The following is a 49656-nucleotide window of genomic DNA, read 5'->3' on the forward strand; positions in this document are numbered from 1 at the left end:
ACTTGCTCGTAATCATCCTCGCGCAGCCGATAGACAGCAAGCCGATTATTTTCCCAAAACCAAACTTCAGCAATGCGAAGTCGCAGATATTTAGCTAGTTTATTTGTGCTACCGCTAGTAATCGTTACTTCCACGGCTAAATCGGGATGCTCTTTTCTTGAACCTATATAATAAGACTCGTCTGGTTCAAATGATACATCTCTTGCCCGGTCTCTGCGAGTTGCACTCCCTACAGGAAAGAATTCAATTCCAAGTTCAAAAAAGTATGCTTCCAGTAATATAGCGAGCGCTTTTTTAAAGGTTTCATGTTCTTCGCCCACTGTCATAAACTCGATCCACCCATCAAGATAAGTTATCCGTAAACCCGGAGAGTCGGCCATCAAAGATTCGATCGCCTCAAATTGCTCCCAACTATAATAACTAGGGAGAATCAATCGCTGTTCGCCAAGCGTAGCTATTTCTTCTAAAAGTTGTGCAGTCACAGGTATCACCATTTTATTTTAAATATTGCTAGCCCCTACCCAGCACAAACCAGGCAGGGGCATTCACTCACATTCTAACTTAATGAACTAGCTCGATCGCCCTTTTAGTCAACGCCTCAGCAGTCAACCCGTTAAACGCCATTAATTGACCAGCACTAGCAGTAGTTTCCCCCCGCTTCCAAGCGAAAGTATCCCGCTGGCAATTGCTGCGGAGCATCACAGGTTCCAACATCCCAGAAGCACCGCCTGTCACGCCAATCAAAGCATCTCCACCAAACATTTCGGCAAATTTCTCATCGCTCAAAAAGCCGCCGTCAGCTTCCGAACAAGTATCCCAAGCAACGTCTGTTGGGCGGTACAAACGCCGGGGATTGATAATAGAAACAATCCGCACTCCAATGCCTTCTGTTTCCAAAAATGCCGCTGCTTCAAAAACTGGCATTAAAGTCATGTCGCCGACAACAGCAAACACAACTTTCTTGCTCTCTCCTTGATTGTGGGGAGCTTGGGGAGAATCGACTTCGTGCAGCACTATTGCACCGTCTTGCAAACCTTGGCGAGTCTCTTCAAAAGTAGTGCGAATTGGCAGCGGCGACTTGCTCGCAGTAATCACAACTCCCTTATTTTTAGCAGTCAAAGCCCACTCGTAACAAGCTTGAATGCTGTTAGCGTCCGGTGGAAACAAAGGAAACACATTTCCGTTCCGCATCATCGCCGCAAAATAAGCCTCAATTTCCGGCCGCTGGTGCGTCCAACCGTTGCGGCCTTGTTCCAATGCACCCGCTGTAAATAAGGTGACAGTTGCCGGAGTTGGACGGCGCAATTCTGCCATTGCTTGGGTTACAGTTTGCCAAATTGGTAAACCGTTGATGGCAAAAGATTCGTAGGAACACCACAAACTCCGCGCTCCAAATAGGGATAAACCTACGGCTAAACCGGCGCAAGCATCTTCGCTCAAAGGTTCGTAAACTTGACCGTTTGGCGATTGATTGTAGAGGTCATCTGTCGTCGGGTGAATAATCTTGAGAGCTTGGTTGATATTGGCAATTGCCGATGCTTCATTGCCGTCAGCATTAGTGACAATAAAAGTACGATCGCGCTCGCCAACTTTCCCCACCAAAACCCCCATTGCTGTTGTAGAAATTTTCGCTTCTCCCCCAACTGCAAATTCTTCCAAAGGCAATTCGCCTAAATCTGCCAGCGGCAATGTAAACTCAGTAACAACTGTTTTCGCCGCCGGCCCGCCGCCCGCACGTTCAGCATTTGTCCGTACCAACTGCCAAGCAGCAGCAGTCAAAGCGCGTTCTTTTAAAGCACTGATAATGTGCGGAGCATCCAGCGTATCTTTCGGATAAAGGTTGTGAGATTTTGCGCCGCGCGCGTGGACGCCGGCACCTTTCAACTGTTTGATAATAAACACAGTTAATTTGCCGCCGAGAGCCGATTTTGCCGCTTGGTCAACTCCTTGTAAAACAGCTTTGGTAAATGCCATGCGCTGTTCGAGCGAAAAAGCAGTGCTGTCAACATAATCTTCCGGTTGATTTTTATCGTCAAATTCCTTAGCATCAACTAAGATAACTTCTTCAAAACCGTTGCCTTGCCAATAAGCAATCATTTCAGCATTAGTTTTAGTGGAAACCATGCTGTGATGTTCCTGAGAATATCCATTCCAAACCAACACAGGCAAAAAGTTAGTAACGCTGGGATAAGCAGTGTGGAAATGCGCCATGCTGCTCATCGGATAGGGTTCGCCCATACCGCCGTCGCCCATTGTGAAAGCAAACAGTTTTTCGCGGTGCAAAAGCGCTCCCGCCATTGCGAAATGCTGCCCTTGTCCGAGGGGACCCGCCGGTGCTAAAAGGCCGGGAATGAAACCGGAAAGATGTCCTAACAAACCGTCTTTTTCTCGGAATTTATCGCGCACTTGCTGCACGTTAACAATTCCCATATCCTCCAAAGATCGATCGAGAAACATGGCACTGTAAAATCCCGGCGCGTGATGGCCGACTTCGGTGACAATGTTCTTGTGTCCGAGCATCACCAAAGCGGCATAAGCCTCAGCTTGGCTAGCAAAACCCCCCGGATGTCCCGATGCCTTGCTGGCGGTGACTTGCAGTGTCAGGTAGCGCAGGGCGTCTGCTCCCAGCATCGTTTGAAAGACGGCGACGGGATCGGCAGGATCGGCGATCGACTTGTTCCCCTCGGCGATCGCAGGTGCTTTTCCATAAGTCTCAAAACCAGGGACTGTTTCAGAAAAATATTGAATGCCTTCGCAAAAAGCGGGCGTTGTTGACGTTGCCTGCGGAGTAGTTGCTGTCATGCTTGATACCGGAAAAACTTGAATTGGATTAATGTAAGAGTAATTTTATAGCTTCCGTGTTCCAAAAAATCATTAGTTCTATTATGTCAGTGATAAATAAGTAAAATATCTCTATTTTTCAGCTAATAAGTAGTTGTTTGAGAACCCCGACTTTTTGCATAAGTCGGGGTTCTGTGTTTACCCATTACTAATCCATCTCAAATCTCAAATCTAAAATTGTTCCAGCCGTTCCCGGACATCTATATAAAGCACTGTACCGCTTTCAGAAAGAGAAGGCACAGCCTTTTGATTCCCCAACCAAACAAAAAAACTGCTAAGTGCAGGAGTTGGATCTTGATCGCGGCGCAGCGTGTAGATCAAACCTTCGCAAGGCCCATTAACGCGGCTAGTCGTGCAAATCGCTTTCTGGTTATTTACAATACCCACAGTGACATAATTTAGCTGTTTATTTCGGTTATAATTCTCAAGGCGCTGAGTCACTTGTTGGCAGCGAGTTAGAGGATCGTAGCCAGAACTTGAAAAGAAATTAGAATTCCAGCGAATCCAAGGCTCTCTGAACCCTTGCGGATTTTGATACACAGTCACCGGCTCGCCCGTCGAGGTATCGCACACAAATCCTCCATAAACCTGATTCGGTTGGTTTTGACCCGACGCGCTGCTGAGAGAAAGATTGCTGAGAATATCAAAGCCATTACGCTTATTTTGTGATACCAACGCCATAAAAGCATCGATTGGGATTGCCGCGTTCAACCCCGTTTTTATCTCCTCAATCTGACCGTTCCACTGACTCCTAATTGTGCCAACAGTATCCCCCTGACCGTGAATTCCTACCACCCTGCCATCAGCATCAAACACAGGCCCGCCGCTCATCCCGCGCCTGGTTACAGCTTGGTAGCGCAGACGGTACCCCGATGAGGCGCTGCCCAAGCGAGAAGAGATGATACCAGCAGTAAACTCAAGTTTTCGTTCAAATCCCGAAATTGGCAGCGGATAGCCAGAAACGTAAATAGCAGAACCGACAACAGCACGTTCTGACTCGCCCATTGGTGCTACTGGATACTGTTCTCGGCTCTGAAACTGTATCAAAGCCAAGTCTATATCCCGGTCATTTTTCGGGAGTCGCTGTATTCTAATCGCAGCATAATCCTTCTCCAAATGAGTGCGAATGCTGTATTTTTGAGCGAGGCTTGCCACCACATGATTAGCTGTCAGAACAGTGTAAATATTACCCTGTTTGGCAATAATTACTCCCGATCCACTAGCAAAAAAACCCAGCGTGTTGTTGACTTCCACAGTTGTCAACATCGCTAGCTGGGCAATTTCTTCGGGTGTTTTGGCACAAGCAGCATATTGTTGGCTGACAACCGCAGCCACCGTTACTGCACCGGTCAAAATGATTGTCAGTGCGTCAAACCGCAAACCCCACGAATTCATCGCTAACTCCCTAGATCAGACGAGACGAACTGCAAATATATACTGATAGGAATTCCCCAACTGGATTTAACCATTTTTTCCAATAATTCCGTTGTCGGTTCACTTCCATCTTCAAAAGCATAGACTCCAAAATCTGGATCTCGATACTTACCTCGACCGTTAATCCCAACCAAGAAACCTTTGGCATTAAAAATTGGGCCACCACTCATACCGATTTTAACCTCATTTGTATAACCCAAGCTATAACCTTGAGGCAAAGATTTGGGCAGCAGCAGTTCTACGAACCCCCCCGCTACAGCCAACACCTCAGCACCGGCAGGGAATCCGGCCGCCAGCAGCGGCTCTCCCACCGCTGCCGGCTCGGCGCTAATCGGTGCTACTTTATACTCGATCGCGCTGCGAAACTCAACGTTCGCCAGATCGGTATCGCCCAGCCGCCTCGGAACTCCCAGCGGTTGGTGGAGGAGGCCGTCGCCGGTGACAATTGTCCGATCGCCCCGGACGATCGCCACAACGTGCCAATTAGTAAGCACCGTATAGGTTTGCCCCTGCCGCCGGACGATCGTCCCCGAACCAAAAGATTTCCCCGTCTGGATGCGTACCGCTGTTTGACGCGCCAAGTTTTCCACATCCACCGCCGGAATTGGCAATGGGATTGAAAAATTGCCAATCTTTAAGGCAGTCCGGACGGCGGGAAAAAAGGGGGCAGTTCCGCCCCATCGGCAGTGTTTTCCCCTAGCTTTTCCCTGACATCAATGTAAGGAATTTTACTACTTTCAGCCACAGAGGGCATCCCGACCAGTCCTTGGCGCCAAGCCAACAAGTTATACAAAGAGCCGATCGGGTCTTGGCCGGGCCTGAGTGTATAAATCAAATTTTGACACAGACCGTTGATTTGATTTGCCGTGCAAATGACATTTTGGCCGTTCATCTGACCCGCAGTAATGTACTTCAGCACCCGGTTGCGGCGATAGGTTTCCAGGCGTTGACTCACTAATTGACACCGAGTTATCGGATTGTAGCCAGAACCGGAGAAATAATCGGAAGTCCACTCAATCCAAGGCTCTACGGCACCTTGACGGTTTTGGTACACCGTCACCGGCGCACCGGTCGAGGTGCTGCACCAAAATCCACTTTCCCCCGGTGCAAGCCGACTGTAACTCGGTTGAGAAGCAACCGTCAGGCCGCTGAGGGCGATCGCTGTTGCCGCCACAACTTTTGTCAATAATTGCTGTTTCATAATGTTTTCACTCTTTTGGATGGGATGCGGCACAAAAATTCCCAAATGCTGCGATAACACCCTTGACGCGCCTGCTCATTACAGATCCGCTGACTTGGGAATTATGTTATTCGCGACTTGACCAGAAACCAAGTTTTTTTACGAAAACACTTCGTTGCAGCCCTTATGCTTGCTTAAAAAACCCGGTTTCTTTGGTCTTGATGCGTAAGTCCTGATATTGTTCGCGACTTGCGCATGACCTCTAACCGCCCCGAAGGCGAGCTTAAAATGCGCGCGCAAGTCTAAATTCTGTGCTCTTTACTACTAATCAAACTCAGGCTGCCGCAAACCGGAAAGAGGCTTTTCACCTCAGACATTGGGATGACTCGAATTGCAACGGTACATCACACCACTGACAAGGTATTTGATATGACTTGCGATCGGCGCCGCTAGCTCGATCTGCTGAGATACGGAGACGGTAGGGCCGTAAAAATGAATAGTCTTACCCCTCTTACGTAATATCACTCTAAATTAAAGGTATTAACAAGAACTCTTAACTTGTTTTCTTCTCCGTACTGCCAGAAATACTTCTAAGTGAGTGTAATCAGGAATTAAGTGCTTTCTACCACCAAAGTTCACCCTCCATACACTGACGTTTAGTAAAGTATTAAAAACTATGAACCGTATCTACAAACAGTTGGGGTATTTAGCAACTGGATTAGTTCTGCTCGGCGCTAGCAGTTGTTCTAGCTCAGATGCAGCTAACTCGCCCGAAAACCAGAGCCAACCCACAGCAAGCGCCCGTCAGTTCCTACACCTACAGCTAACGGGAAATCAAATTAATGCTCGCTCAACTCAAGCACCTTCGCTCTCTAAATCTGTTGCCCCAGTTTTAGGCAGTTCGGTAGGAGCAGAGAATACTGTCACCATTAAGGTTTATAAGGTAGACAATCTGTGTCAAACTCTGAAGCCGGAAACAGTTACAGGCCCAGACAACCAGTTAATGTCATCGGCTGTTAATGAAGTGTTAAAGCAACAGGTTTTCGCTAGTCTTGGCTTGGTTGGTTATCGGCTCAGGATCGATCGCGACCTCGGAATAGCTACCGTGGATCTGCGAGCCTCGGGAAATTCCCGGCAGAAATTGCAAAATCTGTCTAGTTGTCAGATGTTAGGTTTGTTCGGGGGCGTGCGCCAAACTTTAACCAGTTACGATCCTTGGCAAGTCAAAACTGTTCGTTTTACAGAGCTTGGAGAGGACATTTTGAGCACGGTTCGAGAATAATCTATTAAAATTATTGGAGATGGAACTTATACCATTTTCGATTGGCGATTTTCCCTTGGAAATGACCGCTCGCTATCCGGGTTAGGAGTTTGCCTGCAGTTGCATTTTTTGGGAAACTCCTATTGCGAAATTTCCGGTTAAAAAGCGGAGTTCGGATACTTTGAATAAACGTTCAAAGCCTGTGATTTGTGTCGATCGCGAGTTACGCACAAAAACTCCAGAAACGGGTTTTTCTAACCAGGACAGCTCCCCAGGAGCGAGGTTTCTGCGCCCAAAAGTATTGATGTTCCCCAAGCCCTGTAACAAACACACCGCAATTTCTATGACACTACCTGACGGCCCCAAAAGCCCCCGCTTCGTGCAGCTAATTCAATGGATTGGCGATCCGCTGACATACCTGGATCTATGTGCCAAAAAGTACGGGGAGATTTTCACGACTAGATGGGGCAACCTCAAACCATTCGTCATGATCCACAACCCGCAAGCGATCCAGGAAATGCTCAACAGCAAAGCTTTTGACGCTCCAGGCGATATCAACGGTATTCTTAAACCCTTGCTGGGAGAACAATCCATGATTGTTCTCTCTGGAGAAAAGCACAAACGCGATCGGCAATTATTAATGCCGCCCTTTCACGGGGAACGGATGCGGAATTACGGCCAACTAATTTGCGATATCGCTCAAGATGTTGCCAGCAAGTGGTCGGTCGATCGACCTTTTACGGCCCGCACCGCCATGCAAGAAATCACCATGCGGGTAATCTTGCAGGCTGTCTTCGGCCTGGATGACGGGCCGCGGTTGCAGCAACTGTCCCCGCTGCTAGCTGCGATTATCGATACGATCGGCTCTCCTTTACGATCGAGTATGCTGTTTCTAGACTGGATGCAGCAAGATTGGGGGCCCTGGAGTCCTTGGGGACGGATGAAACAGCAGCAGCGGAAAATTAACGAACTCATGGACGCCGAAATTGCAGAACGCAGACGGCAACCTGATGCCAACCGCACCGACATTCTCAGCTTAATGATGGCCGCGCGCGACGAAAACGGGCAACCCATGACGAATGAAGAATTGCGCGACGAGTTGATGACCCTGCTGTTTGCAGGCCACGAAACCACAGCAACGGCCCTAGCTTGGGCATTTTACTGGATTCACAGTTTGCCCTCGGTGCGCCAAAAGCTGCTGCAAGAATTGGACAGTTTGGGGGAAAATCTCGACCCGATGGAGATTTCCCGCTTGCCTTATCTGAGTGCAGTTTGTCAGGAGACGCTGCGAATTTACCCGGTGGGAATGCTGACGTTTCCGCGAGTGGTACGATCGCCCGTGAAACTGATGGGACATCAACTCGAACCGGGTACGGTTGTTTTCGCCTCGATTTATTTGACCCACAGACGGGAGGATTTGTATCCAGAACCGCTGCAATTTAAACCGGAACGGTTTTTGGAGAGGCAATTCTCGCCTTACGAGTATTTGCCCTTTGGAGGCGGCAGCCGCCGCTGTATCGGCTTGGCGCTGGCGCAGTTGGAGATGAAACTGGTGCTGGGAACTATTTTGCGGAATTTCGACCTAGTATTGGCCGAGAACAAGCCCGTACAGGCCAAACGCCGAGGGGTGACTTTAGGGCCTGCAGGCGGCGTGCGGATGGCCCTGCTGGGGCGGCGGATGCCGAAGCAGAAGCCTGAACCTGTCGCTAGTGGCGTTTAAAGTCGCAGCGGTTACAGCGGACGATCGAACTTTCAGCTTTGAGTGCAAACAATTTAGGGAGAATGTGCGATCGTCCGCCAATGCCACGATTTTTTGTAGCACCGGCTACAGATAAATAGCTAGAATCCTTAACCTGTAACCCTCGCCCCCTCTCAATTTTCAAATTTTAACTCTAAAATAATAGGAGCCTTGCCAACACAGCCTGAAAGCAAAAGTGGGTGATTGCAATAGTCCTCTTGATATCTTAAAAGCCTCCCTGCCATACTTTAAAAACATATGCATACCCTGTTATTCAGCAAGGTCGGAAGCGTGTTGGCATTGCCTGCAATCTTCCGGCCTCTTTATTTTTTGGGCTACTTCAGGCATTGGGTACAAGATGCAGAAGGCAAGGCAAAACTATAAATTCTCCCCATGTCCGCATCTGCCCCTCTCCCCAATCTAGAGCTTCTGCCTCTAATTGAAATAGCATCCGACACCAAGTTTAAGGAATCACTAAGGAATAATTAATAACTTCTTAAATGATCTCTTTCTGTCCTTCTCTCAATCTTCTGTTTTCAGAAATTCCGATACCGAGACAGACTTCGGGAGACTCTCCAGATCTTGAATTTCGCTTTCGTGGGCAAAAAACTCGACTTCTTTGTCGTCAATCTGGATCTGATAGCTAGCGGTAGCTGTCACAATCCGCCGCTTTTTTTTATCTTCTATTAAAACCCAACACACGACAGGTCTTACCCATCTCTCAACGTGCTGGCTTTGCTTCGTACTCCCAAAGGCATACCAGCCTTTAGCTTCAATAATTTGAAGCACTTTAAAATCGTTACTTGCCATATATTTCTATCGCGTTAACTTCAGTATTCTTCTTAGATATAACGGCTAGCTTGCTAAGCAGGGCAAAGGTTTGGCAATTCCAATCCGCACTAAATAACCTGATTTTTAGTCAGGATAAGCGGGTTGGCCGGGCCTGGTTTGCGTTGTTGCCTGCTAAATGTAGTGCGAGCTTTTTGTACTCTCCCACAATTACCGTAAAGTATCTATACCGCATCCTCAAAAAATATTCTCGCATGAGCCTCAACAGCAGCCAACTAGACCTTAGCTAGCTGCATCTAAGTGGATGCCAACTGCTTCTAACGCCTGGTTGTGAGAGCAATCGGCATAGAATCTTGTTAAGACTTTTTGCAGCAATCAACTATCATCTTTACCCGATGGGGTAAAACTTAACTAGAGGTTGCCGCTTTCAATTCTAAGCCTCGGCGCGCCTAATTCCTAATTAATTGTATGGTGTAGTTGATAATTGCCAAACCGTCGATCGCACTAAACTACCGTGTCTGACTCTTCAATTACCATCACCGTTAAACTGTTCGCCGCCTTCGGTGAAGCCTACGGCGTTTCAGAACTTACATTAGAACTTCCTCCCGAAACCCCTGTGTCTCAAGTGCTCGAAAGCTCGATCGCCCAATATCCTCAATTAGAACAATGGCGCGATCGCACCCGCTTCGGCCTCAACCTGGAATTCGTCTCCCCCGACACCATCCTCCAAGACGGCGACGAAGTTGTCCTCATCCCTCCCGTCAGCGGCGGGTAGGCTAAGTTGGTCAATCAAAAATTGGAGGTTTTGTAGTTGTGTTCGATCGCACGACTGCCCAATTGTTAGCCCAAAAAATATTTATTAAGTTTTGTAACAATTCCGCCGGCAAATCATCCTTGAGTTCGCTCAGGCTCGCGTGCTGACCTGACAATCTGGATTCCCAGCCAGATCCTGAAAACAAGTCAAATCCTTGTGGGGTGGGCGGGACGCCCGCCAAAATATCAAAGTTAAATACACCGCTGTTTAACTGAAAAATCAATCCCGACTAAAAAAATCGGGTATGGTTGACGGGGTAAATTGACCGTGCTAATCTTGCACAAGAATAAGAAAACATCGCAAAACTAGAGAGTTGAGCTATGACCCAGGCGACCAGAACCCAATCCACAGCAGCAACCTTCACAGCCCTCAAATGTAAAGAATGCGGCGAAGAGTACGAACTCCAAGCAAAGCACGTCTGCGATTGCTGTTTTGGCCCGCTTGAAGTCAAGTACGACTACGACGCCATCCGCCGCACCGTCACTCGCCAAACCATCCAAGCCGGCCCCAACTCGATCTGGCGCTACCGCGCATTTTTACCAGTCGCTACAGATAACGTCATCGATGTCGGCACCGGCATGACTCCTTTATTAAAATCCCACCGCTTAGCCCGCCGCCTCGGTCTAAAAAATCTTTATATTAAAAACGATGCCGTCAATATGCCCACTCTCAGCTTCAAAGACAGAGTGGTGTCAGTCGCCCTCAGCAGAGCCAGAGAATTGGGTTTCACAACGGTATCCTGTGCCAGCACCGGCAATTTAGCTAACTCCACCGCTGCGATCGCCGCCCACGCCGGACTCGACTGCGTAGTCTTCATCCCCTCCGACTTAGAAGCAGGCAAAGTCCTAGGCACTCTGATTTACAATCCAACGGTCATGGCAGTTCACGGCAACTACGACCAAGTTAACCGCCTCTGCTGCGAAGTCGCCAATACACATGGCTGGGGATTTGTCAATATCAACTTGCGTCCCTACTATTCCGAAGGCTCGAAAACCCTGGGCTACGAAGTGGCCGAACAGCTAGGCTGGCAATTGCCCGATCACATCGTCGCTCCCCTCGCTTCCGGCTCTTTGTTCACAAAAATTTACAAAGGCTTTCAAGAATTCACCGAAGTCGGTTTAGTGGATGAAAAGAAAGTCAGATTCAGCGGTGCCCAAGCTGACGGCTGTTCCCCCATCGCCCAAGCTTTCCGCGAAGGCCGCGATTTCGTCAAACCGGTGAAACCGAATACAATTGCTAAGTCGATCGCGATCGGCAATCCAGCCGACGGTATGTACGCCCTCGACATCGCCCGCAAAACAGGTGGCAACATCGAATCCGTCAGCGACACCGAAATCATCGAAGGCATGAAACTGCTAGCAGAAACTGAAGGCATCTTCACCGAAACTGCAGGTGGCACGACAATCGCAGTCTTGAAGAAACTCGTAGAAGCAGGTAAAATCGACCCCGACGAAACTACCGTCGCCTACATTACCGGCAACGGCTTAAAAACCCAAGAAGCCGTCCAAGGTTACATCGGCGAACCCATCACCCTCGAACCAAAAATAGAAGCGTTCGAGCGTGCCCTAGAACGCGCCCGCACGCTCGAACGCTTAGAATGGCAACAAGTTTCGGTTTAACAGCTATTAGTCAGTAGTCGGCAGTCATTAGTCATTAGTTGTTAAGCTTTTGACTGATGACAACTGACCGATCGCTGAGAACTAATGACTGAGGACTAATAACTAATAACTCATGACTACTGGCTAAGGACTAAAAAAATGACTGTCAAAGTTTTAATTCCCACTCCCCTGCAAAAATTCACCAACAATCAAGCCACCATCGAATGCGGGGGCGACAACATTTCCGAACTGATTGAATCGCTGGAAACCAATTGTCCCGGCATCAAAAAAAGCCTGTGCGACGAAAAAGGAGAACCCCGCAGATTTCTCAACTTCTACGTCAACAGCGAAGACATCCGCTTTTTGGATGGCTCAAAAACAGCCCTCCAAGATGGCGATGAAGTTAGCATTGTTCCAGCGGTTGCTGGTGGCTGATTAGTTTTAAAATAAACGCAAGTGAACGCAGATAGATTTAAATAACTATCTGCGTTCACTTGTGTTTATTTACGGTTAAAAAACAACTCCCTCGCTAACCGAAGGAATTATACTAAATCCGGGATTTGGTAAGTAGCTCTCATCACGTTTTAATTCCGCTAAAACGGTTTGTGAAAGATTCTCCAAGAGTAAACCCTGCCCAAACAAAGCAGTAAAAGTAATCCCAAAAACCCAAAAAGCCACCGGCTTTTTTCTGCGGGCTTTCCAAAAACTTGTAGCGATTGGGGGCTTTATATAAGACTGCTTCCTGAAATACATCGAGTCGGAGTTCTTCAATCTTGACAAGTTTGAACGTCTTACCGAGATAAATCTCAGGACTTACGTCGATCTATGCTGACGTTTTTTAGGTGCAGCTACTTACTTATAAAACCAAATCTAGGTTTGTAGTTGCGCTTGGGCGCCCAAGCCCAACTACAAATCTAAAACTTATTTCTTTGCGCAGTGCGTTAGGGAATTATCGCACTAGGAAGCTGCCCTTGCAGCAGTCCGGGGACGGCGCCGGCCCGTCACCTGATTGGCAGGAGATGGCAAGGATGGCGATGATGGCGATGATGGCGATGATGGCGATGATAATAGCTTAGGTGCTTCCAGGGAACCCGGAGATACTTCTGCCTTTTCCGATCGCACAAAGGACGCTTCTTCAGGAATTTGCATCAGGAATACCAGCAAGGGATTGCTTTGAAGTTCCCGGCGCATCACTCGCTGAATAGCCTTTTCTATTTGCGTTTGAACTCCTACCCAGTCAACATCAACTTGTGAGTCTGAAGCAGCAGGTTTTACAAATTCTGACCAGCGATCGCTCAAAACTGTTTCAATGGTTTGAGTGATTAATCCGATCACCTCCGCGCGATCGGCTGATGTCACTACACCTTTCAAGTGTACTTCCGGCTTAGCAACTAATTTGCCTTCCCAATTCAAAGCCGCCGCTACAGTTACAACGCCATCTCCGGCCAACTGCTGGCGTTCCTTGAGGACGTTCGCTTTGACAACGCCCGATCGAGAAGAATCTACCAATTCAATTCCTGAAGGCACTTTACCGCCCACTTGCATGGAATTTTCTGTTAATTCTACGACATCGCCGTTATCAATAATCACCATATTGCTAGCGGGAATGCCCATGCTTTGAGCCGTCTTGGAGTGCTGGATCAGCATCCGGTGTTCCCCGTGCACTGGCAAGAAGAACTTGGGACGAGTCATGTTAATCATTAACTTTTGGTCTTCCTGACAGCCGTGACCCGAAACGTGAATGCCTTTGTCGCGGCCGTAAACCACGTTTGCTCCCAGCATCATCAGTTTATCGATCGTGTTTACCACTGCGATCGTATTTCCCGGAATTGGATTAGCCGAGAAAATGACTGTATCGCCCTTTCTGATTTTCAGTTCGTGATGTTCGCCGTTAGCAATGCGAGTCATCGCCGCCATCGGTTCGCCTTGGGAACCTGTGGTTAAAATCAGAACCTTGTCATCGGGTAAATTGCGGATTTCTTTCAGAGGTTTGAAAAGACTATCTTCGCATTTGATGTAGCCGAGATTGCGGCAGTGAGCGATGACGTTAAGCATCGATCGACCAACTACTCCTACATACCGATTGTTTTTCTTAGCCAATTCTAAAACAATTTGCAAACGGTGTACCGACGAAGCAAAAGTCGTGATCATTACCCGTCCCGTTGCTTGAGCGATAATTCTGTCTAAATTCGGAGCAACAGAACGTTCTGAAGCAGTAAAACCTGGAACTTCCGAGTTAGTAGAATCGCTGATCAAGCACAGCACGCCTTTTTCGCCGTACTCCGCCAGTTTCTGCAAGTCAAAATGTTCGCCGTCCACAGGAGTGTGGTCAATTTTAAAGTCTCCGGTGTGAATCAAAATTCCCACTGGAGTGTGAATTGCTACCGTGAAACTGTCGGCCATCGAGTGAGTGTTGCGAATGTATTCGACTAAAAAATGCTTGCCAATTCTTACCGTGTCGCGGGGTCTAACTGTCCTCAATTCGGTGCGGTGAGACACTCCCGCTTCTTCCAATTTTCCGGCTAGCAAAGCCATCGCCAAACGCGGCCCGTAAATCACCGGAATTTCAAATTGTTTCAGGTGATAGGGGATGCCGCCAATGTGGTCTTCGTGACCGTGAGTGACGATCATACCTTTAATTTTGTGGCTGTTTTCCCGCAGGTAAGTCATGTCTGGGAGGACAATATTTACACCGTGCATTCCATCTGTCGGGAACGCTAAACCTGCATCTAAAAGAATTATTTCGTCGCCGTACTCGAACACACAAGTGTTTTTACCGATTTCGTGCAGCCCGCCGAGGGGAATCACTTTTAGAGCAGATGCAGTTGTATTTTTGATCATGCGTATCCTTTGTTAGTTATTTTGTTATTTGTCTGTTGTCTGTTGTCTGTCGTCTGTCGTCTGTCGTCTGCTGTTCGTTGGTAGGGCAATATTTTTCCAAATATTTATGGAAAACTTCCCTGGGGGTTTTACTATCCCCTACATTCAGTTGTCTTTTGCCTTCAGTCTTTAATCCTCTGTCTTTAATTTTTGACTGTTAGCTAATTACTAACAATTAATTACTAAGGACGGATGACTAACAACTAATGACCGATCGCAACCAATATTCAGTTGTCTGAAAACTCGTTCTCGCCTGTCTAGATAGCTGATACTGCGGCTAGCTGGCTCAGTACGTCCTTTAACTTTTGAGTCATCTCAACGGGCGGATCGCACAGGGGCAGACGGGTGGAACCTACATCCCAGCCTTGAAGTTTAAGAGCTGTCTTGACGAGAATGGGATTTGTGGTGAGAAAAAGAGCTTTAAACAGGTCAAAAAGTTGCAAGTGAATCTGGGTAGCGACTTGAACTTGACCGCTCTCGAAAGCTTCGATCATCTGTTGCAGTTGCTCTCCTACCAGATGGCTGGCTACGCTAACTACACCAGATCCTCCTACCGCCAACATCGGCAAAGTTAGGGAATCATCTCCAGAATAGATGGCAAATTCAGGGGATGTCAAGCACCGAATTTGACTTGCTTGATCCAAGTTGCCACTTGCTTCTTTTACGGCCACAATATTGGGGATTTCTGCCAATCTAGCAACCGTCTCCGGCAACATATTCTGACCGGTGCGACCGGGGATGTTATATAACATTATAGGGAATTCTGGAGCAGATTGCGCGATCGCCCGAAAATGATTGTACAAACCTTCTTGCGGCGGCTTGTTGTAATAAGGAACCACCTGCAAACAGCCGTCTAACCCGAGTTTAGCTGCTTTTTGGGTAGCTGCGACTGCTTCTGAAGTAGAATTCGATCCCGCTCCTGCGATTACCAATGCCTTACCGGCCACCGCCTTTTGTACCACCTGAAATAATTCGTACTCTTCATCCCAGGTCATAGTGGGAGACTCGCCCGTAGTTCCGCACACTACCAAGCTATCCGTACCGCGATCGGCTAAATGAACTGCCAGTTGTTCTGCTACCGCATAGTTAACGCTGCCGTCTTCCTTAAACGGCGTAATCATTGCAGTCAGAACCCGTCCAAACTTTACCACACTTTCTCCGATTTTAGACTGTTGATTTTTGATTTTAAATTTTTGATTTCAGATGAAAGGTTTATCTAAAATCCCCCATTTCAATTTTCAAGTTGCGAGGGTTCCCCCTAATTAGAAGCCGCCGCCACTGGGGTGCGCAACAAATCTTTTTGGGCCAGCAACTCAGCTATCTGCACCGCATTTAAAGCCGCCCCTTTGCGGATTTGATCGCCAGACAGCCACATCTCCAACCCGCAGGGGTGAGAAATATCTTGGCGAATCCTGCCGACTAACACCTCATCCTTACCGCTGGCGTCTGCAGGCATCGGGAAATAATTAGCTTGCCAGTCTTCTACCACCTTAACCCCGCTTGCCTGCTGTAAGATTTCCTTGGCCTCGATCGGGCTAAAAGGCTCTGCAAACTCTAGATTAATCGCTTCCGAATGAGCGCGGAGTACGGGAACCCGCACGCAAGTTGCCGTAATTTTAATCTCGTCCGTACCAAATATCTTCCGAGTTTCGTTTACCATTTTCATTTCTTCTTCACAATACCCCAAATCGTTAATCGGGGTGTTGTGCGGAAACAAGTTAAATGCTAATGGGTAGGGAAATATATCTGTTTTGGGCATTTCCCCCTGCAAAATTGCTCTTGCTTGAGCTTTCATTTCCTCCATTGCCCTCGCCCCTGCCCCGCTGGCAGACTGGTAAGTCGCTACCACTATGCGCTGTACCGGCTTAACTTTGTGAAGCGGCCAAACGGCAACTGCCATCAAAATCGTCGTGCAGTTGGGATTAGCAATTATACCTCGGTGAGCTGCCGCCGCTTGGGGATTGACTTCGGGAACCACTAGCGGTACGGTCGCATCCATGCGGAAAGCGCTAGAATTGTCAATGACCACTGCTCCGGCTGCCACCGCTTGCGGAGCCCATAGTTTAGAAGTAGAGCCGCCGGCAGAGGCGAGCACCAGATCTAAATTATCAAACGATCGCGCCGAAACTGCTTCGACCGGCAGCATCTCGCCGCCAAAAGGCAATGTAGTTCCTGCTGAACGTTCCGAAGCCAGCAGCTTCAAGTTAGAAATCGGAAAACTCCGGCTGTGCAAGAGTTCTAGCAACTCGGCCCCGACTGCGCCGGTGGCTCCTAAAATGGCAACTCGATAGGATTGAGACAAATTACTTTCCTCCAAAAATTATACTCTAAACGATCGAAATCAAAAATTTAAATAACTGCAATTCTCAATATCAAACTTAATTAATGTTATGCGACATCAGGAGCATGAGAGGATGGCAATGGTGCAGTTAACCGAAACGGGCGATCGAACATCCCGATCGATCCGTGCGATTGTAACCCAATGCCAGTTTAGCATCTTTTGCCGTTAGCGAATCCCTCGAAGAGGATCGCCCCGCGCCAATCCGCATCGTTCTGCCAGCAGGCGCATCCGTTGACATTGACGGGCGGCCCAAAACATTGACATCTAAGGGCGATATGTGCTATGGTTCATCGGCGATTAGTGGACTTAACCTCCACTTTCCTAGCAGCAAAAGCTAGTATCCTCACACTAAAACTATTTGGCAAAAGCCAAAAAAGTAGCCGGTTACGACTTACAGTCTCATCCGGTAAAGGTGTTTGTAGTTGTGCCGCTACAAATCAAAGCGTACAAACTTAAAATGCAGGCAAAGTCAGATTTGTATGTATTTTATTACACTATTGTTAAATATCAAAAAAGCCGATGAAAGTAACCCAGGAAAAACTTCCAGCTAGCCAAATTGGTCTGGAAATCGAAGTACCGTCAGAAAAGTCAAAACAAGCTTACGAGCAAGTAATTAAACAATTCGCTCGCGAGGTCAATATTCCTGGGTTCCGCAAAGGCAAAGTTCCCCGTCAAGTTTTGCTACAGCGCCTGGGTCAGACTCGCTTGAAGGCGACTGCTTTGGAAAATTTGATTAATGAGTCGCTGCAAAAAGCCCTCGAACAAGAAAAAATTCCGGCAATTGGCAGTTTTGAACTGCGCACCGAGTTTGAAGAATTACTAGCTAAGTTCGATCCAGAACAGCCTCTGATTTTTTCGGCTAAGGTTGACGTAGAACCCGAAGTGAAATTGGGTCAGTACACAGGTTTGCAGCTTCAAGCAGAAGAAGCTAAGTATGATGAGGCTCAGGTAGATGAGGTACTGGCAAAATATCGATCGGACAAAGCTGCTTTAATCCCCGTAGAAGGCCGGCCGGCTCAGTTGGGAGACACCGCTTTGGTAGATTTCTCCGGTAGATTTGCGGAAGCACCCGAAGGCGAAACTCCCGCAGAAATTCCCGGCGGTCAAGCAGAAGACTTTCAAGTAGAATTGTCGGAAAATCAGTTTGTACCGGGCTTTATCCAAGGCATGATCGGGATGAATCCGGGAGAAACCAGAGAAGTTTCCGTGGAGTTCCCTGATGAGTATAGCAGTGAAGAATTAGCGGGAAAACCAGCAGTCTTTACGATTACCCTCAAAGAACTTAAGGAAAAAGAATTGCCGGAGTTGGACGACGACTTCGCCCAAGAAGTCAGCGAGTTTGAAACTTTAGCAGAACTCCGCGCATCCCTCGAAACTCGGTTTAAAGCAGAGCAAGAAAACAAGACATCAGCTAATAAGGAAAAAGCTATATCTGCAGCACTCGTGCAGCTAATAGAAGTGGAAATTCCCGAAACAATGGTCGATCGCGAAATCGATTATTTGTTGAATCAACAAGCCGTCCAATTGAAAAATTACGGCATAGATATCAACCAACTGTTTACGGAAGAAAATATGGGCCCGATGCGGGAACGCTCGCGTCCGGAAGCAGTCGATCGGCTCAAGCAGACTCTAGCTCTGGCAGAAGTAGCCAAGCTGGAATCCTTATCTGTGGAAGACGCAGAAGTAGCAGCAGAAGTAGCAAAAGTCAGAAAGCAGTTTCCCAAAGGAGATTTTGATCCCCAAAGGTTGCAGGAATTTGTAAGGGAAGACTTGCTCAAACAAAAAACCCTGAAATGGTTGGAAGAAAAAGGGACAATCGAACTCGTCCCTGAAGGCTCTCTGAATCCCGCAGCAGAAGAATCAGAAGAATCAGACGCTGAAGTTTCAGAAGAAGAAGCAGCCACAAGCGTCGAAGTGGAAGTTGTAGGCGAAGAATAAAACTTAATGTGTTCAAATGTCCTAATTGGGGGCATGGAATCAACCGTGGTTTTAACCGCGCACCCGCAGCTTACTGCAAGCTGCGGGTGTCTACTAGAAGCAGCAATGATTTACAAGTAAGTGTTTTAACTCATTCACGCCGCCAGCGTTGTGCAAAGCGCAAAAAGCAATCTCACGTACTCAAAACTCCGCATTTCCCCGATATCCGTTCAGAAGAGGCATAATAGTTAAAAGCTGGCGGCTTAATTTAAAGCTTTCATCAGCAGCAGCAAATTGTCTAGAATCCTTGACTGGTGTCTTATGGTTGTATCTCAATCTTCCAATTACCTAATTACAAGCTATAACGATTTTGATGTCAGTTCCAGCCCCAGCAATGTAGTGCCGATGGTACTAGAACAGTCGGGGATGGGCGAGCGGGCTTTTGACATTTACTCGCGCTTGCTGCGGGAGCGAATTGTGTTTTTAGGAACTCCCGTAACCGACGAAGTTGCTGACTCAATAGTGGCTCAGCTATTGTATCTAGATGCCGAAGACCCAGAAAAAGATGTCCAAATGTACATTAATTCCCCCGGCGGCTCGGTGACGGCCGGCATGGCAATTTATGACACAATGCAGCAAATCCGCCCGGATGTGGTGACGATTTGTTACGGTTTGGCAGCGAGTATGGGCGCATTTCTACTGACAGCAGGAGCCCACGGTAAGCGGATGTCTCTTCCGAGTTCCCGGATTATGATTCACCAGCCGCTTGGAGGCGCTCAAGGTCAAGCAGTTGATATTGAGATTCAAGCCAAAGAAATCCTTTATCATAAGCGTAAGCTGAATCAACTGCTAGCGCACCACACAGGCCAACCGATCGACAAATTAGAGGCTGATACAGAGCGCGACTTTTTTATGTCAGCCGAGGAAGCCAAAAATTACGGTTTGGTCGATCGAGTTATCGAAAAGGAAAACCTTCCGGCGGCGGGAGAGAATGTCACTGCACTGAATTAAGAGGCTGTTATGTCTAAGTACGACTCCCATCTAAAATGTTCGTTTTGTGGCAAGTCTCAAGAGCAAGTACGCAAGTTGATCGCAGGGCCCGGGGTGTATATCTGCGACGAATGCGTGGACTTGTGCAATGAAATTTTAGATGAGGAGTTGTTTGATTCGAGTGCAGTGCCTGCTGCAGCGGTGGCCCCGAAGCAGGAAACGACGCAAAAGCGCCGCGCTACTTCGGGCAAAAGTATGTCGATGAGCCAAATTCCGAAGCCGAGGGAAATTAAAAATTACCTCGACGAAAACGCGATCGGGCAAGATGAGGCGAAAAAGGTGCTCTCGGTGGCAGTTTACAACCACTACAAGCGCCTGAGCTTTATCCATGCAAAAAATAGCGGCAAGCACCCGCCGGAAGAAGTAGAACTGCAAAAATCGAATATTTTGTTAATTGGGCCGACGGGTTGCGGCAAAACTCTGCTGGCTCAGACTTTGGCGGATATGCTAGACGTGCCGTTTGCGGTGGCTGACGCGACGACGCTGACGGAAGCGGGCTATGTCGGGGAAGATGTGGAAAATATTTTGCTGCGGCTGCTGCAAGTGGCAGATATGGACGTGGAAGAGGCGCAGCGCGGAATTATTTATATTGATGAAATTGACAAAATAGCCCGCAAGAGCGAAAACCCTTCGATTACGCGGGATGTGTCTGGGGAAGGCGTGCAGCAGGCGCTGCTGAAAATGCTGGAGGGGACGATCGCCAATGTACCTCCCCAAGGCGGCCGCAAGCATCCCTATCAAGACTGCATCCAAATTGATACCAGCAATATCATGTTTATTTGCGGCGGCGCTTTTGTCGGTCTAGAGAAAGTGATAGAGCAGAGAACGGGTAAAAAGTCAATGGGTTTTATTCAGCCCGGAGAAGCTCAGCCGAAGGAAAAGCGGGCTGCTGATGTACTCAAGCAACTGGAACCGGATGATTTGGTGAAGTTTGGGATGATTCCTGAGTTTATTGGGCGGGTGCCGGTGGCGGCGGTGTTAGAGCCGCTGGATGAGGAAACGCTGATGGCGATTTTGACTGAGCCGCGCAATGCTTTGGTTAAGCAGTATCAAAAGCTGCTGAAGATGGATAATGTGCAGTTGGACTTTAAGCCGGATGCGATTCGGGCGATCGCCCAGGAGGCATACCGCCGCAAAACTGGAGCGCGGGCGCTGCGGGGAATTGTCGAAGAATTGATGTTGGATGTGATGTACGAGTTGCCGTCGCGCAAGGATGTTGCCCGGTGTACGATTACTAAGGAAATGGTCGAGAAGCGATCGACCGCCGAGTTGTTGGTACTTCCGTCTTCGCTGCCCAAGCCAGAGTCAGCTTAAGAGCAAGGTTTTCAGCACAGCCACTTATGGAATCTCGCATTCAATCATACCTGCGCTTTGCGGCGAGCCAGCAGCGCGACACCGAGCTGATCGGGCCGTTCCTCGCTACCTTCAGTCGCCACAGCGCCAACCCTTATCTCAACTATGCGATTCCCGACGACGACGCCGCACCCTCGCTCGCTGATGTCAACGCCCTAATCGCTGCGTACTCTGTGCGCGGGCGAAAGCCGCGTTTGGAGTATGTCGCGAAACTAGCGCCTGCTGTCGAAGAAACCCTGATATCCGCCGGTTTCACCGTTGAGGGACGCTTGCCGCTGATGACTTGCACTCCCGGTTCCGAGAAATTGCTTCCCCTCCCCCCAGACATCGAACTAATTGTGCCAGTTTCCGAAGCCGAGCTCCTCGGTACAGCCGCGGTGCAACACGAGGCTTTCACAGAGGCTGCACCAAGCCCTGAAGACGTTGACAGTCTTCGGAAAAGTCTGGCAGCAGGCAGCATCGCGGTACTCGCCCGCGTAGCAGCAACGGGCGAACCTGCGGGGGCTGGAATGTTTACTGTGCCGGCAAATCAGACGACAGAAATCGCCGGTATCGGCGTGCGCGTCCCTTTTCGCCGGCGGGGCATAGCAGGGGCCTTGACGGCCCGGCTGCTGCGAGAGGCTTTCGAGGCGGGTGTTGCGGTGGCGTTTCTGATGCCGGGACACGAGGAGGAATTCCGAGTTTACACCCGCGCTGGATTTTGTGCGATCGGGGAAATTTTGCACATTTCGCTGCCGCAAGCATAGATTTACCAATCTATAAAATCATCCTCATTTAACTCAGAAGATAACTCAGAAAAATCCGGTTCAGATTCCAATCTAAAAGTTTCCGACTCCCAAATCTCCAAGTCATCAGATAAATCGACTACTTCCCCGTCAAATATATCAGCCAACTTCCTAGCCGAATTTGCGACATCTCGCGCGTCATCACGCACCGCTACAGCCTGAGCGTTAGAGTCATTTTGAGAGTCTGTAGAGGCGTTTGCGGGCGATCGCGATTCAGAAATTGCCGGCACATTAACCGCAGTATTTTCAGGCGCTGGCGGGTGTTTTTGTTCTTCTCCACCATTCCCCAAAAAATCATCTGTAATCTCAGAACCTGCCGAGTTCTGCACCTGTTGGCCCGCATTATTGGGAGGATTAGAATTTCTGGGATTTTCGCCAACACGTCCGTTAGAGTTTGGCAAATTATTGGCGCGGGAACTATTACTTTCACCGGGATTTGTCAAGCCCACTTTTACTGTTACTCGACGGTTAAAAACTTGCACAAAAGCTTCTTCTATATTAGCTACTTTGTCTTTAACCATATTGAGCAACGGCTGCGAACTAATCTTAACATGAGCAGTATTATTGCTAAAAATTACTAGCTGTCCGTGTTGGCGAAGCAGCGATTGAGTGCCGTGCGGTCGCACGCGGTCAAGTATCTGTTCCCACACTCGATTTAAATCGATTTCATCGGCTGAATTAGTCGGTGAATAATTTGTTTGATTCGTTTCAGCAGTTGGTACAGGTGCGGGAATTTGTGCAGGAGGTGCGATTTCTTTTGGATTAGCCACAGGCGGCGGCTGAGGTGGAGGATTTTGCGAATTGGGAACTGATGATTGTTCAATATTAGATGTCTGGTTCTCACCCTTGCTAAGGGGGGGTTGGGGGGGGTGAATTTGTGATGGAGCAACATTTTTCGCTGGTTCGGCTGCCGGTTGCTGCTGAGTTCTAATTGCTGAGGGCAGCAATCCCAACAGCGTTACTTCCAGCCACAAACGCGGCTGAGTAGTGTTTTTAATTTGCACTTCGTGGGTTTGCAAATGTTTCTGACCTGCCAAAATCAACTCGGCATTCCAATCGCGGGCAAAATTGCAAAGTTTTTCCCAAGTTGCAGATGTTAAAGCTACTAAATCCGATCGCTTTGGTGCAGTTTTGGCTATTAGCAAATCTCGGTAAAAGCTCGCGAGACTTTGCAGCACGATTAGCGGTTCCCGACCGCGATCCATGAGGTGGCGGGTCATGTCTATTAATGCTGTAGCGTTATCTGTATCAATAGCTTGCAGCAAATCCATTAAATCATTTTCAGGGACTGCACCGACTAGATCCCAAACTTTTTCGACTGTTACTTGACCGGGAAATAAGCTCAGTTGGTCTAGCAAACTTTCGGCATCTCGCAGACCTCCTTGGGCCATTTGAGCGACCATTTGTACTGCATCACTGGCAATATTGATATTTTCTAATTGGGCAATTTTGTGCAAGTGAGCAATCATTGCTTCGAGGGGGATGCGGCGGAAGTCGAACTTTTGGCAACGAGAAATAATAGTTGGTAATACTCTTTGTGGGTCGGTTGTTGCGAGGACAAATACAACGCGGTCTGGCGGTTCTTCTAATGTTTTTAATAAAGCATTAAATGCCTGGGTACTGAGCATATGAACTTCGTCTATTACATATACTTTATAGCGGCACTGTACGGGAGAAAATTGAGATCGTTCGATTAAATCCCGAATGTTATCTACTCCCGTGTTGCTGGCGGCGTCAATTTCGATGACATCTAGCGTCGAACCTCGGGCAATTTCTTGGCAAACGTTGCATTTGCCGCAGGGTGTCGGGGTGGGGGCAACCGTAGAAATACAGTTGAGAGATTTGGCGAAAATTCTGGCACTGGAGGTTTTACCGGTGCCTCTGGGGCCGGTGAATAGATATGCTGGTGCTATGCGCTCTTGCAGGATGGCGCTGGTGAGGGTTTGGGCGATCGCCTCTTGACCGACTAATTCGGCAAATGTCTGAGGGCGATATTTGTGGTGTAGGGGTTCGTAAGTCACGATCGAATATGGGTGGTATTAGCTGTAATCTTAGCTAAGGAGACGTTGTTCGATCGCACCACAGCTCGACTTTCACAGCAAGCCGCCCGGTGGGCTTGCAAGGCGGGAGCGAGCGCACAGTAGGAATTAGCACCCTCCCAACGTCCGCGCCTCGATCGTCCGGGCGATCGACTGTTCTCCTTGATGTTTTCTGCTGTTCGCTCCCAGAGTTACTATTAATTTATGTGTATTTCTTTTTATTTTGCTAGAAACGGAGACCGCCGAACAAACATTTTTTTTCGCTCTATTGGTATAATATATTACAGACAATTCACCATTTCTTTTTGCCACTGCCAGCGCAGGATTTTCCGAGATTTCGGAAACCTGCTTGCTATTAAAGATAAAGTATTAATTAGAGGGTGCGTGCTCCAGTTGCAGAAATCCAGTTGTACCAAGATGATGGTGGAATGATGTCAATGTTGGTTGATCGAGTTGCACTACCAGCTCTACTCTGGAGTCCTGTATAAATATAGCGTCAAATTTTACCCTTTAAAAGCCCATGTCAACCCAAATAATCCTTGTAGAACCAAGGTTGGCAGTAGCCTCTCCCAAACCTAAACAGGCTAAACCCGGACATCCGTCCTCAGACCAACTCTTCATGGGAGCCTCGGGATTACTGTTGTTATTGCTTATCGGTTTAGCGGTGTTTACCAAGCTAAAACTCGGCGATTTGAGCAAAAAGCTCAAATTTGAGGAGTTTAGAAATCGAGAACTCCAGAAAAAATACAAAATGGCTCTGGAAACAATCTCAAAAATGGAAAAGAATCCCGACCTTATCCACTCCCGAGACTTTAATTTAGACTACCTGAGAATGCGGATGGCGGAAGAAGTTTTTCACTTTGGCATTGTGAACCAGATCAAGCAAAAAGTCAAAGACAAAATTAGTATTGCCCTACGTCCGACGCAGAGTGCGGTGGGAGAGAAAAACGGGTCGGCGGGCACCGGCAGGCAAGTGGATTCGATGTTTGATATCGAATACGAAACTGGCGATCCCGCAGTAAAAATAGAAAAACGAGTGCTGTTTCGGATTCAAATTAAGCTGATGAAACTGCCGACTCAGGCAACATCGGCGACAATTAATCAAATTATTGACTGTTTGGAAACTTATCTGAGTCCTTCTGACGACCACGACAGTTGGCAGCCGACAATTCAAGGTCGCATCGTTCATATTGAGTGGGATCAAAAAGCCAAGCCGACGCCGATGTTGGTGCTGGAACAGTCGAATGAAGGGGTGAATGTTACCTTTAGGACTACGAGAACGCCTGCAGGCCGACCTGCAAATGACCTTGAGAGGCAGTTGACAGGAGCGAAAGGCCAAAAAAACGGCAAAAGTAGTTCTAAAACTTCAGCCAAAGGTGCAACAAAAAGTCCTGCTAAGGTAGGAGGAAAGCGTCCCAGTTCTCGCAAATAAGTTTAGGTTGATTAATTTTATTTTTCCGAAAGAACGCCTGTGGCAGCGGCTGTTGATGTATCTTGTGCGAGGTAGCCGTCTTCCATGTGAATAATGCGATCGGCTATGTCTAAAATGCGGTTGTCGTGGGTGACCAGCAAAATAGTGCAGTGCTGTTCTTTGGCCAAACCTCGCATAATTTCTACCACATCTCGACCTGATTTACTATCTAGGGCTGCTGTGGGTTCGTCCGCTAATACTAATTTCGGCTGGCTGACTAATGCCCGGGCGATCGCAACTCTTTGTTTCTGTCCGCCAGAAAGACTGTCCGGGTAATAATCTATTCTTTCTCCCAAGCCTACAGCTTCCAGCATTCCCTCTATTTTATCATTAGTTTCTTGACGAGAAAGATGGCTGTGCAGTTCTAAAGACATTTGCACGTTTTGCCTAGCTGTCAAGCATTTGAGCAAATTGTGAGCTTGGAAAATATAGCCGATGTCGCGCCGGACTTTAACTAATTTATTTTTCCCGGTTCCCCGCAATTCTTGGTCGAGAATTTTAAGACTACCTTCTTGGATCGATCGCAAAGCTCCAATCAAGGTTAACAATGTTGTTTTACCAGATCCCGAAGGTCCAGTCATCAGTACGATTTCGCCCGGATAAATTTCGAGGTTGATGTCAAATAATGTCTGTTTGCGAAGTTGTCCTTCCCCAAAGGAATGATTGAGATTTTTAATTGAGACAACTGGTAAAGTATTCATTAGTAATTTGTAGCTGTTAATTCATAATTGGTAATTGGTATTTCCTTCTTCCTTCTTTCTTTCTTCTTTCTTCCTTCTTCCTTCCTTAAAAAATATCTGCTGGGTCAGCCGCCTGCAACTTCCTAACTGCGATCGCCCCCGACACAGAACACATGATAACTGTCATTGTAAACACAGTTACAACTTTTCCCAAACTCATGTACATCGGTAAACTCGTAGCAGTTCTAGCTAAACCGTATAGCACCACAGAAATCCCAAGTCCTGGCAGATAACCAAGGATTGCCAAAATTAAAGCCTCTTGAAAAACCACACTCAAAAAGTAACCGTCTTTATATCCCATCGCCTTTAACGTAGCGTATTCTGGCAAATGGTCATTAACATCAGTATAGAGAATTTGATAGACAATCACGATTCCAACGATAAACCCCATTGTCGCGCCGAGAGTAAAAATAAATCCGATCGCCGTGCTTTCTTCCCAATATTTTCTCTCAAAAGCTACAAACTCTTCTTGAGAAGCAATTGTCACGTCTTGCGGTAAACTTGCCCTCATTTTTGCAATCACAGCCTTGACATCCGTTCCCGGCTGCAAGTGAACAATTCCGACATCAATTAAACCTCTACTTCTTCTACTATGAAAAATCCGCAGAAAGTTCAAATCGCTAGTAATAATATTGCCATCAGCACCGAAAGATGCTCCTAAAGTAAATAACCCCTCTACAGTAACGCGGCGGTTATCTATTTCAGTTGCCACAGGCTTTCCCTGGTTAAAATATTCTGCTACTGGACCAAACTCCGGGCGCGAGGCTCGATCGAATAAAACAACATCGGGAAGTTTGATTTTGTCTAAATTATCTTTGACTTCCGGCATTTCAAAGATGGGATGACTGGGGTCAAAACCGATTACCATCAGTTGGCGGGTATTGCTTTTGTCTGGGGCGGGATTTTTCCACAAACCAAAGCCTAAATATACCGGGCTAATTCCTGTAACGCTATTAAAACTCAAAGCTTGATACAAACGCCGCTGGGGAAAACTTTTCATGGCTATTAAAGCCGTTGACTGGGTGCTGGTGATGAAAATATCGCCTTTTAGCTGTGCATGAAAGCTGACGGAACTTTCAAATAGTGCATCTCTAAATCCGAACTGTATAAACATCAGCAAGTCGGCGAAGCCAATGCCGGCTAGCGCGATTACTAAGCGCATTTTTTCGCGGGTTAACTGTGCCCAAGCTAGCGGTATTTTTGCCATAATCCTCCGATTTTAGATTTGAGATTTTGGGTTGGGGATTGAATAATTTTAGGAATTAAGCACGGGTGTTGAGAAACGGGTTTTTTTTACCCTTATATTTGATTCAAACCCTTAATCTCGGTAAAAAAACCCGGTTTCTTGAGTCCCCATGCGTAAGTCCTGTAAACGTAAAATTTAGATATTTATTTTAACTTCAACCTGTAAGTTTGTTAGGGCTGCAACTTTCTTGCTCGATTCGGGATCGAGCCGAATTCTTACTTCGACCACTCTAGCATCGGTGTCGGCTGCGGGGTCTGTATTGAGGACATCTTTTTTGCCGATTTGTTTGCCGATGCGATCGACTGTGCCTTCCAAAGTGCCTCCAAATACCGGGCTGGTGACGGTAGCGCGCTGACCGTTTCGCACTTTGGCGATGTCGGTTTCGTAAATTTCTGCTATGGCGTACATTTGATCGGTGCCGCCTAGTTCTACGATGCCGTCTTGAGTGTTGACACCTTCTCCTTGTCGGCTGTGAACTTTGAGGATGTAGCCGGATACGGGTGCTTTGACGTAACTTAAGTTTAAGTCTACTTGAGCTTTTTGTTTAGTGGCGATCGCACTTTCAATGGCGGCTTGGGCGGCTTGCACGTCTTCGGGACGGACTTCGGCAATTTGGTCGAGATTTGCTTTGGCTTGATTGATTTGTTCTTGGCCGGTTTCTGCTTTTTGTTTGAGTATTGCTTCGGCTTGATTGATTTGTTCTCTACCAGTTTCTATCTTTTGATTTAAAGTGGCTCTAGCTTGGTTAATTTCCTGCCTGCCAGTTTCTAACTTGCGTCGGAGATTGGCTCGGGATTGATTGATTTCCTGCTTGCCTGTTTCTACTGTTTGTTTGACTGTCGCTTTTGTTTCGACTATTTGCTCTTGCAGTGTTTGCACTGTTTTTTCTAATACAGCTTGAGCTTCTTTGACTTTGTGGCGAGCCGTATCTACTGCTAAGCGTTTGGTGTCGTAGGCGGAAGCAGAAATTGCGCCTGTTTCTGAGAGTTCTTTATTGCGTCGTTCCTCGGCTTCGGCGTTGGTTAATTCGGCTTTTAGCCGATCGACTGTAGCGTTTTGAGAGGCAATTTCGCCCCGCAATTGAGCTTCTAACCTAGCCAATTTGGATTGCTGCACCTCTGTTTCTCTTTCTAGTTGTGCCTCAAATTTGGCAAGATTAGCTTGTTCGGCTTCGGTTTCTCTTTGCAGCGCGGCCTCGAATTTGGCGACGTTAGCTTGTTCGGCTTCGGTTTCTCTCCGCAGTTGAGCTTCTAATCGGGCGATATTGGCTGATTCGCCTTCGGTTTCTCTTTGCACTTGTGCTTCAAACTTGGCAACTTCTGCTTTTTGAGCGCCGACAACGCCGGTTTTCGCGCCTGCTTGAATTTTCGCTAATTCTGCTTGTTTGACTTTGATTTCTTTGTCGGCTTGTTGGAGGATTGCTTGGAGCCGATCGCGCGTATCGAGAACTGCTATGATTTGTCCTTGAATAACTCGATCGCCCTCTTCCACCTGCAAGAGTTCAATTCTTGCTCCCTCCGACGCCGAAGGAGCCGACAATTTGATAACTTCCCCCTGCGGAGTCAACCTACCCAAAGCTGTGACGCTGGTGCGGGTGGCGACGGGAGTTGCAGCAGCCGTTGCAGCCGCTGCCTTTAACTCTTCGGCTTTTCTAATTTGAGATACTTGCCAAAAACCGACTCCTGTGGTAATGATAGTGGCAGCGATCGCTAAACCGATAACTCCTCGCCCTGGGGGTTTTAAAAATGATTTATCCTTGACCCGTGATTCCTTTCCCATGACTTATAAAGTAGGTGATTTCCTCATTAAGTTTTGCCCACCTACTATGAAGTAGTGTAAACCAATTTCAGCTATTTAGGAAAATCAAACAGCACCTCAGTCATGTAATGTTCGGCCCAATCTTGACCGAAAGCTTTTTCGAGTACGCGGCGGGTTTTGTCGTTTTGCTGCTGCTGGCTGCAGTAGTAAATATGAGCGTCGAGAATTTTCGATTCTTCGGCCGCAGAGACTGGTTCAGAGGCGACTGCCTGTTGGCAGTGAATTTCCACGTAGGATTCAACTATGTCCAGAAATCTGTTTTCTTCTTCCATCGACTCTGGCCGCACAAACAGACAAAATTCTGAGAAAATATCCCCCCATTCTGGAATTTGGCGGGGAGAAGAAAATTGGTTGACCGGCAAAATTTCCAGTTGAGTTCGGTAGGTTTCCGACAAAGTTCGCTCTCGATTGAGGGGAGAAAGGTCTGCGATCGCGGCGCTAACTTGACCTTTGCCTGCTACTATATCCGTACCGAACATCGGCAAAGCATAATTCGGTCTGGGAAACATCACGCAGTGCAGTATGTCAAGTACCGGCCCGACTTTAGCGAGTTCGAGGTGTATTTTGCGGAACTGGGGCGTTTGATAGCAGCGGTTTTCAATGATCAGTTTTTCTCCTTCCAAGCGCCCTTCTACGTATCCCAACTCAGCGGGCAGGTGGTAGGGTTCCAGGTCTAGATAGCGGTGCCATACTGCTTCCATCCGGTCTGCTAAATTGCGGATGAGGTAGTGCTGTTGTTCGCGGAGGGAAGGCTGGGATATTTCTAACATTCCTATTTATCGGGGGATAGCTTAATAAAACTTGATTCTACTGTTGCAGGATGCAGGAAAAAAGGTAGATACTTTAACAATATCAGTAGATTGACTTACGATCGAGCAAGTTTTACAGGAGATTTTGTATGTTTGGTCTGGGATTGCCCGAAATGGGCATTATTGCGGTAGTCGCTATTCTAATTTTTGGCCCCAAGAAAATTCCTGAGTTGGGAAATGCTTTGGGCAAAACGCTGCGGAGTTTCAAGGAAGGGGTAGGTCTAGGTGATGATGAATCGGTCCCGAAGGAGAAGGAGAATGAGCAAGAGGGTCAGCCGAAGGTGTAAATTAGGTTTGTAGTGAGGAACTTATACCGAATCCGGGTTAGAAATCCGCGCTCTGACTCAGCGGTTGAAATTGATAGTACCCAAACTTTTTCCCCTCTCTTGGAGACTAACAAATAAAGGGGGTATTTAAGCCAGATTTGGTATGAAGTCTGCGGTTGAAACCGCTCCTCAACAAAGTTTCGTTCCTCTCTAAAAGATTAAGAAATAAGGCGTGTTTAAGGCCATTTTGGTATTAAGTGTGGGGTTGAAACGCTCCTCAACAAATTTTATTTCCTCTCCAAAAGGCTAAGAAATAAAGGGGTATTTAAGCCACATTTAATATTAAGCTGTACAGGACTTAATTTTGACTGTCCTATTTCTTGAAACTATCGTGTGGGGGCAGTAAAACGCGCCCCACAAGTTAAATATAAATGCCGCAACAGCTTAGTTTGAGCGAGTTTTATGAGGGCTGAAGCCCTCACTACGAATTTATTCTATAAATTTTTGTTCTCTAACTTCGAGGGAATAATCTTTGACAGCTTGGGTAATCGTTTCTCGCAAATTGGCGTAAGCTTTCGCAAAAGGCGGCTGTTTTTCAGAAAGTCCCAACAAATCGGAAGTAACTAAAACTTGACCGTCGCAGTGCGGCCCGGCCCCGATACCAATGGTAGGTATAGTTAATTTTTGGGAAATTTGAGCCGCTAAGTCTGAGGGAATGTGTTCTAAGACGATCGCAAAAGCACCGGCTTCTTGAAGCGCGATCGACTCTGCTATGATGCGATCGGCTGCTTGGGCCGTTTTTCCTTGTTTTTTATAACCGAGTTGGTGTACCGACTGCGGAGTTAAACCGACGTGTCCCATCACCGGAATTCCGGCGGATGTCAGTTGCAAAACTGTGGCGGCCATTGCTGGATATCCACCTTCTAATTTTACAGCTTGAGCCCCTGTTTCTTTCAAAACTCTCCCGGCCGAGTGCATGGCTTGCTGCGGACTTTCTTGGTATGTCAAAAACGGCAAATCGACAACAATTAATGCTTGTTCAACTCCGCGGCGCACAGCTTTAGCGTGGTGCAGCATTTCATCCAGAGTTAGCGGTAGCGTAGTTTCGTAGCCTAAGACTGTCATGGCGAGGGAATCGCCGACTAGGATGATATCTACGCCTGCTCGATCGATGAGTTGGGCGATCGCATAATCATAACCTGTCAGGGCAACAATTGACCGCCCTTGTTGTTTCCACTGAATTAATTGATGAGTAGTGACTGACATTTTAGTGCAAAAATATAATATTATTTCTGGGTATTACTAATGATATCAAATCCGGGTTCCATACTCGTCGATCATTCGGAGCTTGAAATCGCTTCTTGTCAAACCAAGTCCGAGCAGAGGGGGACTAAGAGTAAGAGGCGAAAATTATCGGGTTTTATACCCGAATATAACTTTGGTGTCCCTCGGCCGGCAAAACAATCAACTGCTGATTTTTCAAGTCCGGTTCTAAACCCAAATCTTCGAGGGGAATTAAGCCGAGTAAAGGTTCTTCTCCGGCGGGAATTTCTACACAATCATACCTGCCTTCTCGTCCAGCTACGGCAAGAGTGACATCTTTGAACAGACGAAATTTTCTGGTTCCTATTGCCGTATGTCCGTCGATTTCACCTAGCATTGGCAAACCCAACTGACTGATAATATCTGCTGGTAAGCAGAGTCGAGTTGCTCCTGTATCGACTAAGACGTTATCGATGGTGATAGAGCGTATTTGCTCTGCGGAGATGAACCCTCTTTCTCCCAGAATTTCATCGATGTGATTGGTGACGGTTATTGTTGCGGTGACTCTGCCCATTTTTTTGTCCTTTTGTTTTGCTATAGAATGTTTACGTTACTTTTCGACTAAATAATCTATAATCTAGGCTGCATATTGTACATTTTAACAATATTTGTAACTAAGAGCGATATTTTTATTTATTCCTGAAGTTCTGCTAATAACAGTTCCCCGAAAGGATGTTTTTGCAATTGCTCAAATGTCAAATGTCCTTTACTTATTCCTTCACGCCACAGCCCAACATAATTTCCCCAAACTATGAGAACATGAGGATGATTTTCTGACAATTTTCTGCGAATAATTTCCACAGCTTGCAAAAACAGCGACTCCGCTTCCGAGTACCTACCTTGGGATTGATAAAGTCCGGCTAAATTGTTGAGGTGAGTAGCTAAACTGGGATGGTCTTCAGGAAGCGATCGCCTGTCTATTTCCACAGCTTGCAAATACAGCGGTTCCGCTTCCGAGTACCTTCCTTGGGATTTATAAAATAGGGCTAAATTGTTGAGGTGAGTAGCTAAATCGGGATGGTCTTCAGGAAGCGATCGCCTGTGTATTTCCCCAGCTTGCAAATACAGCGGTTCCGCTTCCGAGTACCTTCCTTGGGATTGATAAAGTTCGGCTAAATTATTGAGGTGATTAGCTAAAATGGGATGGTCTTCAGGAAGCGATCGCCTGTGTATTTCCCCAGCTTGCAAAAACAGCGGTTCCGCTTCCGAGTACCTGCCTTGGGATTTATAAAGTCCGGCTAAATTGTTGAGGTGAGTAGCTAAAATGGGATGGTCTTCAGGAAGCGATCGCCTACCTATTTCCAATGCTTGCAAAAACAGCGGTTCCGCTTCCGAGTACCTTCCTTGGGATTTATAAAGTGCGGCTAAATTGTTGAGGTGAGTAGCTAAACTGGGATGGTCTTCAGGAAGCGAGCGCCTGTCTATTTCCACAGCTTGCAAATACAGCGGTTCCGCTTCCGAGTACCTGCCCTGGGATTCATAAAGTCCGGCGAGGTAATTTAAGCTACTTGATAATTCCAGTTCCACATCTAACTCTTGCTGAAGGGCGATCGCCTTTTTAAAACAGTCGATAGCCAATTCATACTCTTGCTGAAAGTTTTCGCACTCTCCCGACTCTATCCTTCTGTGATAAATCTTCCCCATACTGGCATAAAGACTTGCCAAACTGGGGTCTTCGAGTCCTTTTTTCTGTTCGGTTCGCGCGATTAAATCCTGCAAATCTTCCAGCGGAATCAAACTCGGCGGTTCGCGATCGTCCTCTTCAACTAGGGATCGAAACGGTTCAAATTCAGTTTTGGGAACAGCCGCCGTTTTTTTCGTATCAAAGCGAAACACACCTTTCCGCCAACTCCAAAAATCAGGAGACTCATTACTAATCAGAATTTCAATTTGTCGCGTCACCCACAAGACAATCGAAAACGGAAACTCCCGCATTGCTTCCCGCGTCCATTGCAAATAGCCAAAAAACACTTCTTGTTCCGATCGAATTTCGCCAAATTGTTTAAAAAACCGCAGCTTTTCCACACCCGTCACCGTGATAACGGCTTTTCCCCGCTGCTGCAAATATGCTTCTTGTTCGACTAAATTGGCGATCGCCGATCGCAAACTCGGTTCACCCCTCGCCAATTCTACGCGATAGCGGCGGATATCCGGTTCGAGTTCTGCTTCATAATTGGAAATTAGGCGATCGCGACAGTCGCTATCATCGCAAACAGCGATTAGCAAGTTGAGAATATCTTTACCCGCTTCAATTGACACGAGTAAATCTTCATAATTATCTGGGTTTTGACTGTTGAGATTCGACATAATTGCTTGTCATTGGTATCGAAGTCTCGATCCCCCTAAATCCCCCTTAATAAGGGGGACTTTGAGAATACTCTTGTCCCCCCCTTATTAAGGGGGACTTTGAGAATACTCTTGTCCCCCCCTTATTAAGGGGGGTTAGGGGGGATCGACTTTGGACTCAGACATTACCTTAGTCGGCGTAGGCCGACTTTGTTTGTGTAGCAACGGTTTCAACCGCCGTTTTAACGCCAAGTTTAATTGTTGAGTATAAAAGAAATTATTAACGCGGAAAATCATCTCGCTGCTTTAACAATTCTAGCACGATCGGGTGAATGTCGTACCACAAAACAGCATTGCGATACTCCAAAACATACAACCCGTGCAGCAAGTCCAAAAACCCTTGTGCTTTCGGATCGGCAGGTTTAAAATCTCTGTAAGTTGCAATCAACATCTCATAATCAGTCGTTCCCAAACGGGTATCGAAATCGATCCGCAATTTATTAATCGCTTCCTCAAACACCTCAGCATTAATTTTAACCTCAGCTTCAGGATTCCGCCGCACCAACCGCAAACAAATGCGGCAGCATTCGTTTGCAATTCTAATCAATTCTCGCAATACTCCACCGCTGTATGCGACAATGCGATCGAGTGTTTCCGGTTCGATCAATTCGCTTCCCAAGCGTTTAGCTAAAATCTCTTTCAATCTCGCCGCCGGTTCCGCCATTGCAACAGCACCAGCATTTCGGCTTTCGCCGCGTTTAAACAGCTTTGTGACTGGCATGAACACGATTTGATCGTTAGTCTCCGTTTCCACGGTAGCGGCTAAAGAGACATCTCGCAGCGCGGAAATAGGAGTCGTTAAAATCATCCTAAAATTCGGCAAAAACAGCGCTTTAATATGTTCTTGATAAACTTGGCGAACGACACCTAAATCCAACTTGTCCAGGTCATCGATCACTACAATTACGTCTTTTTTCGCGCCTTCTCGAACTACGGCAGCGATCTCGTTAATTGTCGCCACCAAATCAGAAACTTTGCGAATAAATTCTTGTTTGATTTCTTCACGAATCGTCGCATCAGCTTTTAACTTGCCTGTAATCATCTTAAACAAGTTAAAACCGACCGATCCGCTGGCGCCCAATTCGTCAATTTTTGTTTTAGTTTTAGTGGCAAACCAGTTATAAAATGATTCTTTAATTGATTCTTTGATGGGAATTTGCTGTTTTTCGGCTGCATCCATCAACTGAACTGCGATCGCAAACAAGATATTGATATGATTGACATCCGACATTTCAATCAAGTCGGAAATTGAGAAAAAGACGGTAAAATAGCGATCGTCCATCTGGCGGCAAAACTCCGCCAACAGTGTAGACTTGCCGCAACCGCGATGTCCGCTAAAAATAATTTTCCCCCTACCGGAAGGGTCATCTTCTACTAATTGCTCTAATTGTTCGAGGACTTCCGTCCCGTATTCTACTCGGAAGTTTTCCACTTCTTTCGGAGTTATCAGCGGCGATAACTCCATATTTGCATAGGCTGTCCGAAAAGATTCTAGTAATATTTTTGACATGGGACTCTGAGGCTATTATTTAATCTTATGGATGATTATAAGCTTTCTAGCACCTAAATTGTAGATTTTTGGGCAGGTAAGATGCCCACCCCACAATAGTTTTTTTGTGTCCGTAGATATCCCGGATTTTTTACCGATCGGTCATTTGGGTGCTGTCCCCGATCGAACTGGCGATCGCAAATCTTGCGTCAAATTCCAACATCCATTGCGATGCTCAAAAATATAAGCACCGGGTTCTCCATAAGTGCGGATCAGATCGCCATTGTTATCTTCTGCTTCCATATCTATACCAAACTCGGCTTTCACATAATCTACGCGGAATGTTCGGCGATCGATCTTTTTGACATTTATCTTCAGTTTATTGTTCAGTTGCTCGCGGAGGCTAAGTTTTTTTGTCGAAGAGTCCACATAGATGTACGAATAGTCGATTAAGCCAATTCTAAAATCATCGTAGTTTTGCTTACCGATCACCTTTAAAAGCTTGCTGGGATTTTGATAATCTCGGATTTGGATATCCGACCAAGTATAGGTATTGCGTATCTCTTTGTTTTGATAGTCGTAGCCTCTAACAAAGTCCTCGAAAAAGCTTCGGTATTCCTCTAGCGAACACGATACAGGCGCCGATTTTCTCGGACTCTCGATTTGCGAGACTTTGACATTTGCGATCGAATGTCGATCGGCACTAACATCGTTTTGGTTTGTCCAAAAGTCAGGGATCGCATTGTGGCGTTGCAAAATTGCGGGATGATTTTGATTGTTTTGTGGGATGGGCGTCCCGCCCGTCCGCTGTATTTTCAAAGCAGGCGGGACGCCTACCCCACAAGAATCACCCTCAAATTTTGCAACGCCTGCATTCGAGATTGCTACAGATTCCTGTGCTGTTTTGGCAGCATTTGAAGCTTTCGTAGAAAAGCCGGCACAGACTGCAATTAATGCTAGCAGCAACAGAGCCATCATCTTTCTGTAATTCATGCAGATTTGTCCTCCATCAATGCTTCAATGTGATGCGATCGAATCTCACAGTCCACAATTAGAAATAAACATCTCGCGTCGAATTGCTAACCATTCATTGCTGCTGGCTTTATCACCTATACTAATTTGCTGCCCTGTCGTTTGAGGATGACGGCTATAAAAAATTATATCTGCAAGGCGATCGTAGGTTTGCTCGTATGTTTCGCCGTTAATTACTGTGAATTCCCATCCTATATCTCCTGGTTCGGGCCTATTGCAGACTTCTTGTGCGGGCTTAACTCGCGGATCGATTTCTGCGCGTAATCTCTGCCATTCATTTATATAGTTGCGATCGCCCGCTTGCAGTTTGCGATTGTTGAGTTCAGGATTAACCTTGTAGAACAAGAAATCGGTTAATCTATCAACGGTTCGATCGCGCGATTCGGCATTTGCTAGATGGGCACCACCGAGCACAAGGGCGATCGCGAGAGTACAAACCATTGAAAATCTTGAGACTGGTTTAATTGACAGCGACTTGATTAGCATACTGATTTGGTATTTATTTTTACCGCCAACCCAACCACCTTAACAGCGGCACAATTAAATAATGACTCACTCCCAAACAAAGCCCGATCGCACTTCCCAACAAACCAAAAAACACAATTGAACCCCAAATTTGCAGCCAGCCTAATGTAGCGTTAGACAGTGACAAAATCCCCAAGAAACTCCCCGGAAAAATGTTCCAAGCATTCAGAAACAGAAACATTCCCGTAGAGAAAACAGCCACTACCAAAGCGTGAACTAATTGATGGCTGCGCAAACCCATTCCCACAGTCAGAGAGGCGATCGCAAAAGCTCCCAAAATAACCCCCTGCACGCCGCTAGAAGCTGTTGCTTCCATCCAGCACAAACCCGCCAACAAATAGCCCTGAGCTCCCATCAATCCAGACAGCCAATACTGTTTTTGCTGGCGAAAACTCCCCGCATCCGTCAAACCGATCGCAGTTCCCAACCCCGCAAATCCAAACAGCAGCACTTCCGGCCCGACAGCGAAAGTCATATTAGGAATTAATTGGTGCAAACCTTCATTCAGAAAACTGGCAATTTCCGGGCCAAGAGGCGAAGCATAGCCCAAAACCAAACCGCCGATCGCCCCCGCACTTCCACCAACCCCACCGAGCACCATTTCCCAGCCGGTATCCAGAGAAGCTACCACCATTTGGGCGATCGCGCCGAACAGCAAAACCGTCAAACTTGCCGTTTTTTGCGCCCCCGCCACCACTACTTGCCGGCAGAATTCTAAAATAGCTTGACCTGCAGGGGCGATCGCGATTTTGCCCTTACTCCTAGCATAAATCTCCTGCAAACGCGCCCGAACATCCTGGGCCGTCGCCGGACGCTGCTGCACGTTCGATCGCACCATATCGTCCAACAAATTCGCCAAAGCCGGACTCACAGATACAATGTGGCGCCACCGCAACTCTCCCGTCATCGGATCTTCAATTTCCGCCGGATACTTCCCCGTCAGCAAGTGAATGCAAGTCCGCCCCAGCGCATAAAAATCCGTCGCCGGCACGACACCGCCTCCCACAATTTGTTCCGGCGGACTGTACCCGGGCGAAATCAACCGCGTCGAACTCGGAGAATCTTTCCCCACCCGTTCGACACCGCCCATTTGTTTAACTCCCCCAAAGTCGATCGCCACCAATTGCAGTCCGCCCAAACCCTTGCTCAGCAAAACTTGGGGCGATTCCGGGTCTCGCAGCATCAAATTTGAGGGTTTAATGTCGCGGTGAATAATTTGACACCTGTGCAATTCCTCTAAAATTTGCACAGCTTGACTCAGCCAACTAAACACCCATTCCTGCGGACAGCCCTGAGGGTGTTCGTCGAGAACCTCTTCTAAAGTTTTGCCGTGAATCTTTTCCATTACCAAACAAGGCAGCCGCTTCGCAGCAGGATTTCCCTCGCCGCCTGCAAAATTTTGGGTTTGGACGTGAAAATAACCGTCAGGATCGACTCTAGGGACGCCCGGGTGTCGCAAAAGTGCCAAAACCCAAGCTTCTTGCTCGAACAGTTTCAGCGCTTTCGGGGCAGTTTCGAGCAACACTTTCAGGACGCGCTCGGTTTGAGTTTCTGTGTCCCAAACTGTGAAAATCGCTGCAAAACCCCCGGAACCGAGGCTTTGTAGAGGCACGTAGCGATTTTTTAGCCGCAGCGGAGCCCCGCAACTATGACAAAAATTGTTGCCCCAAGTCTGAGGGTAGGGCCTTGGGCAATCTGGATTGATGCAGTGGACGGCTTTTGAAGGGGGGTGAGGCACAACCAGAGTAAAAATGGGGCTAAATATCCATAGTAGACTTACGCGCTGCTAAGGCAGAAACCAGGTTTTCAGCGAGGTTAAATTGCTGTAACGACGGATTTGGTTTGAGAAACAAGCTTGCTGCACAAGTCCTGTCCATATTATGTGCTATGCTGTCGATTTTTGAGTTGGCGGTCTGAGAGTCAATCGATTTTAGATTTTAGATTTTAGATTTTAGATTTTAAATTGCTACATACTAAATTGTAGTTGAGATCGATCGGGCGATCGATCTCAACTGCCAACCACAGCTTTAGGTATTTCTAACTAATTTCCGTTGACTCATTACCCATTACCAATTCTGATTTTTAAGTATTAAATTCTTTACATAAACAGTATTTATCCGCTGTTCGGCTCGCTGCACAATATATTTCGATCGAGCGAAATTCCTCTTCCGGCTCTGCGATCCCCAGCCTTTCCTCCTGCATCCTTGGTCGCTTACATTCTATAAGATATGTTACAAATATTTTCCTAATGTAAAGCAAAATAAATAATACTTATGATGATTAAAAGAATATTAAAATTCCAGAGTGCCAGTTTATTGATATATTTTTAACAGCCTGCGATCGGGCAAAAAAATTAAGCGAATACTAGGAAGCGAGATATGGCTTACGCGCAAACCCAAACTCAATCAAAGGCTGGGTATAAAGCCGGAGTTCAAGACTATAAACTAACGTATTACACGCCGGACTACACGCCGAAAGATACAGATATTTTGGCTGCTTTCCGCGTCACACCGCAGCCGGGAGTTCCCCCAGAAGAAGCTGGAGCTGCTGTGGCTGCTGAATCTTCTACAGGTACATGGACGACTGTTTGGACTGACCTCCTGACCGACCTCGACCGCTACAAAGGTCGCTGCTACGACATCGAGCCAGTTCCCGGCGAAGACAACCAATACATCTGCTTCATTGCTTATCCTTTGGATTTGTTTGAAGAAGGTTCCGTCACCAACTTGCTGACCTCTTTGGTCGGTAACGTTTTCGGTTTCAAAGCCCTGCGCGCTCTGCGGTTGGAAGATTTGCGGGTTCCCATTGCTTACCTGAAAACCTTCCAAGGCCCTCCTCACGGTATTACCGTTGAGCGGGACAAATTGAACAAGTACGGCCGTCCTTTGCTGGGCTGTACAATTAAGCCCAAATTGGGTCTGTCTGCTAAGAACTACGGCCGTGCCGTTTACGAAGTTCTGCGCGGCGGTTTGGACTTCACCAAAGACGACGAAAACATCAACTCGCAACCGTTCATGCGCTGGCGCGATCGTTTCTTGTTCGTTCAAGAAGCTATTGAAAAAGCTCAAGCAGAAACCGGCGAAGTCAAGGGTCACTACCTCAACGTAACTGCCCCCACCTGCGAAGAAATGATGGAGCGGGCTGAGTTCGCTAAGGAAATCAAAACCCCCATCATCATGCACGACTACCTAACCGGTGGTTTCACTGCAAACACCACCTTGGCCAAATGGTGCCGCCGCAACGGTATCTTGCTGCACATTCACCGCGCCATGCACGCCGTGATTGACCGTCAGAAAAACCACGGTATCCACTTCCGCGTGCTTGCCAAGTGCTTGCGGATGTCCGGCGGCGACCACCTGCACTCCGGTACAGTTGTGGGCAAACTCGAAGGCGAAAAAGGCATCACGATGGGCTTCGTAGACTTGATGCGCGAAGACCACATCGAAGAAGACCGCAGCCGCGGTATTTACTTCACCCAAGATTGGGCCTCCATGCCCGGTGTCATGCCGGTTGCTTCTGGCGGTATCCACATCTGGCACATGCCGGCTTTGGTGGAAATCTTCGGCGACGACTCCTGCTTGCAGTTCGGCGGCGGCACCTTGGGCCACCCTTGGGGCAACGCACCTGGTGCAACTGCTAACCGCGTTGCATTGGAAGCTTGCGTCCAAGCTCGTAACGAAGGCCGCAACTTGATGCGCGAAGGCGGCGACGTGATCCGCGAAGCTTGCAAATGGTCTCCTGAACTGGCTGTTGCTTGCGAACTCTGGAAAGAAATCAAGTTTGAGTTTGAGGCAATGGATACGGTTTGATGATTTTGGGTTTGAGATTTTAGGTTTTAGGTCGCAAACTTGCTGGGAAGTCTTTATCTTTGAAGAAGATTTACCAGTAAGTTTGCATCCAAAATCTAAAATCCAAAATCTAAAATTTGAGGGAGCTGGGGTCAAAAATGGATCTCAAACAAGTTGCGAAAGACACCGCTAAGGTGCTGGCAAGTTACCTAACCTATCAATCCGTGCGGATGGTGGTCGCTCAGTTGAGCGAAACAAATCCTCCTCTGGCAATCTGGTTGAACGACTTTTCCACTAAGGCCAAAATCCAAGATGGAGAAGCTTACATTCAAGAGTTGCTGAGGGAAAATCAAGATTTAGGATTTCGGATCATGACTGTGCGAGAGTATCTGGCTCACGATGTGACAGAATATTTGCCAGAAATGGTTTCTACTGGCATTCAACAGGCGAATATGGAACACAGACGCCAGCATTTAGAGCGAACTACGCAACTTAATTGGTCTGTTTCTAGCAGTAATCCTGAAACATCAATAGATTCTGAACCGAATCTGGATAATTTGTCGAGTTAATCGATCGACAAGTGCGATCGAACACACACCTTAGAGATACAAAAAATGAAGACTTTACCTAAAGAGCGTCGTTACGAAACTCTGTCCTATTTGCCCCCGCTGAATGACGCCCAAATTGCCAAGCAACTCCAGTACATCCTGGATCAAGGCTACATTCCCGGCGTAGAATTCAACGAAACCTCTGCTGCTGAAATGCGCTACTGGACTTTGTGGAAGTTGCCTTTGTTTGGTGCTCGCAGCGTCAAAGAAATCATGTCTGAAATTCAAGCTTGCCGCCAAGAAAATCCGACGTGCTACATCCGCGTCATGGGTTTTGACAACGTGAAGCAGTGCCAAGTGCTGAGCTTCATCGTCCACAAGCCTAACACCAGAGGCTACTAAAAAGTATTGGCTGGCTAATCTAAATTTCAGGTTAACAGTCATTGCAGATTAGAGGCGGGGAATTTTCCCTGCCTCTTTTTTTATGTTTGTACTAAGGACTTTAATCCTTCTTCTTCCTTTTGCTATAGCTTACAAATAGCTTTTAAAACTTGCAGCAACAAAATTGAAGGTTCAGGCTCCATCAAAGTCAGAAAGGGCATTAGCTGATAGGTTGGGGGATTTCCTCTGCGGATATTGACAAACTGATAAAACTCTCCGCTAGTTGCCAATCCCCAAACAGGTAGTGCCATGAAGGAAAGGATGGAGTAAACTTAAGCTACTATTAGAGAGAAGTGTTTGCCATTGGTGATCTGACAGTAGAAATTAATTCTTGCCCCAATTGTGGCGAGGGAAGAAGTTAGTCGTAACGGTCAGACTCGGCATGGTAAACAAAACTACAAATGTCGAGAATGTGGTCGTCAATTTGTTCTCAATCCCGCGTGGAAAGCTATTACGAAAGAGCAACAGGAGTTAATGCAGCGGATGCTACTTGAACGTATTTCTCAAGCCGGAATTGCTCGTGTATTACAAGTGTCAGAAGATACAGTGCAGCGGTACGTAAATGCCCGAGCTGTTGTTGTTAAGAAGCGAGTGGAGGTGAGTGACAAGCCAAAAAAGCGCCTGAATGTTCAGATGGATGAGTTATGGTCGTTTGTGGACAATAAAGGCAATCAGCAGTGGATCTGGCTTGCATTGGATGCCCAGACTAGGGAAATTGTTGGTGTACATATTGGAGATCGTAGCGCAGTATCAGCTCTTGCCTTATGGAATTCCCTGCCACCTGTTTACCGTCAATGTGCTGTAATTTATACTGACCATTGGAGTGCTTATGATTCTGTATTGCCCAGTAAACGTCATTATAGTGTAGACAAAGATAGTGGTTGTACCAGCTATATCGAGCGATTTAACTGCACCATTCGACAACGAGTATCTCGATTGGTGAGAAAGAGCTTATCCTTCTCTAAGAAAGTGGAAAATCATATTGCTGCAATTTGGAGTTTTGTGCATCATTATAATGCTAGTTTACAACTCTAGATGCCTAGTTTTTTTTTAATTCGGTTTGGTTTTATCATTTCCATCCTTTCCTTCAGGGCACTACCCCCAAACAGACTCTTGATATTCTAAACTTTTAGAGGCGTAAGTTAGAAGTTGGGGCAAACCAGCGCGGGGAGCAATTAGACTATTTTTAGATTCTATTACTAAAATCCAAAATGCTATATCAGCGGCAATTTGTTTCTCTTTATTGATTGCTAAAATGTCAAATCTGCCTGTAATCGTTGTGTCTTCATCTTCTATAGTTATGTTAGCAATGTCTTGTTCTAGACTCATCTTGATTGGGCGGCGGTAGAAGCCAGCCAATCGCATTAAGGGAAACGTAGTTAAAGCCTGTACCAGTCCTTCAGAGACTCTTTCCACTGAGAGGTATTCGCGAAAATCGTTGCGGATTTGGGCGAGTTCTAACTGTTCTATCTCTGTTAAGGATTCTAAGGATAAAAAATTTGTGTACGTGTCATTATTAAGCTGCTCTTGGAATTTCAAAAATTGACTTACTTCACCGAGCGTTATATTTTTGGCGTTAATAGTTGTTGTCATATTTTGAGAGGTATTTAAGTTTTAGTTATAATTATAACATAGAGATTGTGACAGTCAATTTGTACCATTCTTAGGAACAGGCAAGATGCCTGTTCCACGACATATTAAAGTTTTTGTGGGGCGGGCATCTTGCCCGCCCATGGAAGTGACAAATGGGATAACTGCGAACCTAATTTATCCTTTCCATCACAATCCCATCAACTACTTCATAACCCCAATTAAAATGTCGATTTGCCAACTGCTGGGCCATGTCATATTCGCCAAAATTGCAGAGTTCAACTAACATTTGATATGCTTCATCTCTTTCTCGCTGCAACCTTTCCCACCGCAGTTTTTGTCTCTCTTGCTCAGAAGGATTTGGTCGCTCTTCTCCCAGCGGATTGATATTGCTAATTCGTTTCATATCAGCCTCATTAAAAAGGGATAGATTCTACGATTTCACCGTCAACTATTTCGTAGCCCCAGTCGGGATTTGCAGCGATTTGTTTTTCAACTATACTTCGGCCGAGAGGAGTTTGGTAAGCTTTTTGCAAAGAGGAAATACTGGGAATTTCGGCGGGAGTTGGCGATGCTGTTTCAGCAAGTTTCGGCAGTGCTGGAATCTGGTCAGATGTAGATTGATTGAGGGCTAATTGCGGCGCGATCGCCCCTAATTTCCGCATTACGCTATCCTTGGTGATTTGCGGTTTTTCGTTGAAGGAAGAGGGCAAATATGGGGTGTCAACGCCTTGGCTTTTGGCTTTGAGCGCATCGTCAGCAATACGATCGCACTTTCGCAAAAATCCCTCCCACAAATCTTTGCCCAAAACCGGGTTTCTCAAGTCAGCACGAGCTCTGGAGACTGCTGCTTCTAGCGGTTCTCCTTTGTGGACGTAATACTGAATTCGCTCTTCTTCAAAAGCAGGATAAGGCACTTCCGGCTCGATTTCCCAATCTCGCTTAACTTTCTGACTTTCTCCTAAAGGGATTCCGGCGACAAATTCCTCCCAAAAATTCGAGGTTAAGCCTTTTGTCATACCGTCAATAATTTTAAATGCCCATCCCGAAGGATGACCGAATCCTAAGCTGTGTTCTTTTGCGTATTCTTCTAAAGCTCGCTGAAAGTTGTGCAGTTGTTCTTGGGAGTTCCAAGGGCCGCTAAATCGGTAATTTGGGGTGATAGCAACGGCTATTTGCTGGCGGGGTTGCCCGAAATATTTGTCGGTTTTAACTGTATGATTTGGGGGTGATGTTTCGGGGAATATTTCTACAGAGTGATTGTTGTTTTCGCGGGTTGTATGTGTTATAATATCCGCAGGATCAATGGTCCAGAAGTTATTGAGTTTTTCCTCGAAAGCGTCAATGTCCGCCCAGAGTTCTAGGGTTTCCGTGTTGGGATTTGGTAGTTTTTCTTTCAGGAGCGATCGCACTTTGAGTTGCTGTCTCGCTAATTCCTGTTCTTCCTGATTTAAACCCGTGGCTTTTTCTATTTCTGTGCTGTTAGTTTTCACCCATTCGCCGGAGTAAGAATGTTGTGCTTGCCATTGCAATAATTGGCACAGAAAAATACTGGCTGTGACTCCGCCGGTGATTTTGGCTAGTTTGGGATAGTAGATAGCGGCATTTCCTAGATTGCCTAAAAATATTCCTATTCTCATTTTGTATATTCTTAATTCCCTGGAATCGTAGGGTGTTTATGGGCGCACCTTACCTTCAATCCTAGCGTGCGCGTAGGCCCACCTTACCTCGACTAAACTAGCATGGAGAAACTTAAGATTTTCTTTAAGCTTCTGTCTATTCCCGACTGAATGGAGTTTCTAGAGGAAAGATGGGGATCGCATATTCGATCGCCTGATTGACAGGACTGAGTTAAACGTAATAATAAATTATTTACTGTACAGATCCTCCCAAAATGAATCCAGAACGCCAAGAGGCTTATTTGAACTTAATCGAGCAAGTGCTTACCTGTCCCAACGGCCAAGAACCAGAGGTTTTGAGTTCCTGTTCCGATTTAATTGATGCGGGATTTGTGCAAATGCTAATCCAGATATCGGCTTCAATGGCCCGCGAAGGTGACGAAGATACTGCTAATTTTTTAGTGCAACTTGCTCGTTTGCTGGGGAAATCTTTGGGTTTGTCGCCGGATTTGGTGCCGGCGGGGTACAGCAGTGCACAGGGGTAGACAAGAATTGCGATCGCCTGGTTGTATCGTGTTTTGAGAAATGAGGGCGATTTCCTACCCTTGGGGATAGCTTCGCCTCACCCACTTTTTAAATGTAGCGATGGCTTTACAGTTTATATTCTAGAGGCTCGCAAAAATCATTCACCCCTGTTTTAAATACATAAATAATCACCGAAGTTACCAAAATCTCCGGGCAAGTTTTTGCTGCAACTAAATCTCTAAATGCAGCATTCAATTGTCCGTTTTTCAACTCTTCTTTAACCTCTGATTTGCAAATAGCAACACGGCATCTTTTAGCCAATCCGTCTAACCAATTTTCTGATATATTCGGTTCTTGTCCGGCTTGAATTGCTAGAGATATCGCTGCATCTTCGATGTTACCTTCGCAATCTTCGATTTCATCAAGGGCTTTTAGGGCTGCGGGATATTCGGCTAATTGCGAGCGAAATTGGGCAATTTGTTGTGAGGTAATAATCACCATATTATTTTCCTGTTTTCTCTGCTTGCGGGACAATTTTAGCAATTAAAGGTGATATTATAGCATTTTTTTGATTTACGTGGGAATTGGGCGATCGAACTTAATTACCTTTTCCACGGATTTTTTGCACTTCGTAATAGTCGAGCTGGGGCTTGAACCGCGTATTAAAACTTAAGTCAGAGCTATGAGGAGGGATGTAAAAATTGACAAAAAGCGGCGCTAAAATAGGTTAGTAGGACTCATATTTCTAGGGAGTTAGGAAAAATGACAACCGTTACTTTAAACTTAGATACTGTCGAACTAACAGACGAACAGTTTTACCGTTTATGCCAGATGAATCGAGATTGGCAATTTGAACGGACTGCTAAAGGAGAAATCATTATTATGTCACCCGTAGGGGGAGTTAGCGGCAATCGAGAAGCCTATTTAATTACAGAGTTGGGCTTGTGGAACCGTCAAACGCAGCTAGGGATAGTGTTTAGTTCTTCCACAATCTTTCGCTTGCCTAATAATGGCGATCGATCGCCTGATGCCGCTTGGGTTAGCTTGAAAAGATGGTCGGCTTTAAGAACAGAAGAACAAGAGAAATTTCCGCCAATATGTCCTAATTTTGTCATAGAATTGCGTGAAGCGAAGCTATCCCGAAGGGAATCGCGCACAGATCCGTTGCGACCCCTTCAGGAGAAAATGCAGGAATATCTAAACAGCGGCTTGCGCTTGGGTTGGCTGATTAATCCACAAGACGAACAAATAGAAATTTATCGCCATTCTCGCGAAGTAGAGATTGTACAATTTCCTGTGAGTTTATCGGGAGAAGATGTCTTGCCCGGATTTGTGCTTAATTTGCCGATGACTTGATATTGTATCAAATTTTTCCTGTTTCCAACTGTATTTTCTTCGGACAAATATCATCATCGTACCAACCAGTCAAAGCCACCGCCAAAGCATCCGCCGCATCGTCGGGTTTCGGAATGTAACCCAACTCCAACTCCCGCGCCACGGCCTCTTGCACTTCAGATTTATCCGCATTACCGCGGCCGGTCAAAGCTTGCTTAATTTGAGCCGGCGTAAACTCGAACAGCGGCACTCCACACTGCGCCAATACTAGCGTCAAAACGCCCCGCGCTTGGGCTACAAGTATGGTATTTCCCATCTTGTAAAAGAACAGTTTTTCGGCAATTGCTAGATCGGGTTTAATCTGTTCAATTACCTCGTGCAAATCGTCGTAAATTGTTTTCAACCGCTGTCCCATTTCCTGTTTTGGCGTTGTTTGTATGACGCCGCAATCAATCAGGGAAACGCTGTTTTTATCTTGTTTGCCGGGGACAATTTGACAGGAAATTGCCCCGTAGCCAAGATTTGCTAAACCCGGATCTAATCCTAAAATTCGTTTTTCCATTGCAGAAATTAGTAATTGGAAATGGGAAATGAGGTATTAAAAATTTGGGAAATGTTTCATCACCACCAATTACCAATTACCAATTACCAATTACCCCTCAGTTGTTTCTAGGCCGAATACCCGATCGAACACTTTTGTCACTTTATAGCCTGAATCTATTGATTCTAGCGGGTCTTTCCGCAATCGGTGCCGCAAACACAGAGTCATCACCCGGCGAATATCGTCCACAGTCACCTCTGTGCGGCATTCCAAAGCCGTGAAAGCTTTCGCCGCGCGGTTTGTGACCAAATCGCCCCGCAGTCCGTCTACGTCCAATTCTGCGCAAACTTGGGAAATTTTTACTCGCAAATCTCGATCGATAGTTACCGATTTCAACCTTTCCTGAGCTTCCACCAACTTCTGCTGCATATCATCTTGTTCGTGCTGATATTTCGCGAGAAACTCCGGCGGATTTTGGTCAAAACTCGATCGCTGTTCGACAATTTCCACTCTTAAATTCGGGTCTTTTACAGTCCGAATTTCTGCGTGCATCCCGAATCTGTCGAGCAACTGCGGCCGCAATTCTCCTTCTTCTGGATTCCCGGAACCGATTAAAATAAACTTAGCCGGGTGGCGGATCGAAATGCCTTCTCTTTCAACAGTATTCCAACCGCTGGCGGCGGAGTCGAGCAAAACATCGACTAAATGATCGTCGAGCAAATTGACTTCATCAACGTAAAGAATGCCGCGGTTAGCTTTAGCTAAAAGGCCTGGTTCAAAAGCTTTAACACCTTCCGACAAAGCTTTCTCGATGTCGATCGTACCGCAAACTCGGTCTTCCGTAGCGCCCAAAGGTAAATCTACCATTTGAACTTTCTTGCGGGCGATTTTAAGGTCAGTTTGAGATAAAGTGCGATCGCGCACCTCATCGCTCATCAAATCCGGATCGGTGGGATGACTGTTAAAAGGATCGTCAGCCACCACCTCAATTTCCGGCAGCAAATCAGTGAGGGCGCGGATTGTGGTAGATTTACCAGTACCTCGATCGCCCATAATCATCACCCCGCCAATTTTGGGATCGATGACATTCAACAGCAGCGCCAGTTTCATCTCCTCCTGGCCAACAATTGCAGTGAAGGGAAAAACAGCGCGGCGGGCTGGGGTAGCGGTAACGGTTGGTAGAACGCCCGCATTCAGGTTATTGCTGACTTCGGCAGTAGGACTCACAGGATAACTCAAAATATAATAATTGCTTGTTTATTGTGACATACAAGCGGACAACAATCGATCGCCAGCCTTGAAATCCAAGTACAGAGTTTGTCTGATTCCTCTCAAAACCCCGCCAAAAACAGACTATTTTTGAGACACATAACGCGCAAACTCTAAAATTTGTTGCTGGCGTTCATCAGACAAACGTTCAACCATCGCAGCTAATAGCTCAGATACAGACAACCAACGCCTTTCTTTCGACTTCCAAACAACTAAAAACTGCTCGGTAGACAGAGTACACAAAGCTATCGTTTCGCCACAGCGATCGCTAAATTCTACTTCGTAATTTCCATCATCATAACAATCTACAATAGCCCCTCTAACACCCTGGTGCAAATTAGATTCAGGTAATGTTACTAACAATTCGACTGCATCAAATAATTCGGGCACGATCGTGCTTGCCTCCGAACGAATAGTGTTACCAGTCTCGCCCCATTACAACCCGGTTCTACGATCCAACCTGTACGGACAATCCCCTGCTGTTTCTGTGCGCCCACAATTTCCAAGTCTACAGTATAGCGCTGTCCGTGTTTGTCATTTAGTCCTAAAACTGCTTCAAAATCAAGAGTTGTAACTGAAATCTGTGCTAACAGCAATTCATAGTTTTCTTGGCTAAATCCTCAACGACGCTGAAATATTACAGCTTTATCGCTACCGACAGGATTATCTAAATTAAGAGCATACTTTGTTAATTTTTGAGGATCGATAACGAGATGGCTGACAAGTTCTTTCAGCTTCATGTTTGTTTACATAACACTAATTTTACCACCTAACAGATTAAAGAGCTGTTTTGGAAACCAGATCGGCTTTCAATTTTAGTTCTAACGTACAATAACTAATACAGCACTTCCGGATGTTATGAGGTACAATAGAATCGACTAAAAATAATATTATACCAATGAAAGCATACTCAGT

At 46.6% G+C, this 49656-nt stretch carries 49 protein-coding genes and 1 pseudogene (1 of these 50 cut by a window edge); 18 read left to right on the forward strand and 32 right to left on the reverse strand.

Annotated elements, in window-relative coordinates; all coding sequences use genetic code 11:
• The 5 genes from QUA20_RS13770 to QUA20_RS13790 form a co-directional block, all read right to left on the reverse strand.
• Window positions 1–494: the 5' portion of a Uma2 family endonuclease gene (locus QUA20_RS13770; protein ID WP_445304673.1), read on the reverse strand. 118 nt of this gene lie to the left of the window's left edge; the window shows 494 of its 612 coding nt (coding positions 1–494); it begins with the start codon at window positions 492–494; the stop codon falls past the left edge of the window.
• Between the two features lie 67 nt (window positions 495–561).
• Window positions 562–2802 (reverse strand): phosphoketolase, encoded by a 2241-nt coding sequence (locus QUA20_RS13775; RefSeq protein WP_333189372.1) that lies wholly within the window; start codon window positions 2800–2802, stop codon window positions 562–564.
• Window positions 2803–3012: 210 nt separating this feature from the next.
• Window positions 3013–4236: a COP23 domain-containing protein gene (locus QUA20_RS13780; protein WP_333189373.1), complete on the reverse strand. Its 1224-nt coding sequence runs from the start codon at window positions 4234–4236 to the stop codon at window positions 3013–3015.
• A gap of 2 nt (window positions 4237–4238) precedes the next feature.
• On the reverse strand, window positions 4239–4886 hold the full coding sequence (locus tag QUA20_RS13785) for a serine protease (protein WP_333189374.1): 648 nt from the start codon (window positions 4884–4886) through the stop codon (window positions 4239–4241).
• A 23-nt stretch (window positions 4887–4909) separates the two neighbouring features.
• On the reverse strand, window positions 4910–5476 hold the full coding sequence (locus QUA20_RS13790; protein WP_333189375.1) for a COP23 domain-containing protein: 567 nt from the start codon (window positions 5474–5476) through the stop codon (window positions 4910–4912).
• A gap of 655 nt (window positions 5477–6131) precedes the next feature.
• On the opposite strand from QUA20_RS13790, the gene QUA20_RS13795 reads away from it, so the two are divergent.
• Together QUA20_RS13795 and QUA20_RS13800 are read left to right on the forward strand one after the other, a co-directional pair.
• Window positions 6132–6737 carry a hypothetical protein gene (locus QUA20_RS13795; protein ID WP_333189376.1) on the forward strand — a complete coding sequence of 202 codons (606 nt, stop codon included), beginning with the start codon at window positions 6132–6134 and terminating at the stop codon, window positions 6735–6737.
• Between the two features lie 322 nt (window positions 6738–7059).
• A complete protein-coding gene (locus QUA20_RS13800; protein WP_333189377.1) occupies window positions 7060–8436 on the forward strand; it encodes a cytochrome P450 in 1377 nt (458 codons plus the stop codon).
• On the opposite strand, the gene QUA20_RS13805 is transcribed toward QUA20_RS13800, so the two are convergent.
• Entirely contained in the window at window positions 8423–8599 is a 177-nt protein-coding gene (locus QUA20_RS13805; protein WP_333189378.1) for a hypothetical protein, read from the reverse strand. The two genes, QUA20_RS13800 and QUA20_RS13805, sit on opposite strands and share 14 nt — an antisense overlap.
• Before the next feature lie 377 nt (window positions 8600–8976).
• Window positions 8977–9264, reverse strand: a complete 288-nt coding sequence (locus QUA20_RS13810) for a hypothetical protein (protein ID WP_172188041.1) — start codon at window positions 9262–9264, stop codon at window positions 8977–8979.
• 493 nt (window positions 9265–9757) lie between these two features.
• Here QUA20_RS13810 and QUA20_RS13815 point away from each other — a divergent pair, with 493 nt between their 5' ends.
• From QUA20_RS13815 to QUA20_RS13825, 3 genes are all read left to right on the forward strand, one after another.
• Window positions 9758–10018 (forward strand): MoaD/ThiS family protein, encoded by a 261-nt coding sequence (locus QUA20_RS13815; RefSeq protein ID WP_172188039.1) that lies wholly within the window; start codon window positions 9758–9760, stop codon window positions 10016–10018.
• Between the two features lie 359 nt (window positions 10019–10377).
• Window positions 10378–11676: a threonine synthase gene (thrC, locus tag QUA20_RS13820; RefSeq protein ID WP_172188037.1), complete on the forward strand. Its 1299-nt coding sequence runs from the start codon at window positions 10378–10380 to the stop codon at window positions 11674–11676.
• Between the two features lie 138 nt (window positions 11677–11814).
• The gene (locus QUA20_RS13825; protein ID WP_172188035.1) at window positions 11815–12090 is read left to right on the forward strand and encodes a MoaD/ThiS family protein; all 276 of its coding nucleotides are present in this window, start codon (window positions 11815–11817) and stop codon (window positions 12088–12090) included.
• A 522-nt stretch (window positions 12091–12612) separates the two neighbouring features.
• Here the strand turns inward: QUA20_RS13825 and QUA20_RS13830 are convergent.
• The 4 genes from QUA20_RS13830 to QUA20_RS13845 form a co-directional block, all read right to left on the reverse strand.
• On the reverse strand, window positions 12613–14496 hold the full coding sequence (locus QUA20_RS13830; protein WP_333189379.1) for a ribonuclease J: 1884 nt from the start codon (window positions 14494–14496) through the stop codon (window positions 12613–12615).
• 296 nt (window positions 14497–14792) lie between these two features.
• On the reverse strand, window positions 14793–15686 hold the full coding sequence (dapA, locus tag QUA20_RS13835; RefSeq protein ID WP_333189380.1) for a 4-hydroxy-tetrahydrodipicolinate synthase: 894 nt from the start codon (window positions 15684–15686) through the stop codon (window positions 14793–14795).
• A 107-nt stretch (window positions 15687–15793) separates the two neighbouring features.
• A complete protein-coding gene (locus QUA20_RS13840; protein WP_333189381.1) occupies window positions 15794–16837 on the reverse strand; it encodes an aspartate-semialdehyde dehydrogenase in 1044 nt (347 codons plus the stop codon).
• Between the two features lie 127 nt (window positions 16838–16964).
• The gene (locus QUA20_RS13845; protein WP_333189383.1) at window positions 16965–17114 is read right to left on the reverse strand and encodes a hypothetical protein; all 150 of its coding nucleotides are present in this window, start codon (window positions 17112–17114) and stop codon (window positions 16965–16967) included.
• A 120-nt stretch (window positions 17115–17234) separates the two neighbouring features.
• Between QUA20_RS13845 and QUA20_RS13850 the strand changes: the two genes are divergently transcribed.
• From QUA20_RS13850 to QUA20_RS13870, 5 genes are all read left to right on the forward strand, one after another.
• Complete coding sequence (locus QUA20_RS13850; RefSeq protein ID WP_333189385.1) at window positions 17235–17399, forward strand: hypothetical protein; 165 nt, start codon at window positions 17235–17237, stop codon at window positions 17397–17399.
• Window positions 17396–18814, forward strand: a complete 1419-nt coding sequence (gene tig, locus QUA20_RS13855) for a trigger factor (RefSeq protein ID WP_333189386.1) — start codon at window positions 17396–17398, stop codon at window positions 18812–18814. Before QUA20_RS13850 ends, tig begins: the two co-directional genes overlap by 4 nt.
• A 300-nt stretch (window positions 18815–19114) precedes the next feature.
• The gene (clpP, locus tag QUA20_RS13860; protein WP_278187177.1) at window positions 19115–19804 is read left to right on the forward strand and encodes an ATP-dependent Clp endopeptidase proteolytic subunit ClpP; all 690 of its coding nucleotides are present in this window, start codon (window positions 19115–19117) and stop codon (window positions 19802–19804) included.
• 9 nt (window positions 19805–19813) lie between these two features.
• On the forward strand, window positions 19814–21157 hold the full coding sequence (gene clpX, locus QUA20_RS13865; protein ID WP_333045252.1) for an ATP-dependent protease ATP-binding subunit ClpX: 1344 nt from the start codon (window positions 19814–19816) through the stop codon (window positions 21155–21157).
• A 26-nt stretch (window positions 21158–21183) separates the two neighbouring features.
• The gene (locus QUA20_RS13870; RefSeq protein ID WP_333189389.1) at window positions 21184–21942 is read left to right on the forward strand and encodes a GNAT family N-acetyltransferase; all 759 of its coding nucleotides are present in this window, start codon (window positions 21184–21186) and stop codon (window positions 21940–21942) included.
• Between the two features lie 2 nt (window positions 21943–21944).
• On the opposite strand, the gene QUA20_RS13875 is transcribed toward QUA20_RS13870, so the two are convergent.
• Window positions 21945–24002, reverse strand: a complete 2058-nt coding sequence (locus QUA20_RS13875; protein WP_333189391.1) for a DNA polymerase III subunit gamma/tau — start codon at window positions 24000–24002, stop codon at window positions 21945–21947.
• Window positions 24003–24540: 538 nt separating this feature from the next.
• Between QUA20_RS13875 and QUA20_RS13880 the strand changes: the two genes are divergently transcribed.
• Window positions 24541–25452: a hypothetical protein gene (locus QUA20_RS13880; RefSeq protein ID WP_333189393.1), complete on the forward strand. Its 912-nt coding sequence runs from the start codon at window positions 24541–24543 to the stop codon at window positions 25450–25452.
• Between the two features lie 17 nt (window positions 25453–25469).
• Here the strand turns inward: QUA20_RS13880 and QUA20_RS13885 are convergent, their stop codons facing one another.
• The 4 genes from QUA20_RS13885 to QUA20_RS13900 form a co-directional block, all read right to left on the reverse strand.
• Complete coding sequence (locus QUA20_RS13885; protein WP_333189395.1) at window positions 25470–26192, reverse strand: DevA family ABC transporter ATP-binding protein; 723 nt, start codon at window positions 26190–26192, stop codon at window positions 25470–25472.
• Window positions 26193–26277: 85 nt separating this feature from the next.
• The gene (devC, locus tag QUA20_RS13890; RefSeq protein WP_333189396.1) at window positions 26278–27438 is read right to left on the reverse strand and encodes an ABC transporter permease DevC; all 1161 of its coding nucleotides are present in this window, start codon (window positions 27436–27438) and stop codon (window positions 26278–26280) included.
• 174 nt (window positions 27439–27612) lie between these two features.
• Entirely contained in the window at window positions 27613–29256 is a 1644-nt protein-coding gene (locus QUA20_RS13895) for an HlyD family efflux transporter periplasmic adaptor subunit (RefSeq protein ID WP_333189397.1), read from the reverse strand.
• 71 nt (window positions 29257–29327) lie between these two features.
• Window positions 29328–30065 carry a phycocyanobilin:ferredoxin oxidoreductase gene (locus tag QUA20_RS13900; RefSeq protein WP_172188005.1) on the reverse strand — a complete coding sequence of 246 codons (738 nt, stop codon included), beginning with the start codon at window positions 30063–30065 and terminating at the stop codon, window positions 29328–29330.
• Between the two features lie 128 nt (window positions 30066–30193).
• Here QUA20_RS13900 and tatA point away from each other — a divergent pair, with 128 nt between their 5' ends.
• Window positions 30194–30391: a twin-arginine translocase TatA/TatE family subunit gene (gene tatA / locus QUA20_RS13905; RefSeq protein ID WP_333189399.1), complete on the forward strand. Its 198-nt coding sequence runs from the start codon at window positions 30194–30196 to the stop codon at window positions 30389–30391.
• Window positions 30392–30859: 468 nt separating this feature from the next.
• Here tatA and panB read toward each other — a convergent pair whose 3' ends face one another.
• The 7 genes from panB to QUA20_RS13940 form a co-directional block, all read right to left on the reverse strand.
• Window positions 30860–31636 carry a 3-methyl-2-oxobutanoate hydroxymethyltransferase gene (panB, locus tag QUA20_RS13910; protein WP_333189400.1) on the reverse strand — a complete coding sequence of 259 codons (777 nt, stop codon included), beginning with the start codon at window positions 31634–31636 and terminating at the stop codon, window positions 30860–30862.
• 154 nt (window positions 31637–31790) lie between these two features.
• The gene (locus QUA20_RS13915; RefSeq protein ID WP_333189401.1) at window positions 31791–32207 is read right to left on the reverse strand and encodes an aspartyl protease family protein; all 417 of its coding nucleotides are present in this window, start codon (window positions 32205–32207) and stop codon (window positions 31791–31793) included.
• Between the two features lie 119 nt (window positions 32208–32326).
• Window positions 32327–34000 (reverse strand): tetratricopeptide repeat protein, encoded by a 1674-nt coding sequence (locus QUA20_RS13920; RefSeq protein ID WP_333189402.1) that lies wholly within the window; start codon window positions 33998–34000, stop codon window positions 32327–32329.
• A 259-nt stretch (window positions 34001–34259) separates the two neighbouring features.
• Window positions 34260–35549 (reverse strand): ATP-binding protein, encoded by a 1290-nt coding sequence (locus tag QUA20_RS13925; RefSeq protein ID WP_333189403.1) that lies wholly within the window; start codon window positions 35547–35549, stop codon window positions 34260–34262.
• Window positions 35550–35690: 141 nt separating this feature from the next.
• A complete protein-coding gene (locus QUA20_RS13930) occupies window positions 35691–36521 on the reverse strand; it encodes a hypothetical protein (RefSeq protein WP_333189404.1) in 831 nt (276 codons plus the stop codon).
• A 45-nt stretch (window positions 36522–36566) separates the two neighbouring features.
• Entirely contained in the window at window positions 36567–37001 is a 435-nt protein-coding gene (locus QUA20_RS13935; RefSeq protein WP_333189405.1) for a hypothetical protein, read from the reverse strand.
• 64 nt (window positions 37002–37065) lie between these two features.
• Window positions 37066–38823 carry a serine/threonine-protein kinase gene (locus QUA20_RS13940; RefSeq protein WP_333189406.1) on the reverse strand — a complete coding sequence of 586 codons (1758 nt, stop codon included), beginning with the start codon at window positions 38821–38823 and terminating at the stop codon, window positions 37066–37068.
• A gap of 640 nt (window positions 38824–39463) precedes the next feature.
• Here QUA20_RS13940 and QUA20_RS13945 point away from each other — a divergent pair.
• The 3 genes from QUA20_RS13945 to QUA20_RS13955 all read left to right on the forward strand — a co-directional run bounded on the left by QUA20_RS13945 (window position 39464) and on the right by QUA20_RS13955 (window position 41823).
• On the forward strand, window positions 39464–40894 hold the full coding sequence (locus QUA20_RS13945; protein WP_172187991.1) for a form I ribulose bisphosphate carboxylase large subunit: 1431 nt from the start codon (window positions 39464–39466) through the stop codon (window positions 40892–40894).
• A gap of 137 nt (window positions 40895–41031) precedes the next feature.
• Window positions 41032–41442 (forward strand): RuBisCO chaperone RbcX, encoded by a 411-nt coding sequence (rcbX, locus tag QUA20_RS13950; RefSeq protein WP_172187990.1) that lies wholly within the window; start codon window positions 41032–41034, stop codon window positions 41440–41442.
• Between the two features lie 45 nt (window positions 41443–41487).
• A complete protein-coding gene (locus QUA20_RS13955; RefSeq protein WP_172187989.1) occupies window positions 41488–41823 on the forward strand; it encodes a ribulose bisphosphate carboxylase small subunit in 336 nt (111 codons plus the stop codon).
• A gap of 122 nt (window positions 41824–41945) precedes the next feature.
• On the opposite strand, the gene QUA20_RS13960 is transcribed toward QUA20_RS13955, so the two are convergent.
• Window positions 41946–42113, reverse strand: a complete 168-nt coding sequence (locus QUA20_RS13960; protein WP_445304674.1) for a hypothetical protein — start codon at window positions 42111–42113, stop codon at window positions 41946–41948.
• A gap of 72 nt (window positions 42114–42185) precedes the next feature.
• On the opposite strand from QUA20_RS13960, the gene QUA20_RS13965 reads away from it, so the two are divergent.
• A protein-coding gene (locus QUA20_RS13965; protein ID WP_445304675.1) for an IS1 family transposase occupies window positions 42186–42897 on the forward strand; the annotation gives its coding sequence in 2 pieces (ribosomal slippage) (window positions 42186–42212 and window positions 42214–42897; 711 coding nt in all).
• Window positions 42898–42957: 60 nt separating this feature from the next.
• Here the strand turns inward: QUA20_RS13965 and QUA20_RS13970 are convergent.
• The 3 genes from QUA20_RS13970 to QUA20_RS13980 all read right to left on the reverse strand — a co-directional run bounded on the left by QUA20_RS13970 (window position 42958) and on the right by QUA20_RS13980 (window position 45092).
• On the reverse strand, window positions 42958–43455 hold the full coding sequence (locus tag QUA20_RS13970) for a restriction endonuclease subunit R (RefSeq protein ID WP_333189408.1): 498 nt from the start codon (window positions 43453–43455) through the stop codon (window positions 42958–42960).
• A gap of 169 nt (window positions 43456–43624) precedes the next feature.
• A complete protein-coding gene (locus QUA20_RS13975; protein WP_333189410.1) occupies window positions 43625–43858 on the reverse strand; it encodes a hypothetical protein in 234 nt (77 codons plus the stop codon).
• A gap of 10 nt (window positions 43859–43868) precedes the next feature.
• Window positions 43869–45092, reverse strand: a complete 1224-nt coding sequence (locus QUA20_RS13980) for a hypothetical protein (protein WP_333189411.1) — start codon at window positions 45090–45092, stop codon at window positions 43869–43871.
• Window positions 45093–45346: 254 nt separating this feature from the next.
• Between QUA20_RS13980 and QUA20_RS13985 the strand changes: the two genes are divergently transcribed.
• On the forward strand, window positions 45347–45616 hold the full coding sequence (locus QUA20_RS13985) for a hypothetical protein (RefSeq protein ID WP_333189412.1): 270 nt from the start codon (window positions 45347–45349) through the stop codon (window positions 45614–45616).
• Window positions 45617–45722: 106 nt separating this feature from the next.
• Here the strand turns inward: QUA20_RS13985 and QUA20_RS13990 are convergent, their stop codons facing one another.
• Window positions 45723–46097, reverse strand: a complete 375-nt coding sequence (locus tag QUA20_RS13990) for a hypothetical protein (protein WP_333189413.1) — start codon at window positions 46095–46097, stop codon at window positions 45723–45725.
• 261 nt (window positions 46098–46358) lie between these two features.
• Between QUA20_RS13990 and QUA20_RS13995 the strand changes: the two genes are divergently transcribed.
• Entirely contained in the window at window positions 46359–46952 is a 594-nt protein-coding gene (locus tag QUA20_RS13995; RefSeq protein WP_333189414.1) for a Uma2 family endonuclease, read from the forward strand.
• Between the two features lie 7 nt (window positions 46953–46959).
• Here QUA20_RS13995 and ruvC read toward each other — a convergent pair whose 3' ends face one another.
• From ruvC to QUA20_RS14015, 4 genes and pseudogenes are all read right to left on the reverse strand, one after another.
• Window positions 46960–47493, reverse strand: coding sequence for a crossover junction endodeoxyribonuclease RuvC (gene ruvC, locus QUA20_RS14000; RefSeq protein ID WP_172187982.1), 534 nt, complete (start codon window positions 47491–47493; stop codon window positions 46960–46962).
• A 90-nt stretch (window positions 47494–47583) separates the two neighbouring features.
• Window positions 47584–48699: a magnesium chelatase ATPase subunit I gene (bchI, locus tag QUA20_RS14005; protein ID WP_445301522.1), complete on the reverse strand. Its 1116-nt coding sequence runs from the start codon at window positions 48697–48699 to the stop codon at window positions 47584–47586.
• Window positions 48700–48825: 126 nt separating this feature from the next.
• Complete coding sequence (locus QUA20_RS14010) at window positions 48826–49131, reverse strand: DUF4926 domain-containing protein (protein ID WP_333189415.1); 306 nt, start codon at window positions 49129–49131, stop codon at window positions 48826–48828.
• A pseudogene (locus tag QUA20_RS14015) lies at window positions 49098–49481 on the reverse strand (DUF6883 domain-containing protein). The gene QUA20_RS14010 and the pseudogene QUA20_RS14015 overlap by 34 nt, the downstream one beginning before the upstream one ends.
• Window positions 49482–49656 lie beyond the last annotated feature (175 nt).

Source organism: Microcoleus sp. Pol7_A1 (genome assembly GCF_036701085.1).
Classification (GTDB): domain Bacteria; phylum Cyanobacteriota; class Cyanobacteriia; order Cyanobacteriales; family Microcoleaceae; genus Microcoleus; species Microcoleus asticus.

Coding starts and splice junctions, on each gene's coding strand:
- QUA20_RS13775 (WP_333189372.1), bottom strand. CDS start 2,802: ATGACAGCAACTACTCCGCAGGCAACGTCAACAACGCCCGCTTTTTGC.
- QUA20_RS13780 (WP_333189373.1), bottom strand. CDS start 4,236: ATGAATTCGTGGGGTTTGCGGTTTGACGCACTGACAATCATTTTGACC.
- QUA20_RS13790 (WP_333189375.1), bottom strand. CDS start 5,476: ATGAAACAGCAATTATTGACAAAAGTTGTGGCGGCAACAGCGATCGCC.
- QUA20_RS13795 (WP_333189376.1), top strand. CDS start 6,132: ATGAACCGTATCTACAAACAGTTGGGGTATTTAGCAACTGGATTAGTT.
- QUA20_RS13800 (WP_333189377.1), top strand. CDS start 7,060: ATGACACTACCTGACGGCCCCAAAAGCCCCCGCTTCGTGCAGCTAATT.
- QUA20_RS13810 (WP_172188041.1), bottom strand. CDS start 9,264: ATGGCAAGTAACGATTTTAAAGTGCTTCAAATTATTGAAGCTAAAGGC.
- thrC (WP_172188037.1), top strand. CDS start 10,378: ATGACCCAGGCGACCAGAACCCAATCCACAGCAGCAACCTTCACAGCC.
- QUA20_RS13825 (WP_172188035.1), top strand. CDS start 11,815: ATGACTGTCAAAGTTTTAATTCCCACTCCCCTGCAAAAATTCACCAAC.
- QUA20_RS13830 (WP_333189379.1), bottom strand. CDS start 14,496: ATGATCAAAAATACAACTGCATCTGCTCTAAAAGTGATTCCCCTCGGC.
- QUA20_RS13845 (WP_333189383.1), bottom strand. CDS start 17,114: ATGTCAACGGATGCGCCTGCTGGCAGAACGATGCGGATTGGCGCGGGG.
- tig (WP_333189386.1), top strand. CDS start 17,396: ATGAAAGTAACCCAGGAAAAACTTCCAGCTAGCCAAATTGGTCTGGAA.
- clpP (WP_278187177.1), top strand. CDS start 19,115: ATGGTTGTATCTCAATCTTCCAATTACCTAATTACAAGCTATAACGAT.
- clpX (WP_333045252.1), top strand. CDS start 19,814: ATGTCTAAGTACGACTCCCATCTAAAATGTTCGTTTTGTGGCAAGTCT.
- QUA20_RS13870 (WP_333189389.1), top strand. CDS start 21,184: ATGGAATCTCGCATTCAATCATACCTGCGCTTTGCGGCGAGCCAGCAG.
- QUA20_RS13880 (WP_333189393.1), top strand. CDS start 24,541: ATGTCAACCCAAATAATCCTTGTAGAACCAAGGTTGGCAGTAGCCTCT.
- QUA20_RS13885 (WP_333189395.1), bottom strand. CDS start 26,192: ATGAATACTTTACCAGTTGTCTCAATTAAAAATCTCAATCATTCCTTT.
- devC (WP_333189396.1), bottom strand. CDS start 27,438: ATGGCAAAAATACCGCTAGCTTGGGCACAGTTAACCCGCGAAAAAATG.
- QUA20_RS13895 (WP_333189397.1), bottom strand. CDS start 29,256: ATGGGAAAGGAATCACGGGTCAAGGATAAATCATTTTTAAAACCCCCA.
- QUA20_RS13900 (WP_172188005.1), bottom strand. CDS start 30,065: ATGTTAGAAATATCCCAGCCTTCCCTCCGCGAACAACAGCACTACCTC.
- tatA (WP_333189399.1), top strand. CDS start 30,194: ATGTTTGGTCTGGGATTGCCCGAAATGGGCATTATTGCGGTAGTCGCT.
- panB (WP_333189400.1), bottom strand. CDS start 31,636: ATGTCAGTCACTACTCATCAATTAATTCAGTGGAAACAACAAGGGCGG.
- QUA20_RS13915 (WP_333189401.1), bottom strand. CDS start 32,207: ATGGGCAGAGTCACCGCAACAATAACCGTCACCAATCACATCGATGAA.
- QUA20_RS13920 (WP_333189402.1), bottom strand. CDS start 34,000: ATGTCGAATCTCAACAGTCAAAACCCAGATAATTATGAAGATTTACTC.
- QUA20_RS13925 (WP_333189403.1), bottom strand. CDS start 35,549: ATGTCAAAAATATTACTAGAATCTTTTCGGACAGCCTATGCAAATATG.
- QUA20_RS13930 (WP_333189404.1), bottom strand. CDS start 36,521: ATGAATTACAGAAAGATGATGGCTCTGTTGCTGCTAGCATTAATTGCA.
- QUA20_RS13935 (WP_333189405.1), bottom strand. CDS start 37,001: ATGGTTTGTACTCTCGCGATCGCCCTTGTGCTCGGTGGTGCCCATCTA.
- QUA20_RS13945 (WP_172187991.1), top strand. CDS start 39,464: ATGGCTTACGCGCAAACCCAAACTCAATCAAAGGCTGGGTATAAAGCC.
- rcbX (WP_172187990.1), top strand. CDS start 41,032: ATGGATCTCAAACAAGTTGCGAAAGACACCGCTAAGGTGCTGGCAAGT.
- QUA20_RS13955 (WP_172187989.1), top strand. CDS start 41,488: ATGAAGACTTTACCTAAAGAGCGTCGTTACGAAACTCTGTCCTATTTG.
- QUA20_RS13960 (WP_445304674.1), bottom strand. CDS start 42,113: ATGGCACTACCTGTTTGGGGATTGGCAACTAGCGGAGAGTTTTATCAG.
- QUA20_RS13970 (WP_333189408.1), bottom strand. CDS start 43,455: ATGACAACAACTATTAACGCCAAAAATATAACGCTCGGTGAAGTAAGT.
- QUA20_RS13975 (WP_333189410.1), bottom strand. CDS start 43,858: ATGAAACGAATTAGCAATATCAATCCGCTGGGAGAAGAGCGACCAAAT.
- QUA20_RS13980 (WP_333189411.1), bottom strand. CDS start 45,092: ATGAGAATAGGAATATTTTTAGGCAATCTAGGAAATGCCGCTATCTAC.
- QUA20_RS13985 (WP_333189412.1), top strand. CDS start 45,347: ATGAATCCAGAACGCCAAGAGGCTTATTTGAACTTAATCGAGCAAGTG.
- QUA20_RS13990 (WP_333189413.1), bottom strand. CDS start 46,097: ATGGTGATTATTACCTCACAACAAATTGCCCAATTTCGCTCGCAATTA.
- QUA20_RS13995 (WP_333189414.1), top strand. CDS start 46,359: ATGACAACCGTTACTTTAAACTTAGATACTGTCGAACTAACAGACGAA.
- ruvC (WP_172187982.1), bottom strand. CDS start 47,493: ATGGAAAAACGAATTTTAGGATTAGATCCGGGTTTAGCAAATCTTGGC.